The sequence below is a fragment of the Pseudomonas sp. 2FE genome (assembly GCF_005503735.1).
In the GTDB taxonomy this organism is placed as follows: Bacteria; Pseudomonadota; Gammaproteobacteria; order Pseudomonadales; family Pseudomonadaceae; genus Aquipseudomonas.
On record NZ_SCMO01000008.1, the window covers coordinates 56,861 to 113,973 of the forward strand.

Below are 57,113 nucleotides of genomic sequence, written 5' to 3' on the forward strand. Positions count from 1 at the left end.
CAGCTCAGTTGCCGCCTACCAGCACTGATCTACTGTACGAGTCGCATTAACCAGAGTGTGCTCCCCGGTGTGGCTGATCTGGAAGTCGCCGCAAGGGTCAGCGACCATGCTGTTAGCGCGGGTCGCGCGCAGCAGATAACTGGTCGCCGTCGGCGCCCCTTGTGCAGCTAGGGCGTAGTTGGCAACCCCTGAAGCCGGGGACTGAGTGGCGAATACTGCAGCAAAGTTGTCATCCGCATCCAGGTAAGAACTGTGGGTCGAGTAATAGCGCTCCAGCGCTTGCGCGCCCTCCATCAAGCTGGCTTTTACCTCGGCACGCTTGCCCCGCCTCACGTATTCCTCGTAGCTGGGATAGGCAAGCGCGGCGAGGATGCCGATCACCGCCAGCACAATCATCAGCTCGATCAGGGTGAATGCTTTGCTGCTTCTCATCGAATCTGATTCCAGGATTGACGACCTTCAAGAATGTCCAACGTATTGGCGGCGGGGATGCAGTCTCCCACCCCGGTGCCGTGGCAAAGCCAATATTTCTGCGGGTCGATCAGGTCGAAAGAGCCGGTCGGTATACCACCGGAGGATCCGAGCCCCGAAGGGGGCAACTTCTGGCCGCCCACGCTGACCATATCCGCCTCGTTGAATTTGCCATCCTTGTTCAGATCCAGGAGCACGTAACTCAAGCGCCCACCCGTCGCCAGATCGACCACCATGGTCCAGCCGGAACCGCCGCCCAGGCAGGGATCCGCGGAGGGGACAGCGGTTTCGAACACCAGGCGATTCAACAGAATTCGCGGTGCAAAGAGCACCCGTTCACCCTGTACACCGCTGACCGGCGAACGCAGGTCGAGGTACCAACCGCGCTTGCTGGTCCAGTCGATACCCTCGGCGCTCTGCGGCGCATCCAACACCCGCACGCTGCGCCCGAAGGCCGCGCCCTCGAAAACAATAGTGCGCTGCTCAAGTGCCGAGCGCCCGCTAAAAGCGATGGACGAACCATTAGTCGCCTTCTTATCCCAGATGCCATAGAAAGTCTGGGGGCTCTGGTCGCTCACATCGCCCGAGCTGTACATGCGGCCGGTGCCGAAGTAGATCAGCACACCACTGGCGTCACCACTCGGGTGATAGGCGATCTCCGGCTTGACCGTGATCGGCTGGCGCTTGCCCTGTGCATCGGCGGCCACATACAAAGGTTGCGGTGTATTCCCCGATTTGAGGCCGACTTCAAAGTCGCCACCCCCCGTGCCGTTGCTCTTCAGGTTGAACTTCCAGAGATTGCCGTTCAGATCACCGGCATAAACATCCTTCACATAGATGTTGCCAGCGCTATCCACGGAATAAACGAAGGAGGGGCTGGACAGGCCACCCGTAGCGGTTCCCGCCCTGACCTTGTTCACCGCGCCGGTTTCCAGGTTAACAATGAAGAGCACCGAGTCGTCGTTGCTGCTGCCATAGCCGTTGCCAAAAATGGCGGCCCAGCTGCCATCCTTCATCCGCCCGACCAGTGGCTCGCCAAAATTATTACCGAGATCGGCATCGTCCTTGATTTCCCAGAGCACCTTGTCGGCTGCGAAGCCTGTACCCGCGGCATCGGTTACATCCAGGGCGAAGACGGTTTTGCCGCCAGCCCCCAGGCTGCCCAACAGAACGCTGCGCCACTGGTTATTGAGCACGGCATCGCGCACATGCAACTTGCCGTCGACATAGTAGCGGTGCCTGTAGTCGCTGCTGGCCAGATCCTTGACGTTGGGCAAAACCCCATTGGGCATATAGGCAAAAAGCTCATTCCCGGTATTGGCGTTGAAGGCATGCAGGAAACCATCATTGGCACCGACGAACAGGGTCGGCGCGTGGCTCGCCTTACTCGCGACAAACTGCGAGTAAGTTTGATTGCTGTTGGGGATGGGCACACGGCCATGGAAGCCCCAGTCCTGCTTGTTAGCAATCACCAGGGTGGAGTTGACGATATCGCCGAGCAAGGAGGAGCGCTTGCGATACTTGAGGCCGGCTGGCGCCTCATTAACGCGACTGCCCATCAGGTAATCGAACAACGCCTGATTATTGTTGAAGTGAGCCTGCATGCCCGTCGACAGGCTGCCCCAGTTCAGCGCCAGCCCATGGCCCGCGCCCAAGGCGCCGTCATGGGAATAGAGGCGGCGCGCGCCGCTCTTCAACTTCTGCCCGGCTTCCCAGGCCTCCTCAAAGACAATCCCGGCGCTGGTCTGGATCGGCTTCTTGGCCAACAACTTACCGGACCAATCGGCACTGGTGTAGAAGGCCTCGTAGACCAGGCTATTGCTGTCCAGCCGACGCGCGTTGGGTACGGCCGAGGTATTCGAGCCGGTGCGATCGGCAATGGAAGCCAGGGTATCGCTCAACGCCGTGGCGAACTGCTGCGGATTCTGTGCACTGAAGAAGCCGCCACGGCTATTCACCGCAGCATGCAGCAGATCGTCCAGCTTGGCCGGCTCGCTCTTGGCCGGGTCGGGCCAATTGACGGAAGCGCCGGTCTTGACCGCCTCGAAAGCCGTAACCGGATCAACCGAACCGCTCATGCCCAAGCCGACGCCAAAGGTCACCATGTGCTGCCAGAAGGCCGGGTTCGCCGGGGCCGGCGGTACGCGGTTGGCCAGGTCGGCATGCAGATCACGCTTCCAGTAATACATGGCGACGTCAGCCAGGGTATTCTCGTGGTCATCACTGAAAGGCGCCTTGGGTACATATTTATAAGACTGTCCATCTGGGCCAGTGATGTCCGGGCCATTGAGGTTATCCACTTTCTTCCGGGCCTCGGGTTCAGACGCCTCGGCACCGTTCCAGTAACCGTCCGTGGTCAGGATGGTATAGCTCTGCCGGCAGGAATACTCCTTGCCCCCAGTCTGCCCGGGGGTTGAACTCCAGGGGCCGCGCTCATCGGTCCGGCTGAAATATTCGCCGGCATCACCAAGCGCTTTGCGCAAGGGCGTACCGCCGGAAGCTTGCGTGGCGAAAAGCCAGTCGAAAAATTCGCTGCGGCCGGCATTTTCGAAACGACGCACACCCCGCACCAGAGTATCGGTGCTCTGGCTGTCGACAGTCTGCCCCGTAAGGTTAATAGCCCCATAACCCACCCGGATATCTCCAGGCTGGGCAAAGAAGGCCTGGCTTACGCCGGCCTTGGCCGACATCAAGCGAGTACGGTAATAGGAAAACCAGTTCGCAAAGTTCTGCTGTTCGGCAGTGCTTACAGCCCGCTCGACGTAGCATGAGTCTTGTCGAGGATTAACAGCGCAGTTACCTCCGCCGACATAGTCGTAATAGAAGGCAGCACCACCACCGCTTACCGAGCCGACGGCAAAACCATTGTAATAGGCCACATCGCTGCAACGCCTGTTCAGGCACTCATAGCTATTAGGCGAGAAGAAGTCATCCATGATCGCCATATAATTGCTACCGAGGGCAACCTTCAGCCCACCCGCGTAACCGTCTACAAACGCCGAATCAAAGGATGCATGAGCAAATCGCTGCCCATCGCTTTTAATCGGGGGCAAATAACTAACCTTTGGGTCAAAGTACGACTTGTTCAGGTGGCTGGAAGCCAGGTAGCGATGGCCAGTCTTCGGGCAAAAATGCAGATTACTGCCGGCATAACTCCCTCTACCCGAGCACTCCACCTGCTGGTACCAGCTCCCGGTACGCTCCAGATAGGTCGGTTTCATCTCATCTGGCATGAAGCCCCAGCGCATCGAGCCTGAGTCATCTAGCAGGAACATGATGTTGGGCTCGACCTGGCCACCCAGATTCAACGGCACCTGAGAAGGCACGAACGCCGCCATGGCGCCATGGCTAAACGCCGCAGTCAGCAAGCCCGCAGCCAGTGCCCGCCCTGCAAACAAGAGTGTCGATATCATCTCAGGTTCCCTCTGATCAGTTCTGGCTACGAATGGCAATGGCAACGGTGGAACGCAGATGAACCTCGACATCGCCGCTGCCGTAACCGGTAGCCTCGACGTTGAACAGGTAGGTTCGGCTCAGGCAGTCGAACGCCCGGTTCTCGGCAATCGAGCCATCGGTTTCGCACACAAAGGCGGTTGCCCCGCCCGAGCTGCCGTAGAAATTGCTCACCCGACAATTTGGCTGCTGCGGCTCGCTGTGCAGCTCGGCCGGGGCCGACCACTGCGCCGCGGTGAGGGCCGGGCAATCGGTACGGGCCGGGAACAGCAGGGTCGGGTCCGCGCTGGCCTCGACCTGCTGGCGTACATACGCCTCACCAACCCGCAGCGAGGCCTCGGCAGCCTGGAACGCCACGTTATAGTCCCGCGCCCCGCCCGCCATACGCTCCTGCAGGGTGCTCCCCGACATCGACGTCACGCCCAGCACCGTCAATACCAGGAGCATGATGAGGCAGACCAGCAGCACCGCCCCTCTTTGCTTTTGCATGCTCATCCTTCGCCTCGTTAATCGATCCGGTTACGCAGGGCCACCACGGTGCTGAACACCTGGCGCAAGCGACCATCCGCCGCCACCGCAGCGCCATCAAACTGGATCGTCTGATCCTGTGCGCCGGGTGCTCGCTCAGCAGTCACCAGCAGCAGATCGATCTTCACCGTGCGTACATCGCCCCAGCGATTGGCCGCCTCGACCTCGGTGGCGCTCAAATAGGTCTGCACCCCGACACTTCCCGCCGCCGCAACGCCATAGCGGGTCCGCATGGACTCCACCCCCTCGACGATCTCCGTGCTTTGCGCCGGAATTTGCGCGACATCCCGCACAAACAGGGCGCGTACAGGCTGACCCGTCACCGCGGTTCTATCGGTATCGGCCACGTAGAAGGTCTTGTGGCTGAAGCCCAGCACGCGCGCCGGGCTGGTAAAGGCGATATCGGAAAACTTGAAGCCGCCACATTTCGCATCCTTGTTGTTATTCCCCGCGGCATGGGTCAGCGTCACTTGGCCGGAGCCGGAGGAGTTCGGCCTGTTGCTGACGCGGATAATCACCGCCTTCTCCATATCCAGCACCATCACGGCACGGTTCTGCTGCATGCTCGGGCAATAGGCGGTGACCTTGATATTCGCGTTAGCGCCAGGCTTGAGCAGCTCGCCTGCCGTGAGGAACGACTCGCAGCCGTCATTCGCGAACATCGATAGCTGATCGGTGCCCACCGCGCCCAGAGCACCGTTCGCAGCGATCCGCTGCCCCCAGATCGGCCGGTTCATCGCCCCCCACTCGGCCGCTGCACCACCGGTGGCGACCACGCAAATGCTCTCCTCGTCCAGCCGCGCCCCCAGCCCAACGCCGGCTGGACGGAGTTCCGCCGCCAGGTACTGCAGGGCGAAACGGCCGTTTTCCTGCAGGTGGCTGGCCGCCCCCTGCATCACAAAGGTGTTCTTGTTGCTGATGAAAACCTGCATGACGGCCAGGCTGATCACCAGGCCGATCGCCATCGCCACCATCAACTCGACCAAACTCAAGCCCTGTTGCTTACGCATAGGCACCCCGTCAAATCTGCGTCACGAAAGAGAACTGCTGGGCGGCACTGCCCCCCACCCGCGCTTCGTTCCATTGGACGATGATGGTGAACAGATTGCCGTTCTGAACAACGCCACCGCTGCCGTCAGGCAATTGCCTGGCTAGGTTGTTGCGCCATTCGGCCAGGTCACGCTGAAAAGGCAGACAGGTTTCTGCCGAAGGATTACAGGGCAATGCAGCAGCGATGCCGAGGTTATAAAACCCCGCCTGCGCATCCCCCCGCGCCGCTCGCATGCGGTCAGCCATTTCATAAGCCAAGAAAGTCGCATGGGAACGAACGGAGGCCGTCTGATTGGCCTTCAGCGCTGTCAGCTGCATGGCGGCCATGCCAAGCAGCCCGAGGGAGAAGAGCAGCACCGAGACCATGACCTCCACCAAGGAAAAGCCCTGCTGGAATTTTCCGTTCATCAGCAGCCCGCCTTCTTGAGAGAAATCGCGCCGGACAGTTCAATGGCTACCGAGCGATTGAAGGTGGCACAGGCGATGGAGGAATCCTTTACTGCCAGGTCAAAAGTGATCTTGGCCGCACTCACCAGACGACCCTGGGCATCGAACAGAATGCTTTGCAGGCCGGCAGGATCGACCACGAAGGAGGATAAGGGGGCAAAGCGGCGCAACTCCAGGCTGTCTCTAGCCCTGAGCACCTGCCAGCTGCCATCGGCCGCCAGCGGCCCCTCAAGCTTGACGGTCTGCGCGCCCTGTACCGCTTCGCGGCGCGCATAGTTGAGCATGCCGGCAAAGGTGTTCAGCTCAGCCGTTGCCCGGTTATCACGCAGCAACTGGGAAAGATTCGGCGCCGCCAAGCCAATCAACACCGCGAGCACGACGAGCGTGACCATCAGCTCGATCAGCGTGAAGCCTTTCTGCGACATACATCCACTCCATAGACGACTCTAGACCGCGAACCAGAACCACGGAACTCCCTCCCTGCTAACGCCCATCCATGGACAAATGGTCAAAAAAACCGACCAGCAGCCTTTATCGCGCCACGCATAGTAACTGAGGCGAACGTACGTTTTAAATTTTATGTGACGCGAATTGGGACTTCGAGCGCAATAAAAACGCGATGATCGCCCCACTAATAAGGAGACAAGGGCTCAGGCAGAGGCCCAAGAGGGAGGGAGCCAGCTATTTAACTGGCGAAACCAATAAGGGAAAGTTTCGCGCCCCGACTTGAGCCGAAGCTATGGCGATGCGCGAAACGTCTAGTCACGAACAGCTTGCGGTGGTCGTCTTGGTGACCGAAGTGCGCCCGGTAAGGCTGATATTGACCACCCGCTCCTGACTGCCCACGCTCGGCGTTGCGCGGCACACCGTCAGTGCGGTCGATGTAGCGCCAACCCCCGTCGGCTGGAAGGTAATGCTGTGCACGCTTCCAGTTATCAGGAAGCCACTTGCTACTGCCGGATGCACCAGGATCACCGTGCCGTCAGAACTCTGCACAATCCACCCCTGCTGCCAGCCACCCGAGGTGGCACAGCTGGCCCCGTCGGCGGAGGCACAGAAGGTTACCGGCTGATTGCGCTTGATCGCTTCACTACGCGCCAGCGTGGCCCCGGCCACCAGATCATTGGCCTGAGAACGCAATTTGCTGCTCAGGGTGACATCGGTAAACGAGGGTATGGCGATCCCCAGCAGGATCGCCATCACCACGACCGCGACCATTAACTCGACCAGAGTGAAACCACGCTGATCGCCTGATCGAACCGCCGCCCGGCGGGACAACTGCCGGGCGAGCTGTATATGTGTGCTCCAGGTCATTGCTCGATATCCCAGTAGACCCTGGCCTTGGGTTGTATCGGAGACACACTAGAGTCTCCACCTTCGCAGAAATCTAGTCCGCAACTCACGGCGGTAACTACAGACCCGTCATCCAGCTGCACCGTAGCTGCCACGGGGGACGGCGGCAGGCCGCCTCCCGCAAGTTGTACATAACGGTCGGCGGTCCCGTTTTTGCTCGCCGCATTGGTGTATGCAATCTGGTATTGGCGAGCCGTCCCGAGGCTGGTGCAACTTCCGGCCGCGGGCGCGGTAGGCTGGTGGGTAACAAAAGTCACTGTACCGAAGACAGTGACAGCCGAGGTCACCACCTGCTCGCTCGAAGCCAGAGCGAGGTACCAGCCTTTTGGCTTCGTATTCAGGTCGGCTTGAGTTGGCGTGGCACTGGTGGTGATGCCGAACAGCGAGCTTCTGCAGATCACATTGGCAGAGCAATTGCCGTTCTCCGAGGTCAACCAACTCGCATCTGTTGGACTGTCCTTCAGATTGAAGAAATAGTTGGCCACCCCGGCGGCCGAGGTGTAACTGCTCAACGGCTTTTCACGGTCGCCAGATCCGATCTGCAAGAAATAACTACCACCGGAATACACCACTTCGGGGGCGAACATGAATTTCCGGTTGGCGGTACAGGATGCAGGGGTATCGCAGCCAAGCGCTGCGATCTTGGTGATGGTCCAGTTTGCAGGCTCAGTCGCTGCGATAGGCGTGTTCGCGTTAGCCCCAGAAATGCGATAGACATTGCCCCCCAGGTCCGCGGCATAGGCATACTGGGCCAGTCCCGAGCTATCAGAGACAACTGTCAGATCGGCCACCACACTGCGGTCGGTGTCGAACGCCTTAAGCAAGGCGCCGGTATCGGCATCCAGCAGATAAATCTTGTTGCCCTTGGGCGAAGCCGTGCAGGTGTTCGGGTCGGCATCCTCACAGGTGTCGTAACCGCCGCCCATGATCAGCATGGGCGCGCTGCCGGCTCCATAGCCCGAGGATTTCAGCGTTTGAGGCGTTGACCAGGTCTGGCCAATGCCGGCTAAGCCTGTGGTGCAGCCGGTATCGTCGCCCGCATCGGGGCAGCCGATCTTCCACATCAGCAAAGGGCTGGCTGGGGTGGTCACATCGAAGGCATACAGCGCCCGGCCACCGCGGCGCATGGCGGCGTAAACCCAGGCCTTGCTGGCGTCCTTGTAAGCCGCAACCGGCCCGTCGATGCCATATGGTTTGGGCAACGGCGTGGGCGACCCCGTGGTATGGCCGGGGAAGCTGATAGTCGTGGTGTTGTCACGGATACGCTTGAGGTTGGCGTAGAACTCCGGCGGGATAAACGACCAGAGTTCGCTGCCAGCCGTGACCGTGTCCGTGCCCGTGCCTATGCTTGCGCTGCGGTTGCCATTGATGGCCCGAAAGGCGCCGTCATTACCACCGTAAAACACCACCACCTGCGGCGAAGCATCGGTGCCGAAGTTGATGGCCACCGGGCGGGAATGCACCACATCGCCGTGCGATGAGGGGCGCATTTCAGTGCTGGTGAACGCATTGAGATTCTCATTATTCAGATCCTGCCCACGCGCCCAGTCGATCAGCGCATCCCGCTCCGTTGCATTCGCAGCATCGAGACCGAGCAACTCGGGGGTAATCGCGGTATTGCTCGTGGTAAATGGGGTCAAGGCCGTGCAGGAGGCAAAGGTGGGCGAACAGGTGTTGACCGTGCGCGTGGTGGTACTGCGCAACTTATAGGCCTGGGCACCCTTTTCCACGATATTGCCGTCGGGATAGTTGGATTCATCCGAGCCGGCGACTAGCAGACAGGCCCCTTGCGGCTTGAAAGCCCAATAGCTGTCTAGCGTCGTCGGCGTCCAGAAGCTGCGCGCGCACTCGGTGATAAAGCCGGTCGAGTTGTTGATGGCAGCTGCACTGCCGGCATCCTGCAACTTGAGTACACCATTGGTCCGGCCCAGCTTGTACTGCTTCAGATTGCCCGCCCAACGTGGAGATGACTTCTGATCCGGGCGGAACATGCCGATATACACCTGATTCAGGTAGGTGCCCTGGGTGTTGACGCTCACCGGCAAGCTGACCGAGGCAAATACACTGTTGACCGACTGAATTTCGGAAAGGATTGCATTAAGCGCTGCGCTAATGTTTGCACTGCTGGGATTTGCAGTCACATTAAAATATTTGCCGTCGCTCACGCCGGCCGCACTCTTCATCAGGGCCGTCCACCCCCCCGCCTGCCCGCCGCCAGTGGCAACTTCCACCGTATAGGTAGTTATCCCCAGGGGGCTCTTCTTCATGAAACGCGCCCATTCGTCCACCATACTTGTTTGCGAACCCACTGGGGAAATTGGGATGGTGGCTATACTTCCACCAGCAGCCTTCAGCGCCGCACTAGCCTGCTTGTTGGTCCCGTCACTGTCTTGGGCAGGGCCATTACTGATATAAATTATAAAGTTCTTCGCACAACCGCTAAGGATCGGGTTCGTGTAGGGCGAGCCGTTTTTCGAAAGCAGGGCGTTACCCGGCAATGCCCATACCGCCCGCGACGCAGCCAAGGCAGCGCCCGTGGCTGCGGGGGGTGGGTTATATACGTTCCCCATGTAGTCCGAATAGTCTTTATTATTCCCGGCGTAAGGCACTCCATGATTAAAATACAGGTAGGCTTCTTCCATGCTTTTGCCTGCCTTACCCCCACTTCCCTGGTCCCTATTGCTATCGAGGCTATTTATCAATGCGGCATATTTTGTCTTGTTTACATTATCCATTAGCCGTATTGCCGCGCGAACATAGGCACCGTCGTTGCCGCTCTCGAAGGTCTTGTTAAACATCATAAAACCAACACGAAATTTGTCAGCAGGCATGCCGTTCAGTACCGCCGACACCGCCTGCATCTCAGCCGTGAAGGCGGTACTCCAGTTCGACGTGTTATCCAGAATGATCAGCACATTCGGCACATCGGCCGCACTGGGCGGGGTGCCGACAAACAGATCGGTATCCTCTGCCATGCTAGGCAGGTGAACCATCAGAAGGACTGTTGCCAGCAAACCTTTGAAGAAGTTTTTATTCATAGAGGGCTCCAATGACAGTGCCGGATCAAGGGCAAACGCTGTCTTTTTCGGTTTGCGTGAGCAATACCCGCACACCCGAGCGTATGTGAGCGGCTGCGCCACTGGCGGGGTCGGTTACGGTGGCATCAAGGCTCCACACGGTATTCCATTCTGAGGGCGGCGTTAGAACTCCGGCGCGCACCCCGCTCTCATTGCCCTCGAGGACGGCAGGAACCTCTGATTCGCGAATGCACACCGGCGTAGCTATCGAAACGACATAATCCGTGGTGTTGTCGTTGTTAATGTCCACGTTGACTTCTTCAGCAGCAGGGGCATTGGTAAAGGGCGAACTCGTCACCTCTTCAATGGCTATGTTCGCTGCCGCTATCGCTTCGTCGCGAAGCTGCATATTGCCCACCGACTTGAGATTGGTGCCGCTGAGCGTAAAAGCGCTGGAAACGATCAGCGTTATTAACAACAGCATGATCAGACCGACGACCAGAGTGGCGCCGCGCTGGACATGCGGCGATGCGGGCAGGCTCATGGCGTCTCCCTTCTGCCGGAGATATTCGTCAGGCGCACAGTGGTGGAGAAAACGTGACGTTTGTAGCCGTCGTTGAAGGGGCCCAGCGTGATGCTGCCTAGACGGTAGGCCTTGCTGTCGGTATAGCCTGGCGTGGTTTCCAGGCTCCGCACCAACACATAGAGCTTGACCGCCACCGTATTGGTCAGTTGGACGGCAGTACAGGGCGCCGCCGTGGTGCAGCGCACAAAGACGCCGTCGGGAGCGCCGTCCCCCCGGTTGGTGGGCGAGGTTTTGTTGTTGGCATCCGCCCAGTTTACGGCTTGGGTGTAATTTACCGCCGCACCCGAATCGCTAAGGCTATCTATGCCGAGTTCCACCCTAAAACCTTCGACGCCTTCGATCAAAGGCTCTGCAGTTTGATGCTTAAGTTCGCCATCCTTAAGATCGAACTGCGAACGCATTAGAGTGGGAATGCCATCCCCTGCCGTGACGGAGTAATCGCGGATGTAATACATGTTGGAGATAAATTTGCGAATGTCCGAGAAATTGGGCGACGCGGGGTCGGCACAACTTGTTAACCCCGCCGGGGTTGCTCTTTGATGGAGGGTAAATCCGTTTTTGCCGAGCACATAAGGCGCCGAATCGTCCGCGCAGAGCGAAACTTGAAAATAAAGTTTCCCCGAAGCACTGGCCTCGCAATTGTCCCCATTAGCCACGCAGTTTTCGGCATGGCGCACCAGCAGCACATCGGTGTTGGCCTTCTTGTTGGTCACCACCGAGGTGCACCCCGATGGCGCGGCATCGTAAGCCTGGACGGGAATGCCCAGGAGGTTGGCTTTGTCTACAGCAGTCCAGCTAGTGTAGGCCTGACAGGGGGCGGGAACGGCGTTAGGCACATCGGCGGGAGCCGTCGTCAAGGTCAGGTCATCGAACTCTGGAATATAGCCATCCCAAAATCCGCCATGCGCCAGATCGTTCGCCATCAACTGAATGGCAAAGCGGCCATTTTCGATCTGGGCATTGGTCTTGGCCATTTCGTTGTTGTTGCGGCTGATGTCGAGATAGAGCGTCAGTATCGCCGCCATAATCAGCAGGCTGATGGTGACGGAGACCATCAATTCGATCAGGCTGAAACCGGATTGCGCCCCACGTACGGGCTTGTTGCTGGTCCGTGGCATAGAGTTGAGGTCAGTCATAGCGCGGCAACCCGCACGATAGTGGTGACAGCCCGGCGGCAGACGTCATTAGCGCAGGCCGTACCAGCCGGGCCGTAGCTGCCTGCTCCACAGCTGACACCGGTAGGCGGGGCTGACAGGGGCGTCAAACCCTGCCAAGCAACGGTAATCAGGTATTGGCCGCCGCCGAGGGACTCGACACAGCCGCGGCCGCCCAGCATGGCACCGAGCTTGCTCGAGCCGGAGACTTCTCCCGCCCCCTGCAGGGCATTGCACCATTCGCCGGCATCACGCTGTTGGGTCGAAGTACCGGTTGGGCAGGTCATGCCCGCGCCGAGCGGGCCAGTCGTGGTGAGGTAGCTCGCGGCAGCATTGCGGTTGGTGGCGATGCGGTTGGCCATGTCATTCAACAGCAGCAGCGCCTGGGCACGCTGGTAGGCCTCCACCTCGGACATTTGCAGACGCGACTGCAGCCCGGCCATGCCCAGCAGCCCAATGGAGAGGATAAGGATGGTGACGAGCACTTCGATCAGCGTCAGGCCACGCTGAATACGTACGAAATATATGGGCTGCATGGCTACCACTTCGCGGGTGGGGTCTTGTTACCCGCATTGTCGAGGGTCAGATTGCCATCGCTGTCCTGCGACCCCGTGGGGTCGAAGGTGATGGTGAAGGTAGGCGGTGTGGCGCTGTTGTCGGCTGCGATGGTAAAGCCGTATGTGCTGCTCAAGTCACTAGGCAGCGAGTAGCTGAGCTGCCCTGCTGAGGTCGCATAGGCGCGATTGGCGAGCAGGAACTGCTGCTGACGGTTGGCGATGTCCATCATCTGCGCCTGGGCGGCGGCGCGGTTGCCGCGAATGACGTATTGCTGATAACTGGGGTAGGCAATCGCTGCCAAGATGCCAATGATCGCGACCGTGATCATCAGTTCAATCAGGGTAAAACCGCGTTGTTTAATTTGCTTCACCACATCACCGTCCCGTTCCGTCGCAGCGAGGGTAAGCCCCGCACTTGCGCAATCTTCTTTTAGTGTCTAGAGCTTATAGGCCTTCTCCATCCAAGAGCGCTTAACAGACGACAATTGGAGCAAGACGGGAGACGAAAGGCGCACAGCCGGCAGGACGCCGGGATTTCGCTCAACTCGATGCGGCAAGGATGCCATGCCTATTCTTACTCGCGGCTTCACCTTGATCGAAGCGCTGGTCGCGCTCGCCATCATCGCCATTCTGCTCGGCTTGGGCGTTCCAGCCCTAACCCGGCTGATCCATGGCCAGCAACTGCAAACTGCCAACCATAGCCTCTTGGCAGTCTTCGCCTATGCTCGCGGGGAGTCGATCAAACGGCGCTGCCCAGTGTTGATAGCCGCTATTGACGGCCAATGGGAGAACGGCTGGCGGGTGTTTGCCGACCCGAACAGCAATGGCCAACTGGATGATGCCGAGCCGTTGCTGCTGGTGGCCGCCGCTCCGCCAGCCGGCGTCGTCATCCATGGCAATACGCCGGTGCGGCACTACATCCGCTACACCCCAACCGGCAGCGCAAAAATGCAAAGCGGCGCTTTCCAGGCCGGCACGCTGACGCTATGCCATGCCGACGAACAACAAGCGATCAAGCGCCTAGTGCTGAGTGCGACAGGCCGCTTGCGTAGTTCAAGAGGCCAACCTGGCGGCTGCTGATGCGGGCGTGATGAGAGCGCAGAAGAACTTAGTTCGCCAATAGCCCGAGCGCCGCTTGCAGGTTACGCCGCTACGCGGCTAACCCACCCTACAGAAATGCATGAATCACTCTATGCGGGTTACGCGCAATTCCTTCGGCATAGAGAAGGTGACGTTTTCCGCCCGCCCGTGCAGTTCGAGCAAAACCTCCGCGCCCCATTGGCGCAACTGCTCGATCACGCCTTGCACTAGCACCTCCGGTGCCGAGGCACCGGCGGTGATACCGATGCATTGCTTGCCGGCGAACCATTGCTGGCGGAGGTCTTCCGCCCCATCGATCAAATAAGCCGGCGTACCTAAACGCTCGGAAAGCTCACGCAAGCGATTCGAGTTGGAGCTGTTCGGGCTGCCCACCACCAGCACCACATCGCATTCGCTGGCCAGTTGCTTGACCGCATCCTGACGGTTCTGCGTGGCGTAGCAGATGTCGTCCTTGCGTGGGCCGCCGATGCTGGGGAACTTGGCACGCAGGGCGTCGATGACGCGGCTGGTGTCATCCATCGACAAGGTGGTCTGGGTGACGAAGGCCAAGGTCTCAGGGTTGCGCACCTGTAAGCGCTCGACATCCGCCTCGTCTTCCACCAGATAGATGGCGCCGCCGTTGCTGGCATCGTACTGGCCCATGGTGCCTTCCACTTCCGGATGGCCGGCGTGGCCGATGAGGATGCACTCGCGGCCGTCGCGGCTGTAGCGCGCCACCTCGATATGCACCTTGGTCACCAGCGGGCAGGTGGCGTCGAAGACTTTGAGGCCGCGCTGCTCGGCTTCCTGGCGCACCGCCTGGGACACGCCATGGGCGCTGAAGATGACGATGACGTTGTCCGGCACCTGATCCAGTTCTTCGACGAACACGGCGCCACGGGCGCGCAGATCCTCGACCACGAACTTGTTGTGCACCACTTCATGGCGCACGTAGATGGGTGGGCCGAAGACTTCCAGGGCGCGGTTGACGATTTCGATCGCGCGGTCGACGCCGGCGCAGAAGCCACGGGGGTTGGCGAGTTTGATTTGCATAGGGTGTTTCCCTCATCCGCCCCTGCGGGCCACCTTCTCCCGGAGGGAGAAGGAAAGTTAGACCGGTTTGACCGAGATGATCTCAACCTGAAAACTCAGGGTCTTGCCGGCCAGCGGGTGATTGAAGTCGATGGTCACCCGGGCATCATCGAACGCTTTGACCACGCCCGGCAGCTCGGTATTCGCGGCGTCATTGAAGATCACCAGCAAGCCTTCGGACAGTTCCATATCCTGAAACTGCGTGCGCGGCATCACCTGCACATTCTGCGGGTTGAGCTGGCCAAAGCCGCGCTCCGGCTCGACCTGCAGGGTGCGTTTGTCGCCCGCTTTGAGACCGAACAAGGCGGCCTCGAAACCCGGCAGCAGGTTGCCATCGCCGACCTTGAAGGTGGCAGGTTGCTTATCAAAGGTACTGTCCACGACTTCGCCCGAGTCGAGATTCAGGGCGAAGTGCAGGGTAACTTCCTTGTCCGGACCTATTCGCTGCTCAGTGACAAGTGACTCAGTCATGGGCGGGTTCTCCGGATTTCTTGGTTTTGAACATGTCCAAGGCCAGCAGGATGGCGCCGACCGTAATTGCGCTATCGGCGATGTTGAACGCCGGGAAGTACCAGCGGTTCTGCCAATGCACCAGGATGAAGTCGACCACATGACCGAGCATTACGCGGTCATACAGATTGCCCAGCGCGCCGCCCAACACCAATGCCAGGGCGATGGCCAGCCAGGTTTCTTCGACCTTCAGGCGCTTGAGCCAGACCACCAGAACCGCACTTACACCTAGGGCGATTAGCGCAAACAGCCAGCGCTGCCAGCCCGAGCTATCGGCCAGGAAACTGAACGCCGCGCCGGTGTTGTATGCCAGCGTCCAGCTGAAGTAATCCGGGATCACCACGATTTGCTGGTGCAGGGTCAAGGCGCCCTCGAAATAGAACTTACTCGCCTGATCCAGCACGAACACCAGCACGCTCAGCCACAGCCAGGCCAAGCGTCCGAAACGCCTAGCCTCAGGCATAGTGACGCACCTCACCGGCACCGCCGATGTTGTCTACGCAGCGACCGCAGATTTCCGGATGCTCCGGGTTGACCCCGACATCCTCACGGTGATGCCAGCAGCGGCCGCACTTGGCGTGGCTGGATTTCACCACCTTGAGCTTGAGGCCGGAAACCTCGGTCTCCACCGCGTCAACCGGTGCACTCGGCAGCGGCGCAACACTGGCCGTCGAGGTGATCAGCACGAAGCGCAGTTCGTTGCTGAGTTTGGCCAGGTCGGCGACCAACGCCTCTTCGGCATACAGCGTGACTTCGGCCTGCAGGTTGCCGCCTATGGCTTTAGCCGCGCGGAGGTTCTCCAGCTCCTTGTTCACCGCCACTTTCACGGCCATGACCCGCTCCCAGAATGCCCGATCCAGCGCGATGCCTTCCGGCAACTCGCTCAAGCCCTGGTACCAGGTATTCAGCATCACCGACTCATTACGCGCGCCCGGCAGGTACTGCCACAGCTCATCGGCGGTAAAGGACAAGATCGGCGCGATCCAGCGCACCAGTGCCTCGGCGATATGGAACAGCGCCGTCTGGCAGGAGCGCCTCGCGGTGCTATCCGCCGCGGTGGTGTACTGGCGGTCCTTGATGATGTCGAGGTAGAAGCCGCCCAGCTCCTGTACGCAGAAGTTGTGCACCTTCTGGTAAACGTTCCAGAAGCGGTACTCGCCGTAGGCCTCTTCCAACTCGCGCTGCAGCAGCAGGGCGCGATCCACCGCCCAGCGATCCAGCGCCAGCATGTCGTCGGCCGGCAGCAGGTGCTTGGCCGGATCGAAGCCGCTCAGGTTGGAGAGCAGGAAGCGCGCGGTGTTACGGATACGCCGGTAGGCATCGGCGCTGCGCTGCAGGATCTGCTGCGAGACCGCCATCTCACCGGAATAGTCGGTGGCGGAAACCCACAGACGCAAGATGTCTGCACCCAAGGTGTCAGTCACTTGCTGCGGCGCGATCACGTTGCCCATCGACTTGGACATCTTGCGACCGTTCTCATCGACGGTGAACCCGTGGGTGAGCAGCTCGCGGTAAGGCGCATGGCCGTCGATGGCACAGCCGGTGAGCAAGGACGAATGGAACCAGCCACGGTGCTGGTCCGAACCTTCCAGGTACAGGTCCGCACGCGGCCCGCTCTCGTGACCCAGCGCGTGCGAGCCGCGCAGCACGTGCCAATGGGTGGTACCGGAATCGAACCAGACGTCCAGGGTGTCGCTGATCTTGTCGTAGTGGGCGGCCTCGGCACCGAGCAGTTCGGCCGCATCCAGCTTGAACCAGGCCTCGATGCCCTCCCGCTCCACGCGCTGGGCGACCTTCTCCATCAGCTCGACGGTATCCGGATGCAGATCGCCGCTTTCCTTGTGCAGGAAGAACGGGATCGGCACGCCCCAGTTGCGTTGGCGCGAAATACACCAGTCCGGCCGGCCGGCGATCATGCCGTGCAGGCGCGCCTGGCCCCAGGCCGGAATGAAATCGGTTTGCTCGATGCCGGTCAGCGCCCGCTCCCGCAGGGTGGCACCTGCGGTCGGTTGCTTGTCCATGCCGACGAACCACTGCGCCGTGGCGCGGTAGATCAGCGGAGTCTTGTGGCGCCAGCAGTGCATATAGCTGTGGCTGATGGTTTCGGTGTGCAGCAGGCTGCCCACTTCGGCGAGTTTGTCGACGATGTTCGGGTTGGCCTTCCAGATGAACTGGCCACCGAAGAACGGCAGCGACTCGGCATACACACCGTTGCTTTGCACCGGGTTGAGGATGTCGTCGTTGACCATGCCGTAGCGCTTGCAGGTGTGGAAGTCGTCCTCGCCGTAGGCCGGCGAGGAATGGACCACGCCAGTGCCTGCGCCCAACTCGACGTATTCCGCCAGGTAAACCGGCGACAGGCGCTCGTAGAAGGGGTGACTGAAGTTGATCAGTTCCAGCGCTTCGCCTTTCGCGGTGGCGAGCACCGAACCTTCCAGCTGGTAACGCTGCAGGCAGGATTCGACCAGCTCCTCCGCCAGCAGTAGCAGCTTGTCGCCCACATCCACCAAGGCATAGTTGAACTCTGGGTGCAGGTTCAGCGCCTGGTTGGCCGGGATGGTCCAGGGCGTGGTGGTCCAGATCACGATGGACGCCGGCTTGGGCAGCGCGGCCAGGCCAAAAGCGGCGGCCAGCTTGGCGTCGTCGGCGCACGGGAAGGCCACATCGATGGTCGCGGATTTCTTGTCGGCGTACTCGACCTCTGCTTCAGCCAACGCCGAGCCACAGTCGAAACACCAGTTCACCGGCTTCAAACCCTTGAAGACGAAACCGCCCTTGACCATTTCTGCCAGGGCACGGATCTCACCGGCCTCGTTGACGAAATCCATGGTCTTGTAAGGGTTGCTCCAGTCGCCCAACACGCCCAGGCGGATGAAGTCGGCTTTCTGCCCCTCGATCTGCTCGCTCGCGTAGGCACGGCAGAGTTCGCGGGTCTTGTCCGCGGACAGGTGCTTGCCGTGGGTCACTTCGACCTTGTGTTCGATCGGCAAGCCGTGGCAATCCCAACCCGGCACGTACGGCGCATCGAAGCCCGACAGGGTTTTCGAACGGGTGATGATGTCCTTGAGAATCTTGTTGACCGCATGACCGATGTGAATATTGCCATTGGCGTAAGGCGGACCATCGTGCAGCACGAACTTCGGACGCTCCTTACCAATCTCCCGCAGCTTCTGGTACAGGCCAATGCTGTCCCAGCCCTGCAGGATTTGCGGCTCGCGCTGCGGCAGACCGGCCTTCATCGGGAAGGCGGTGTCCGGGAGGTTTAGCGTGGCTTTGTAGTCGGTCATCTCAGGCTCTTCACTTAAGCGGTTGGCCCTGCCAATGGGCACGGGCGGCGGCGACATCCGCGTCTATCGCCGACTTCAGCGCCTCCAGGGAGGCGAAACGCTGCTCATCACGCAGCTTATGGTGGAATGCCACCGTCAAACGCCGGCCATAAATATCGCCGGAAAAATCTAATAAATGCACTTCCAGATGGGCACGACCGTCACCCTCCACCGTGGGCCGCACGCCGATATTCGCGACACCCGGACAGCGCTGACCATCCAGCTCGGTGCTGACCAGATAAACCCCGGTCAGCGGCACCCGACGGCGCTTGAGTTGCACGTTCGCCGTTGGCGTACCCAACTGGCGGCCGAGCTTTTGCCCATGCAACACCCGCCCGACGATCTGAAAGGGCCGTCCCAGCAAGCGTTCCGCCAGCGGAAAATCCGCCGCTGCCAGCGCCTCGCGCACCCGCGTACTGCTGACACGCTGCCCATCGACCTCGACGGTCGCCGCCGCTTCCACGCTGAAACCCTCGGCCGCACCGGCCTGCAGCAGAAATTCAAAATCACCCGCACGATCACAACCAAAGCGGAAATCGTCACCGACCTCCAGATGCTGCACGCCAAGCCCTTCCACCAACACGGCGTGGACGAACTCGGTGGCACTCAACTCGCGCAGGCGAGGGTTGAACGACAGGCACAGCACCCGGTCGACCCCTTCAGTAGCGAACAGCGCCAACTTGTCACGCAGGCGCGCCAAACGCGCCGGCGCCAGGTCCGGGGTAAAGTACTCACGGGGCTGCGGCTCAAAAATCACCACACAGCTGGGCACGCCCAACTCGACCGCGCGCTCGCGCAGACGCGCCAGGATGGCCTGATGGCCGCGGTGCACGCCATCAAAATTGCCGATGGTGGCAACACAGCCCCGATGCTGGGGCCGCAAGTTGTGGAGGCCTCGAACCAGCTGCATAGGACGCTTCTTGCTCACAAAGTGGTCGATTATACGCACACCCGGCGCCAGACAACAGGCGACAGCCCTAGCAGGAGCGACGGACGCCCAGGGGGTGCAAAAGACGGGAGCAGGCAACCGCCTTGAATCACAACGCCGCCCTTCTGGCAAAGTCTTTCAAGCGGAACCCCAGTAACGCCAGCATGCCGAAATAGGCGACGCCTCCGGCAGCGACGAGAATTCCCAAGCGGATGAACCGCGCCAGCATGTCACCCAGCTCCCAGGCCGGCATAAAGTGCATGATGCCCAGCAACACCGCCGACATGACCAGCACGGCGGCAATCAACTTAGCTAAAAACACACCCCAGCCAGGTTGCGGCTCGAACAGCTGCTGCTTGCGCAACTGCCAATACAGCAGACCGGCATTGATACAGGCGCCCAGACCGATGGCCAGGGCCAGCCCGGCGTGACGCAGCGGAAAGACAAAGGCCAGATTCATCAACTGGGTGACGACCAGGGTAAACAGCGCAATCTTGACCGGGGTGCGGATGTTTTGCCGGGCGTAAAACCCCGGAGCCAGCACCTTGACCAGAATGATCCCCAACAAACCTACCGAGTAGGCGATCAACGCGCGCTGAGTCATTTGCGCATCGAGGGCGGTGAATTTGCCGTACTGAAAGAGTGAGACCGTCAGCGGCTCCGAGAGGATCGCCAGCGCCAAGGCACAAGGCAGCGCCAGCAATAAACAGAGCCGCAGCCCCCAGTCCAGCAGGCGCGAATACTCTTGCGTGTCGTTACCCGCATAGGTTCTCGACAGCGCCGGCAACAAAATCGTCCCCAGCGCCACCCCCAAAACCCCCGCGGGCAGCTCCATCAGGCGATCGGCGTAATACATCCAGGAGACCGACCCCGCCGCCAGAAACGAGGCAAAGATGGTGTTGATGATCAGCGAGATCTGACTCACCGACACCCCCAGAATGGCCGGCCCCATCTGCTTTAACACCCGCCAGACGCCGCGATCCCGCAGATTAAGGCGCGGCAGCACCAGCATGCCGATCTTCTTCAGATGCGGCAGTTGGTAAACCAGTTGCAAAAACCCGCCGACCAGCACCGCCCAGCCCAGCGCCATCACCGGCGGATTGAAATAGGGCGTAAGGAACAAAGCGAAGACAATCATGCTGACGTTGAGCAAAGTCGGCACAAAGGCCGGCACCGAAAAACGGTTCCAGGTATTGAGTATCGCGCCCGCCAGCGAGGCGAGTGAGATCAGCAATATATAAGGGAAGGTCACGCGCAGCAGCGCCGAGGTCAGCTCGAACTTTTCAGGAGTAGTGGTAAAGCCGGGCGCAGTCACCCAGATCACCCAGGGCGCCGCCAGCATCCCCAGCACGGTGACTAGCGCCAACACCAGGGTGAGCAAGCCCGACACATACGCGATGAAGGTACGGGTCGCCTCCTCGCCCTGCTGGCTTTTGTATTCCGCCAGAATCGGTACGAACGCCTGCGAGAATGCGCCCTCAGCAAAAATCCGCCGCAGCAGATTGGGCAGCTTGAAGGCGACAAAAAAAGCGTCCGTGGCCACGCCAGCGCCAAAAATCCGCGCCACTATGGTATCCCGGACAAAACCCAGCACACGGGAAAGCATCGTCATAGAGCTGACCGCGGCCAGCGACTTGAGTAAATTCATAGGGCTAGATTTCTACCGCTCGATTAGGTGCAACGACACTCAGGCTCAGCCGCGTGGGCCGCTCTGGCCTTGCGTCAATACTTAAGCCAGCCATCAACACCAAGCCAAAGCCGGCGAGTGTAGAACCCAGACATAAATAAATCACGCCCTCATCCCAACCTCGCCCGTCGCCCGCCCTCCGTCAGACAGCCGAACCACACTTGACAAGGGCAGAACACATCGGCATGATTCGCGGCCTTATTTGTTAAGTCATTCCCCAAAGTTTTCGAGGAGCTCGACGGTGGCCAATACACCTTCTGCCAAAAAACGCGCTAAACAGGCTGAGAAGCGTCGTAGCCATAACGCCAGCCTGCGCTCCATGGTTCGTACCTACATCAAGAACGTGGTCAAGGCTATCGACGCCAAAGACCTCGAACTTGCCCAGACTGCCTACACTTTGGCTGTGCCAGTAATCGACCGTATGGCCGACAAAGGCATCATCCACAAGAACAAAGCAGCACGTCACAAAGGCCGCCTGAACGGCCACATCAAAGCTCTCAGCGAAGCTGCCGCAGCCTAAGTGTGACGCGCTAAAAAAACCGACCTGATGGTCGGTTTTTTATTGCCTACGATAAAGCTGGGCACAACCCCCATGTAGGGCGGTCTCGGAGCGAAGCGAACAGCCCGCCGCAGAATGACGAACGCGCGAACAGCTTGAGACCGCTGGCGTACTGCTTCGCGAGTATGCCCTACGGGTTTATTGCGCCCACGACAGGATCGGGATCGCCGTCACCGCATTCTGCGGGCTACCCTCGATCACTCGGTCGCTGTAGACCAGATAGACCAAGGTGTTGCGCTTACGATCGAAGAACCGCACCACCTGCATGGTCTTGAACACCAGCGAGGTGCGCTCCTTGAACACCACCTCACCCTCTTTCAACTCCGAGACGAAGCGAATCGGCCCGACCTGGCGACAAGCAATCGAAGCCTCAGCCCGATCCTCCGCCAGACCCAAGCCACCTTTGACGCCACCGGTCTTGGCGCGCGACAGATAACAGGTCACACCTTCCACTTTGGGATCGTCAAAAGCCTCGACGACGATCTTGTCGTTCGGCCCCACCCACTTAAACACCGTGGAGACCTGGCCAATCTCCTCCGCGCGTACCCCGAACGACAACAGCGGCAGCGCCAGCAACACGCCCAGCAGTCCATTAGCTATTCGCACCAGCAAACCCCTCGCCGCCTACAGGCAGCCCCACTCAAACCAGAATCAAATTGTCGCGATGCACCAGCTCCGGCTCATCGACGTAGCCCAGCAGCTTTTCGATAGCATCCGACGACTGACCGACGATTTTTTGCGCCTCGGCCGCGCTGTAGTTCGCCAAGCCGCGCGCCACTTCACGCCCGTCCGGACCAACACACACCACCATTTCGCCACGACGGAAACCGCCCTGCACGGCTTTCACCCCAACCGGCAGCAGGCTCTTATGCCCCTGCAGCAAGGCCTTTACCGCCCCCGCATCCAACACCAGGGTGCCGCGCGTCTGCAGATGCCCGGCCAGCCACTGCTTGCGAGCCGCCAGCAAGCCGCGCTCCGGCGTCAGCAGCGTACCGAGACGCTCGCCCGCCTTGAGCCGAGCCAGGACGCGCTCGATGCCGCCACCGACGATAATCGTGTGCGCCCCGGAACGCGCCGCCAACCGTGCAGCACGCAGCTTGGTTTGCATGCCGCCACGCCCCAGCGCGCCACCGGTGCCACCCGCCACCGCATCCAGTGCCGGGTCATCGGCACGGGCTTCGTGGATCAATTGCGCATCGGGATTGTGCCGCGGATCGGCATCGAACATGCCATCGCGATCGGTGAGGATAACCAACAGGTCAGCCTCCACCAGGTTGGCCACCAGCGCGGCCAGGGTATCGTTGTCACCGAAGCGGATCTCGTCGGTGACCACAGTGTCGTTCTCGTTGATCACCGGAATAGCACCGAGCTCGACCAGGGTGCGCAAGGTGCTGCGGGCATTCAGGTAACGCTTGCGATCGGACAGATCGTCATGGGTCAGTAGAATCTGCGCCGTATGCCGACCATGCTGGGCAAAACTGGACTCCCAGGCCTGCACCAGACCCATCTGCCCCACCGCTGCCGCCGCCTGCAACTCATGAATGGCACTCGGACGCGAACTCCAGCCCAGCCGGCTCATGCCTGCCGCCACTGCCCCGGAGGACACCAGCACCAACTCGACACCCGCCTCGCGCAGCGCGACCATCTGCTCCACCCATACCGCCATGGCCGCCCGATCCAGCCCGCGCCCATCAGCCGTCAGCAACGCACTGCCGATTTTCACCACCCAGCGCCGCGCGCCAGTCACCTTGTCCCGCATCATCGTCCAACCTTAGTCAGAGAGCGACGCGACCAATCCGGCGCCGCCCTTGCGATTAGTCAGCACAACGCCGCTATTCAGCGGCGTTGTGGTTTCACTCAATCCCGGACGTAGATAATTTCCGGACCATCATCGTCATCTTCTTCGTCGTCGTCGAAGTCATCATCACTGAGATCTTCGACACTCTTCACCCCGGCCCGACGCAGCGCACGCTGATCATCCAGCGCCTGCAACTGCGCGCGCGCCTCATCTTCAATGCGCTGATCCAACTCCGCCAGCTCTTCAGCGTATTGCGGCTCTTCCGCAAGGCGCAAGGTACGCTCCTCGAGGTAGCGCATGATGTCATGACAGAGCTTCTCAGTACCCTCGCGACCGATGGCGGAAATCACATACACCGGACCGGTCCAGTCCAGACGCTCGGTAATTTCCTGGACTCGCGCCTCCTGCTCTTCTTCTAGGATCTGGTCGGACTTGTTCAGCACCAGCCAACGATCACGCTCGGCCAGCGACGGACTGAACTTGGTCAGCTCATTGACAATGGTCTCGGCCGCATCAGCCGGATCAGTCAGATCCAGCGGCGCCATGTCGACCAGATGCAGCAACAGACGTGTGCGCGCCAGGTGCTTGAGGAAGCGAATCCCCAGACCCGCACCATCGGAAGCACCCTCGATCAGACCGGGAATATCCGCGACCACGAAGCTTTTGTAGCGATCGACGCTGACCACACCCAGGTTCGGCACCAGCGTGGTGAACGGATAATCCGCCACTTTCGGCTTGGCCGCGGACACCGAGCGAATAAAGGTGCTCTTGCCGGCATTCGGCAAGCCGAGCAAACCAACATCCGCCAGCACCTTCAATTCCAGCTTGAGATCGCGCGACTCGCCCGGCTTACCGAGCGTGGTCTGCCGCGGAGCGCGGTTAGTGCTGGACTTGAACCGAGTATTACCCAGACCGTGCCAGCCGCCATGCGCCACCAGCAGCCGCTGACCATCTTTGGTCAGGTCGCCGATGATTTCCTGGGTACCGGCATCGATCACCGTCGTACCGACTGGAACGCGCAGGATCGTTTCCTCGCCCTTGCGCCCAGTGCAATCGGCACTACCACCGTTAGAGCCACGCTCGGCATCAAAACGCCGCGTGTAGCGATAGTCGACCAGGGTGTTAAGGTTGCCGTCGGCCACCATATAGATGGAGCCGCCGTCACCGCCGTCGCCACCGTTCGGCCCACCATTTTCGATGAACTTCTCACGACGGAAGCTCATGCAACCGTTACCACCATCACCCGCTTTTACAAAAATCGATACTTCATCGACGAATTTCATCGGCACGCCTCCCGCCGCAATAGCGGGCTAGATAACACAAGGAACATAAGACTTTTGCAAAATCTAGCCAAACAGCCCCGCTTAAGCACCCCCACAGGTAACGTCAGGAGGAAGAGCAGCACCCATACAATTTTGCAAAAGCCTCAAGGATACAGAAACAAAAAAGCCCCGTCGCGAGACAGGGCTTTCCCAGCAGCATCGCGATTAGGCCGCGACGACGCTCACGTAACGACGACCGAAGGCGCCTTTAACTTCGAACTTGATCACGCCTTCCACTTTCGCGAACAGGGTGTGATCTTTACCCATGCCAACGCCATAACCGGCGTGGAACTGGGTGCCGCGCTGACGCACGATGATGTTGCCTGCTTTGATAGCCTGGCCGCCGTACATCTTCACGCCAAGGCGTTTAGATTCTGAGTCGCGACCGTTACGGGTAGAACCGCCAGCTTTTTTGTGTGCCATGAGTCAATACTCCAAATAAGGTATTAGGCCGAAACGAATCAGGCCTGAATGCCGGTGATTTTGATCTCAGTGAACCACTGACGGTGGCCCTGACGCTTCATGTGGTGCTTACGACGGCGGAACTTGATGATGGTCACTTTATCGTGACGGCCTTGTGCAATCACTTCGGCCACAACTTTAGCGCCTTCAACAACCGGAGCGCCGATTTGAACGTCGTCACCATTGCCGACCAGCAGAACACGATCAAAAGTCACGGCCTCGCCAGTGGCGACTTCGAGCTTTTCGATCTTGAGGAATTCGCCTTCGGTGACCTTATATTGCTTGCCACCGGTAACTATTACTGCGTACATAATTTTGCTCCGTTAAATCCTGCTCACCCAGCGCTTTATAGGAATAGTCGTCGGCTGGCATGGCTGCTCGGGGCCGGAAGGACGCCCTTGCAATTGCGTAAGGCAGGTGCTGCCCAGGGAAGTTCAGGGGCCGCGATTGTACGCAAGCCGCGCACGCTGCGCAAGCACCGCCAGCGCTTGCCTTGACAGTCCCCACCCCGCCCCCTAGCATGCCGCGCAACCTTAGAGGAGCACTTGTCACCGATGCAACCACAGGCCTTCTACCGCGTGGTAGCGGACGATTTTACCGCCGTCGATGGCATTATCCGGCGACAACTGGTTTCCCGCGTTCCGCTGGTGGAAAAAATCGGTGACTACATCATCTCCGCCGGGGGCAAACGCCTGCGCCCGCTGCTGGTGTTGCTCTGCGGCAAAGCCCTGGGCCGCCACGGCGACGATCTGCAACTGCTGGCCGCCACCATCGAATTCCTGCATACCGCGACCCTGCTGCATGACGACGTCGTCGACATGTCCGGCATGCGCCGTGGTCGCTCGACGGCCAATGCACTGTGGGGCAACGCACCGAGCGTACTGGTCGGTGACTTCCTCTATTCACGCTCCTTCGAAATGCTGGTCGAGCTCGGCTCCCTGCCGGTGATGCAGATCCTGTCCCGGGCCACCCGCGTGATTGCCGAGGGCGAAGTGCTGCAACTGTCGAAGATTCGCGACGCCAGCACCAGCGAAGAGACCTATATGGAAGTCATCCGCGGCAAGACCGCGATGCTCTTCGAGGCTTCCACCCACAGCGCCGCAGCCTTGGTCGGCGCGTCTGCCGAGCAGACCGAAGCGCTACGCACCTTTGGCGACCACCTCGGCGTGGCTTTCCAGTTGGTCGACGACCTGCTCGACTATCGTGGCGATGCCGACACCCTGGGCAAAAACGTCGGCGACGATTTGGCCGAAGGCAAACCGACGCTACCGCTGATCTACACCATGCGCGAAGGCAGCGCAGAGCAAGCCGCCCTGGTGCGCAAAGCCATTCAGCAAGGCGGCCTCGAGGATCTGGAAAGCATCCGTGCCGCCGTCGAAGCCGCTGGCGCCCTGGACTATACCGCCCAGCAAGCCCGTGATTATGCCGCACGCGCCATCGCCTGCCTGGACGCCCTGCCTGCCAGCGAATATCGCGATGCCCTGGTCGAGTTGAGCCAGTTCGCTGTGGCCCGCACTCACTGAGAGTTCGCGCGCTCCGCAAAGCCCGTCCCGCCGACGGGCTTTTTTATTTCCCGACAGAAAGGGCCAATTACGGCTTGCTATTAATTGAATAGGAATTACTCTCATCTACTCAAGAGAAGGAGATGAGCCATGACCTATTTGATCGACGCTTGGCTGGACCGCCCGCATCCCTACCTGCGCATCCTCCATCGCGACACCGGCGAAGTCTGCGCCGTGCTGGAAGAGGAAGCGCTCGATGAGCTGCGCGAACAGGGCGATCTGGATCTGACCGGCCTGAACTCCAGCGAGCCACTGGTGCTCAAGGAGCTGGTGCGCAATCTGTTCCTGTTCTGCTATGCCCGCGCCTTGCGCCCGGCTGGCGAGGCGCACTGAGCCACAGCCCAGAAGGCAAAAAGGCCGAGAATGCGTGAGCACTCTCGGCCTTTTTGCTAGAGCGGCGCTGAAGCCTTAGAGGATTTCCAGCAGCTCGACGTCAAACACCAGCACGCTGTGCGGCGGGATGCTGCCGACGGCTTGGCCACCGTAGGCCAGCTCGCTCGGTACGTACAAGCGCCACTTGCTGCCAGCGCCCATCAGTTGCAGCGCCTCGGTCCAACCAGCAATCACGCCACCCACCGGAAACTCCGCCGGCTGGCCACGCTCATAGGAGCTGTCGAATACCGTGCCGTCGATCAGGGTGCCGTGGTAGTGAGTACGCACGCTGTCTTCGCGGGACGGCTTGGCGCCTTCGCCAGCGCTCAGCACTTCGTACTGCAGGCCGGAAGCCAGTTGAGTGATACCGGCACGCTTGGCATTTTCAGCCAGGAAGGTCAGGCCTGCGCCAGCCGCGGCTTCAGCCTTAGCTTGTGCCTCGGCTTGCATAATTTCGCGGATCACCTTGAAGCTGGCGGACATTTCATCCTGGCTGACCCGGCTCGCCTTACCGCTGAAAGCGTCAGTCAGGCCTGCCAGAATGGCGTCCAGGCTCACGCCCGGCGGCGGATTGTCGCGCAATTGGTCACCCAGCTGACGGCCGATGCCGTAGCTGACGCGGGTTTCGTCAGTAGAGAGGTTGAGTTCGGACATGGCACGGCTCCGCTGAGGCAAAAAAAGGTCGGCCAGCCTAGCATAGATGCCCCTGCCGCCCCACCACTGCGACGGCCGCTGGCGCAGCCGGGCTCAGAGCCGAGCCCGCTAGCGGCCAGTGCTTTTCCTCGCGAGACTCCGACCGCGGCCCCTGTCCAGGCCCGGCCAGCACGACGCCCAGATGGAGTTCAGCGAGATGGGGTCGGCCCCGGAGTTTTCTGGGGACCTTCGGGCATACCGCACATTTCGTCATGCACCTCAGCCTGCACCAGATGGAACGCTGGTAGCTGCGGCAATGGGTGCAGCAACTCGCGGGCATGCTCCACCGAGCGTAGGTGCAGGATGTGGCCCTGGCCATCTTTCAGCGTGAAGGGCCGACCGCCCACCCGCGCTTCCAGCAGGTAGTAGTTGCCCCCCTCGATGGAGATCAGGTTCAACTCGTCGACATGCCCAGCGCGGGCATGGGTAGAAAGGTCGTGCAGATTCATGACAGCACCTCGCGCGCTCAACTTGTGCAAAAGCTATACAACTAAAGTCTTTGCAGAAGGGCCAAGAAGCACAAGGCGACAACGCAACCGCCCGTCCGTTTTACCACGGCCGGGCGGCTTGCAGGGGCGACGGTGAAGCTCAGTGGTCGTGCTTGGTCAGCTTATCCAGATAGCCCATAGCGAAGGCGGAGATCACGAAGGTCATGTGCAGAATCACGGACCACATGATCTTGTCATTCTCGATTCTCTGCGCGTCCACAAACACCCGCAGCAAATGGATCAATGAATGCCTTTCCCGGTTATCCACGGCCGCTGTGGATAACCTTGTGGAAGGGCTCAGGATAGAGCGCGCCACAGGCCCTGGCGCGCGGGCTGGCGAGGATTGCTCAAAAACCGAGCAATGCTGGCGTTCAGGTCTCCGGGCGGAACTGATAGTCGCCCAAATGACGGCCGCGCTCAGCATTCAACCGGCGCAATTCGGCCTGCATATGCAAGCACCAGATAGAGGGGTCGCAGACTTCGACATAGCCCAGCACTGCGAGGTTATCGGCGATTGCAGAGAGTACCGATTCTGCCACCAAAGGCCCGTGGAACGGGCCTTGCGCCTTAATCGCAGAGGGCTGAGCGCCGGCCATCCCGGCGGCGCAAAGGAGAGTCCAGAGTCCATTTTCGCCAGCCAGAGGGCGAATCACACACTCGATGCGTGTGGTCAGTCCCAGGCATTGGCGGGTAAGGCAGAGGCTGCGCGGCATATCGGCGGCCCTCCCGAGGTCTGGCCTTCAGACTACACCCCGCCAGGCGGTTCAGGGAAGTCTGCGGTTATCCCCGTTTGCTGTGGATAACTCTGTGGACGACACGTGGGAAAGCCGGGCTAGATGCCAGCCGCCGTGGCTGGCGCCAACCTGCTCAATGACCGACCAGCCACTGAGCAGCCAGCCAGGTCATCGCGCGCCACAAGCCTCATCCTGCGGCTTTGCTGTCCTGCAGTTTATCTGCCGGCACCGGGCTCTTGGGCTTGTCCTCTTCCACGTCTTTCTCGTCGTCCCCCAGCTCCAGTTCGGCGATCTCACGCAGTCGCTCGACCACCCGCGCATTAACGCTACCCTCGGGAAACTGGCCGTCGGCATCCGGCGTACCGACGGCCTCGCCCACCAGCAAGCCAAGCGCCTCGTCGACCTGGCGCACCGCGTAGACATTGAACAGGCCGGCACGCACCGCCTGCAGCACGCGCTCATCGAGCATCAAGGTGGCGACGTTGGCGTGCGGGATGATCACGCCCTGCTCGCCGGTCAGGCCGCGCGCCTCGCAGAGCCGGAAGAAGCCTTCGATCTTCTCGTTGACCCCACCGACCGCCTGCACCTCACCGAACTGGTTGATCGAGCCGGTGATGGCGTAGCACTGCTTCAAGGGAGTACGCGATAGCGCGGAGATCAGCGTGCAGACCTCACCCAGCGAGGCACTGTCGCCGTCGACATAGCCGTAGGACTGCTCCAGGGCGATGCTGGCGGAAATCGCCAAGGGAAACGCCTGGGCGTAACGGCTGCCGAGGTAGCCGGTCAAAATCATCACGCCCTTGGAGTGGATCGGTTGGCCGAGATTGACCTCGCGCTCGATGTCGACGATGCCACTGCTGCCCGGATACACCGTGGCGGAAATCCGCGCCGGCACCCCGAAGGCCGAATCGCCGACCTCCAATACCGTCAGGCCGTTGCACTTGCCGACCGCGGCACCGGCGGTGTCGATCAGGATGATGCCGGCCAGCATGTCATCGAGAATGCGCGCCGAGACCCGCCCGGTGCGCGTGGCCTTGGCCTTCAGCGCCCGCTCGATATGCCCGGCGTCGGTCACCGTATCGCTGGCCAACTGACGGATAAAATCGGCTTCGCTGACCAGCTGGAACAGATCGCCGATACGGGCCGACAAACGCCCCTGATGTTCGGCCAGGCGCGCGCTGTAGGTTGCCAGACGCGCCACCGCGCCGGCCGTCAGCGGCGCCAGGCCTTCTTCCGAGGTGCGGGTTTTCATCAGTTGAGCGAACTGCTCCAGGCTGTCGTCGACCAGCGGGATGTCTTCATCGAAATCCACCAGGACGCGGAACAACTCCTGGAAGTCCGGATCATGGTCCTGCAGGGCGTAATACAGCTGGCGCGAGCCGATGATGACGACTTTGATCTGCAACGGAATCACTTGCGGGGTCAGCGTAACCGTCGCCAAACGTCCCAGTTCGCCGAGCGGCGATTCCATCTTCAACTTGCGCGTATGCAGGGCGCGCTTCAGCGCATCCCAGACAAACGGCTCGCCGAGCAACCTCTCCGCTTCCAGCATCAGGAAGCCGCCGTTGGCTCGGTGTAACGCCCCCGGCCGTAACTGCCGATAGCTGGTATAGAGCGCACCCTGGTCGGTGCTGTACTCGATGCGCCCGAACAGATTGTCGTAGGTCGGGTGCGACTCGAACACCACCGGCGCGCCGCCGCTGACGTGATGGCCGACCACCAGACTGGGGCTGTACTGCTCTTCCAGCAACTTGCGGGCTTGCGCATCGAGCTTGTTTTCATCCACCAACTGCTCGACCACGGTTTTCAGCAGATTGACCTGCACCGCTTGCAGGTAGGCGCAGACCCCGGCATTTTCCGCGTATTTCTCCGACAGCGGCACGAGCAGCGGCTGCAGGGCCAGGGTGATGGTTTCCTCATTCAACTGACGCAGCTGATTGCTCGACTCGCGCTTCCATTGCGGCAGGCTAGCCAGCTCTTCGTTGAGGCGTTCCTCCAGCGCCGAAATATCGGCGTGGTAGCGATCACGCTCGGCCTCCGGCAGTTGCCCGAACTCGGCCTCGTCCAGCGCCTTGCCGTCTTTCATCGGGGTGAAGGCGATGTTGCTGTGGTCGCGGAAGAGGGCGATTTCCTTTTCCAGCGAAAGCCGCTCGATCACATCCAGCGCACGGTCGTAACGCTGGTTGAACGCGCGGTCGATGGCGCTTTTCTTCTGCTGATAGGCCGGGTGCTCGAACACCGCCGGGAAGGTCGCCAGCAGGTTATCGATCAACACCTCGATATCGATGATAAAGGCGCTCGCGGTGCCCGGCGGCAGTTCCAGCGCACGCGGCTCGCGCGGCTCGTCGAAATGATTGACGTAGACCCAGTCCGCCGGCGTTTCCAGGCGCTTGGCCTCAGCCTTGAGGTAGCGCTTGACGAAGGAGAAACGGCCGGTGCCCGGCTCGCCCATGACAAACACGTTGTAACCGGGGCGCGGCATCGCCACGCCAAACTGCAGGGCTTCTACCGCACGCTCCTGGCCGAGCACGCCGCGAAAGGGCTCCAGATCATCGGTGATGGTGAAGTTGAACTGGCTGGCATCGAAGGGACGGGTCAGCGCATCGGGCGCCAGGCGCAGGCCGGCAGCAACGGGATCAGGCATCGGGAGTCCTTAGATCGGGCGGGGCAAAGCCGCGGGAGATGGCCGCATTCTGGCGCTGGCCGATTACACCTGGCAAGGCGTTCACCGCGAACCGCTTCAATTGCCCAGATCGGCGCAGGCCAGGCAGTACTCGGCAGCCGGCATGACGGCCAAGCGGGCCGGCTGAATGGGCTCGCCGCAGCGCAGACAGTAACCATAACTGCCTTCCGCCAGCCGTAGCTTGGCCAATCCCGCCAGCCGTAAAGCCGCCTCGCTCTCGGCCAGCAAGGCCTCCAGCACTTCGTCGTTCTGCCGCTGGAGGGCCTGTTCGGCGAAATCCGGCGAGTGACTACGGGCCAAGTCTTCGCGGATGGCATTCGCCCGCGCACCATTCTCAGCGAGCATGGCGTCTAGTGCGGCCCGAGGGTCGAAGGCAGTCATGGTGCACACTCCTAAAGCAAAGCCTTATCTAAGTGTGGACGCTGCCGCACAGCCTGCACGGGGCGCAGAAAAAACTTGCGCAATGGCCTGTACTCGGCTGTCTTGACACCCACACAGGGCATCCTCAAAGCTCCGCGCATTGCCTTAGAAGAAGAACAGCAATGTTGAAACGGATTTTATTCTCTCTGGCCCTATGTACCTGCGCCCCACTGCAGGCCGCCCCCAGCCTAGCCGACGAGCGCCTGCACGCCCTGGCCGCCGATCCATACTGGATCGCCCTCGGCCACTATGAAACCGGCAAGCTCGGTGGTTGGCACAGTTATGTCGATGACCAGCAGTTCTTCCTCGCCCCCGACGGCGACAGCGACCCGGCAGCGGAGTTGGCCGCCACGTTCAAAGCCCTGTACGCCCCCGCTGACAGTGGCGATAAACACGCCCAATGCGTTTACCCCGCACGCACCCGCTGGCTGCGCGAACGGCTGCAACTGCGCGATTTGCCGCACCCCGCCTGCGGCGAGTTCGAGGCCTGGTTCAAGGACATCGCCCCACACAGCAGCGTGCTGATCTTCCCCGCGGCCTACCTGAACAGCCCCTCGTCGATGTTCGGCCACACCTTGCTGCGCATCGACCAGGCCGACGTCCAGAGCAACAACACCGCCCTGCTCAGCTATGCGCTGAACTTCGGCGCCTTTATCGAGGGCATGGACAACAGCCTCCTCTACGCCTGGAAAGGCCTGATGGGCGGCTACCCGGGGCTGTTCGCCCTGGTGCCCTATCGCGAGAAGCTCGCCGAATACCGCAGCCTGGAAAACCGCGACCTGTGGGAATACCGGTTGAACCTGACGCCGGAGGAAACCGCACGGATGGTCGAGCATGTCTGGGAGCTGAAACAGATCCAGTTCGACTACTTCTTCTTCGACGAGAATTGTTCCTACCGCCTGCTCGAGCTGCTGGAAATCGCCCGCCCAGGCCTCGAACTCACCGAGCAATTCCCCCTCACCGCCATCCCCACCGACACCGTACGCGCGGTGGAAAATGCCGATTTGGTGGAACGCATCGACTATCGCCCGTCCCGTGAACACGAGCTGCTGGCCCGCGCCAAACCCCTCGACACGGAGGAGCAGGATTGGGTGCTGTTGCTCGCCGATGAGCAAAACCAGCTGAACAACCCCGCGCTGCAACGCCTGCCGAAAAAGCGCCGGGCGCTGATTCAGGACGCCGCGTTTCGCCTGACGCGCTACCGCGCCAACGGCGAGGTGCGTGACAGCGCGAGCGCCCAGCGCAGCTTTGCCCTGTTGCAGTCGATCAACCAGAACCCGCCACCCGCACTTGCGGTGCAACGCCCCGGCCTGCCGGAAGACGGCCATCAATCGCGCACCTGGCAACTGGGCGCCGGCAGCCGTGATGACCGCGCTTTTGCCGAGTACGGCCTACGCATGGCCTATCACGACCTGAACGACACTCTGTACGGCTTCCCGCTAGGCGCACAGATCGAGATCCTGCAGCTCAAGCTGCGCCAATACGAGGGCAATCACTGGCAGCTGCAACGCCTGGATCTGGCCACCATCCGCTCACTGACGCCGCGCAATCAGTTGCTCAAGCCGTGGTCCTGGCAAGTCGCCAGCGGCCTGGAGCGCGTCCTCGGCGAAGACGGCGGCGAGCGCCTGGTCACGCACCTGAATGGCGGCGCCGGCGGCGCCTGGCAACTGAACGATGAGCTGCTGGGCTTTGCCCTGGGCACGCTGCGGATCGAAAACAACCCCGACTTCGCTACCTTTATCGCCCCCGCCGCTGGCTTCAATAGCGGCCTGCTCTGGCACAACCCGCTGGGCAACCTGAGCCTGGAGGCCGCCGGCGACTACTTCTACAACGGCGAGGTACGCCGCACACTCAGCCTCAATCAGCAGTGGGAAGTGTCGCGCAACCTCGGCCTGCGCCTCTCTGTCCAGCGCGAGTTCAGCCAACTGAGCGCGCCGGAGAATGAAATCAAACTGGAACTGAAGTGGTATCACTATTAGCAGTGGTATGCAGGCGGCAAACCCGCCCTACAACTGGAAGCGCCCGGCGGGAGAGCGGCCGATCGAGATCCTGACGATAGAACCGCAGGCATAAAAAACGGAGCCCTGGGGCTCCGTTTTTCATTGCCGGTTTCATTGCCGGGTTTCGCTTTGCTCTACCCAGCCTACGCGAGCTTCTTGTAACGCACCCGGTGCGGCTGGGCGGCGGCTTCGCCGAGGCGTTTCCGCCGATCGGCTTCATACTCGCTGTAGTTGCCTTCGAAGAACACCGCTTGCGAGTCGTCTTCATAGGCCAGGATGTGGGTGGCCACCCGGTCGAGGAACCAGCGATCGTGGGAGATCACAATCGCCGCACCGGGGAAGTCGAGCAAGGCTTCTTCCAACGAACGCAGGGTTTCCACGTCGAGGTCGTTGGACGGTTCGTCGAGCAGCAGCACGTTGGCGCCCTCTTTCAAGGTCAGCGCCAGGTGCAAGCGGCCACGCTCACCACCGGAAAGGTCCTTGACGAACTTCTGCTGGTCGCCGCCCTTGAAGTTGAAGCGGCCGACGTAGGTACGCGAAGGAATCTCGTAGTTGCCGATGCGGATCACATCGGAGCCATTGGAGATCATTTCCCACACGGTTTTGCCACCCTCGAGGTCATCGCGACTCTGGTCGACGCAGGCCAGCTTGACGGTTTCACCGACTTCGATGCTGCCGGAGTCCGCCGTTTCTTTACCCATCAGCATGCGGAACAAGGTGGATTTACCCGCGCCGTTACCGCCGATCACGCCGACTATGGCGCCTTTGGGCACGCTGAACGACAGGTTGTCGATCAACGCCCGGTCGCCGTAACCCTTGCAGACATTGTTGAAGTCGATGACCTTATCGCCCAGACGCGGACCCGCCGGGATGTAGATCTCGTTGGTTTCGCTGCGCTTCTGGAATTCCTGCGACTGCATTTCCTCGAAGCGTTGCAGACGCGCCTTGGATTTCGACTGCCGCGCCTTGGCGCCTTTACGCACCCACTCCAGCTCTTCTTTCATCGCCTTCTCGTGAGCCGACTGCTGCTTGGACTCCTGAGCCAGACGGTCGGACTTGGCCTCCAGCCAGCCGGAGTAGTTGCCCTCGTAAGGAATGCCGGCACCGCGGTCGAGTTCGAGAATCCAGCCGGCGACGTTGTCGAGGAAGTAACGGTCGTGGGTGATCGCCACCACGGTGCCGGGGAAGTCGTGGAGGAAATGCTCCAGCCAGGCCACCGAGTCGGCGTCCAGGTGGTTGGTCGGTTCGTCCAGTAGCAGCATGTCCGGCGCGGACAGCAGCAGGCGGCACAGCGCGACGCGGCGCTTCTCACCACCGGACAGGTGTACCACCCTGGCATCCCAGGCCGGCAGACGCAGCGCGTCGGCGGCGACTTCCAGCTGGCGCTCGAGGTTGTGGCCGTCGGCGGCCTGCAGAATGGCTTCGAGTTTGCCTTGCTCGGCAGCCAGCGCATCGAAGTCGGCATCCGGCTCGGCGTACGCGGCGTAGACCTCGTCCAGGCGCGCCTGGGCGTTCTTGATCACGCTGACGGCCTCTTCGACCACTTCACGCACGGTCTTTTCCGGGTCCAGCTGCGGTTCCTGCGGCAGGTAACCGATGTTGAGGTCCGGCATTGGCCGCGCCTCGCCGTTAAATTCGCTATCGACGCCCGCCATGATTTTCAGCAGGGTCGACTTGCCCGAGCCGTTCAGGCCGAGCACGCCGATCTTGGCGCCGGGGAAGAAGGACAGGGAGATGTTCTTGAGGATTTCCCGCTTCGGCGGCACAACTTTGCCCAGCCGATGCATGGTGTAGACGTATTGAGCCATGAGGAACCTAGCTTCTGTGACAGACATGGATGACTAGCGCGCGAGCCAGGAAAGAGCTCGCGCAACAGGCAGTGAGCTGGCTTTTGCGGAAAAGAGCCTAACACTGCTTGGGCGGGAGCCAAGCTTCGGCGAGACGTGCCTCGACGAGCCGTTGACTGCCGGAGGCCGGCGCTCCCGCGCGCGTGCGGCAAAGCTACCGGAATGTGCCCCACAGGGCAAACCGACGCTCGTCGGGCCAACTGGCACTTCGCCACGGTTATGGGCATGCTAGCCGGCCCGCGCGTGCCCGATTCAAGGTCGGCGGCGCGCCACCTGCCCCATTCAAGCCGTTACCGCAGGATCTTCGTTCGTGCCCAAGCCCAAGCCATCCACCTTCAAGCACGCGCCTGGCGACCCGCTCGCCGCCCCCTTGCCGGGTTCGGTGAAAGGCGCCCTGGTGCTGTTGGTGCTGCTCATGCTCGGGCTGTTGCTGTGGCAGTTGCACCAGGAGTTCCGGCAACGCCAGGCGCATCGCCAGCAACGCGAGCACGAATACGCTCAGCAGTTGGCCGAGCACCTGGCCCTGAGCCTGGAGCTCAAGGCCCACACCGGCCTCGCCCTGCTGCGCCAGACTGCCCTGCACCCACCGGAGCCCGAGCAGCGCAGCAGCGTATTGAACAGCCTGCGGGAGATCTTTCCGGCACTCCGTAGCCTGGTCTGGCTCAGCCCGCGTGGCGGCGTCCTCGCCGACAGCCAGGCCGCGGCAGATGACGCGCCCTTCCTCGCCAGCCTGTTGCAGGGCAACCTCGGCCAGCCCTATCACTTTGCCTTCAACGATCGTGACGGCGGCCAGATCTACCTGCTGTTGCGCCAAGCGGCGGATGCGCAAACCAGTGGCTATTGGATCGTCCGCCTCGGGCTGGAAGCGCTGCGCGATGGCGTGCCTGGCTTCGACAGCCGTGGGCACTCCTGGCTGCTCGAAGATCGCCTGGCCCAGCGGGTGATCGCCCGCCAGCCGGAGCTGCCGCACAGCAGCCCTATCGGCATGCCCGTCAGCGCCACCGAGCAAGCGCAAAGCCTGCTGCCGACACCCCTGGCCGGCAGCGACTGGCAGTTGCGCAGCCTGTTCGATGAACGCCGGGCAACGGCCGAACTGCTGCCCGAGCTGGCCGGCAAGTTTCTGCTGTTTAGCTTCTGCGCCCTACTCACCCTGCTGGCCCTGCGGCGTCTGCTGCGCGAACCGAATGCCGCCGCGCGCCGTTCGCTGCAGCATGCCGGCAGCGCCCTGCGGGCCATCGAGGAGCGAGTGTTGGTGACGCAGTGCGATGGTCGGCTGCGCTACCTCAACCCGCAAGCCGAGCAGTTGTTCGGCCTGCGCGCTGACGAGGCGCACGGCCGCCACCTGCTCGAACTGCTGCCCGGGCTCGACCCGCTGTTGCTGCACGGCCCGAGCCGGCACCACGACCGCGCCCCGGAGCTGGTGGAGATACTGCAGGACGGCCAGCGGCGCCTGTTCAGCGTGACCCGCAGCGACCTCCCCGAGGGCGGTCAGCACCTCGGGCATGTCTGGGTGCTGCGCGATGTCACCGAGCAGCAGCAAGCCCTGCGCGTGCTGCAGGAAACCCGGCGGCGCTACCAAGACATCTTCGAAGGCAGCGGCATCGCCCTCTGCGTGCTCGACCTGGCTGGCCTGCGCCATTTTCTGCTGCAACAGGGCCTGCATGACCACGACAGCTTGAGCCGGTGGCTGGAGGCCAATCCACAGAGCCACCCGGAACTACTCCAGCAACTGCGGATTACCGAGAGCAATCAAGTGGCCTTGCGCTTACTCGGCGTCGGCTCTACCGAGCAGGCCTGGCAGCACCTGATTGGCCGCGGCCCAGTGCGCGCCGGCGGCATTCGCTTCCAACTGATCGCCGCCATGCTGGGCGGCCAGAGCCAGCTCGAGTTGGAGAGCCGGGTCGCCACCCCGCAAGGCCACGAGCGCCATCTGTGGCTGGTTCTACGCTTGCCGGAGCGGCTCGAGGATTACCACGCGGTGACCTTGAGCATCAGCGACATCACCAGCCGCAAGCGCGTCGAGCTATCGCTGATCGAGCGCGAACGCTTCTGGTCGGAGGTGGTGCGCACGGTGCCGGATACCCTCTACGTGCATGACATGAGCAACAAGCGGGTGCTGTTCAGCAACCATCACCTCGGCCTGCAGCTGGGCTACAGCAAGCCGGAGCTGAAGGCGATGGGCGAGTCGTTCTGGGAGCGCATCCTGCACCCGGACGATGGCGAGCTGTATCAACGCATCCGTAACCTGCAGCAGGTGGTCGGCGATGGCCTGCTGCTGCAATGCCAGGTGCGCTGGCGGCACCGCAACGGCAACTGGCGCTGGTTCGATATCCGCGAACAGGCCTTGAATCGCGACCCGGCTGGCCGCGTCAACCGCCTGATCGGGGTGGCCAAGGACGTCACCGAGCAGATCGAAGCCAGCGAACTGCTGCGCAACAACGAGCGGCGCTATCGCCTGCTGGCGGAAAGCATCAGCGATGTGATTTTCTCCACCGACAGCAGTCTCGAGTTCGACTACGTCAGCCCCTCGGTACAGCCGGTGTTGGGCTACAGCACCGAGTGGCTGATCAGCCACAACTTCCACAGCATCGCCGCCGACCCGCGCCAGCTGGCCGGCTTCTATCGGCTGCTGGAGCGGGTGCGCGGAGCACTCGGCGATCCGCAGCGCCTGAGCGAACTGCGCAGCCAACTGCCGACCCAGCTGTTCCTGTTCGACTGCCTGCGTTGCGATGGCCGCAAGATTCCGGTGGAGCTTCGCCTGACCCTGATGTGGGACGAGCATGGGCGCTTCGAGGGCTTGCTCGGCGTTGGCCGCGATATCGGCCAGCAGCGCCGCGCCGAGAAAGACCTGCGGATGGCCGCGACAGTGTTCGAGCACTCCACCGCGGCCATTCTGGTCACCGACCCGGCCGGCTATATCGTCCAGGTCAACGAGGCCTTCAGCCGCGTCAGCGGCTATTCCAGCGCGCAGGTGCTCGACCAATTGCCCAGCATGCTCACCGACGACCGTCAGCAGGCCAACCACCTGCGCTACATCCTCAGCCAACTCAATCTGCACGGCAGCTGGGAAGGCGAGGTCTGGCTGACGCGGCGCAACGGCGAAAGCTTCCCGGCCTGGGTCGGGATCACCGCGGTGCAGGACGAAGAAGGCGATCTGGTCAGCTATGTGTGCTTCTTCAGCGACATCAGCGAGCGCAAGGCCAGCGAGCAACGCATCCACCGCCTGGCCTACTACGACGCCCTGACCCACCTGCCTAACCGCAGCCTGTTCCAGGATCGCCTGCACACCGCCCTGCAGCATGCCGAACGGCATCAGGAATGGGTGGTGCTGATGTTCCTCGACCTCGACCGCTTCAAACCGATCAACGACTCCCTCGGCCACGCCGCCGGCGACCGCATGCTCAAGGACGTGGCGCTGCGCCTGGCGGCCTGCGTCGACGAGGACGACACCGTGGCGCGCATGGGCGGCGACGAGTTCACCCTGCTGCTGCAGCCACGCGCCACTCGCGAGGGCGCGCTGAACGGGGCGATTCACGTCGCCGAACAGATTCTCTCCAGCCTGGCGCAACCCTTCATCCTCGAAGGTCGCGAGTTCTTCGTCACCGCCAGTATCGGCATCGCCCTCAGCCCGCAAGACGGCAACGAACTGAGCCAGTTGATGAAGAACGCCGACACCGCCATGTATCACGCCAAGGAGCGCGGCAAGAACAACTTCCAGTTCTACCAGGCGGCGATGAACGCCACGGCCCTGGAGCGCCTGGAGCTGGAAAGCGACCTGCGGCATGCCCTCGAACAGCAGCAGTTCGTGCTCTATTACCAGCCGCAGTTCAGTGGCAACGGCAAGCGTTTGACCGGCGTCGAGGCCTTGCTGCGCTGGCGGCACCCGCGCCGCGGCCTGGTGTCGCCAGGCGAGTTCATCCCGGTGCTGGAAGAGCTGGGGCTGGTGGTGCAGGTCGGCGACTGGGTGGTGGCCGAGGCCTGCAGTCAGCTCAAGGCCTGGCACGCGGCCAAGGTGCGGGTGCCGAAGGTGTCGGTCAACCTCTCGGCCCGCCAGTTCGCCGAAGGCCAGTTGGGCCTGCGCATCGCCAGCATCCTGCAAGACAGCGGCATTCCCCCGGCGTGCCTGGAGCTGGAGCTGACCGAAAGCATCCTGATGCGCGACGTCGGCGAGGCCATGCAGATCCTCGCCGGCTTGAAGCGCCTCGGCCTGTGCATCGCGGTGGACGATTTCGGCACCGGTTATTCCTCGCTGAACTACTTGAAGCAGTTCCCCATCGACGTGCTGAAGATCGACCGCAGCTTCGTCGACGGCCTGCCGCTCGGCGAGCAGGACGCACAGATCGTCCGCGCGATCATCGCCATGGCCCACAGCCTGAACCTGGCGGTGATCGCCGAGGGGGTGGAGACCCAGGAGCAGCTGGATTTCCTCCGTGAACACGAGTGCGACGAAGTCCAGGGTTACCTGTTTGGCAAACCCATGAGCGCCAACCACTTCGCCGCCCAGTTCGGCGGTGCCGCGCTGTTTATGCTGAGCTGAGCGGCTCGCGAAAGAGATGTAAGCTGGGTAGAGCCGTTTCCGGCGAAACCCAGCAAAGGGCCTAGCCGGGTTTCATGAGGCGCATCCATGCACCTCGCCCTGCGGGCAGCTAAAACTGTGCGAAACGGCTTTCCTGCCGTTTTGTCGCTGCACTCTACCCGGCCTACGGTTTTGCGCCTTCCAATCCGCGCCCGGCACCAGCCATGCACAATGAGCCCCGCTTATCCATCACATGACCGACCGTCATGTGCCAGCCAGCGACGGATGCGGTAGAATCCGCCCCCTCTTACCACCGCCCAGCTGATTTTTCTCAGGGGATTGCCATGTTCAGCCGTGAAACGACTCTCGCCAACTACGACGCCGACCTGTTCGCCGCGATGGAGCAAGAAGCCCAGCGCCAGGAAGAGCACATCGAGTTGATCGCCTCGGAGAACTACACCAGCCCAGCGGTGATGGAAGCCCAAGGCTCGGTGCTGACCAACAAGTACGCCGAAGGTTATCCGGGCAAGCGTTACTACGGCGGCTGCGAATACGTCGATGTGGTCGAGCAACTGGCCATCGACCGCGCCAAGCAGCTGTTCGGCGCCGACTATGCCAACGTCCAGCCGCACGCCGGCTCGCAAGCCAACAGCGCGGTGTACCTGGCCCTGCTGCAGGCCGGCGACACCCTCCTCGGCATGAGCCTGGCCCACGGCGGTCACCTGACCCACGGCGCCAGCGTCAGCTCCTCCGGCAAGCTCTACAACGCCGTGCAGTACGGCATCGACAGCAACGGCCTGATCGACTACGACGAGGTCGAACGCCTGGCCGTCGAGCACCAGCCGAAGATGATAGTCGCCGGTTTCTCCGCCTACTCGCAGGTGTTGGACTTCGCCCGCTTCCGTGCCATTGCCGACAAGGTCGGGGCCTACCTGTTCGTCGACATGGCCCACGTCGCCGGCCTGGTGGCGGCTGGCGTGTACCCGAACCCGGTGCCGTTCGCCGACGTGGTCACCACCACCACCCACAAGACCCTGCGCGGCCCGCGCGGTGGCCTGATCCTCGCGCGCAAGAACGAAGAGATCGAGAAGAAGCTCAACTCCGCGGTGTTCCCGGGCGCCCAGGGTGGCCCGCTGGAACACGTGATCGCGGCCAAGGCGGTGTGCTTCAAGGAAGCCCTGCAGCCGGAGTTCAAGGCCTACCAGCAGCAAGTGGTGAAGAACGCCCAGGCCATGGCCGGGGTGTTCATCGAGAACGGCTACGACGTGGTGTCCGGCGGTACCGAGAACCACCTGTTCCTGCTCAGCCTGATCAAGCAGGACATCACCGGTAAGGACGCCGACGCCGCCCTGGGTCGCGCCTTCATCACCGTCAACAAGAACTCGGTACCTAACGATCCACGCTCGCCGTTCGTCACCTCCGGCCTGCGCATCGGCACCCCGGCCGTGACCACCCGCGGCTTCAAGGAAGCCGAGTGCCGCGAACTGGCGGGCTGGATCTGCGAGATCCTCGCCAACCTCAACGATGAGTCGGTGATCGACCGCGTCCGTGGCCAGGTCAAAGCCGTGTGCGCCAAGTTCCCGGTGTACGGCAACTAAGCGTCAGCGCAATAAAAAAGCCCGGCAATTGCCGGGCGTTTTTGTTTGGGCAAGCGCAAATGCCATCCGTAGGAGTCAGGCCGTCACCTCAGCGAAGCCCGCGCGGATCTGCTCTTCCGGCAGCTCGTCACCGATGAACACGATCACGCTTTCGCGCACCTCACCCTCGCGCCACTCTGTGTCCCAATCGAAGCCATACAGCTTGAGCACGCCCTGAAACACCAGGCGCCGCGCCTCGCCGGCGATGTTCAACACGCCCTTGTAGCGCAGTAGCGAGTTACCGTGGTTTTCCAGCAGCGCATTCATGAATTCGCTGAGCTTGTCGATATCCACCGGCTGCTCGCTGCGCAGCACCAGGCTGGCGATCCGCTCAGGCGCGCTGCCGCGAACCGGCAGCAGTGACCGCGAGGGCAGGCCAAGGCCAAGATCCGCATTCAGATTGAAACCGCGCACATCGAGCAGTTCCGCCAGCTCGATGCGGCCGTGGTCGACCACACGGATCGGCGCGCGGCGGTTGATCCGGGTCAGGCGCTGGCTGAGCGCCTCGAACGTCGCCGCGTCGACCAGATCGCGCTTGCTCACCAGGATGCGATCGGCAAAGCCAACCTGCGCCTGGGCGATGGTTTCGCTGAGGTGGCGTTCGGCATGCGCGGCATCGACCAGGGTGATGATGCCGTCGAGGAGGTAGCGCTCGCGCAGTTCCTCGTCGACGAAGAAGGTCTGCGCCACCGGTGCCGGGTCCGCCAGGCCGGTGCATTCGATGACCAGGCGATCGAAGGCAATCTCACCACTGTCCAGACGCTCCAAGAGCAGGTACAGGGCCCGCTCCAGATCGCCATGGATGGTGCAGCAGACGCAGCCATTGGCCAGGGTCATGACCTGCACCGGACCGTCGCCGAGGAGCTGCGTGTCGATGCCGGTCTCGGCGAACTCGTTCTCGATCACGGCGATCTTCAAACCATGCTCGGCCTTGAGCAGGTGGCACAGGAGCGTGGTCTTGCCGGCACCGAGAAAACCGCTGAGCACGGTGACCGGGATGGGCGCATTCGACATCACAACGAATCCTTGGAGAGGTCTGAGAAAGTAGTTATTCGTCGCTCCCGCAGGGTAGGACACAAGCCTTCAGTATCGAACGCCCTCGCAGGGCTGAGCACCGCGAGTCACCCAGCCGCCACACAGCTCGATCAGTCCAGCCGTGGAGGTGCAGATCAACAGCCAAACGGCCAGCACCCGCTACATCGGCAGTACCGCGGCAACGAAGCCATAGTCGACCAGCATCCAGGTGATTTGCACAACGGTGAAACCGAAGATTTTGGCCATTATGGGGCTTCCGCGATCTGCCCCAGCCAGATGGACGCGAGCAGCAATATATAACCCCGGGCAGGGAAATCCCACCGCTGCGCCGCCAGCACCGGACCGACCACGGCACGTGGCGTAGAAGGCTAATGTTAGTGCTCAGCGAGAACTCCCAACGGCTGGACAGACCAGCGGCCGCATAAGCCTAACCGCTTCTGAGCAATTCACTATCAGCCCCAGGCCTAGAACCTGCCCGCACACTTAACTGGAGGGATAAAAATGCCGGGCAACAGCCCGGCTCGGTGGGTGCAACGCAGATGTTGTTTAAGCGGGGTGCTTGGCGTAACGCGCCAGTTGCGCATCGCGGCTCATGACGTCGAGGGTGGCAGCCAGCACTTGCTCGCTGGTCACGTCGGCCTTGGAGAAAATGCGGCCGAAGTTCTGTTGAGTGACTTGCGCAAAATGCACCCGGTCAGCCGTCTCAATACCCAGCAGAGTGGCATAGGCATCCAACGCCTCGCCCTGCCCCTGCGCCATGTCTTCGGCGATGGAGTCGAGCATGCCATTCATGGCCAGCAACGAACGACCGCCATAACCCAGTTTGACGCTGGAGTCACAGCCGTTAGTACCAGAGGTCAGACCAAAGGTGGCATTCCCTGAAGTGCCGTTGGTGGTGGTCGCCAGCAGGTGCGGAAACAGGCCTCGCTGGCCTTCGAACAGCATATTGCCCCAACCGCAGCCCTTGCCGCCGGCCGGTTCAGCCTGAGCCAGCAAACTGGCCGCACTCAGGACCCCGAGAATCAAACCTTTGCTTAGCAGTCGCTTATCCATATCTGCGCTCCGCAGGAAATTATAAGAAAAACCGCATTTGCAGCTTTGGCGACGCTGGCTCAGCTGTCAAACCGATGGCGGCATTGGCGCTACACTGCAGACAGTTTTCTGCCAGGAGGCAGCATGCCCACTCGCGCGACCAGGGTCGTCCTTGCCCCACCGCTGCTCTACCTGCTGTTTATCGCGCTTGCCGGCGCCCTGAGCCTTGCGTTGCCCGTCTCTCTGGTTACTCGGCCTGGCGCTGCTCACCGGCCGCGCGGGCCTTTATTACTGGCGGCGCCGCCGAGCCACAAGCGGCCGCGCGCAGCACAGCCTTAGCTATAGTGGACAAAACTGCCAAGGAGTCAGTGCATGAGTGAGTCAACCAACGAGCGGCGGCGTTTTCAGCGCATCGCCTTCGACGCCACCACCGAACTCGCCCAGGGTGAACGGCGCTGGACGGTTGAGCTGCATGACCTGTCGCTCAAGGGGCTGCTGGTAAAACGCCCGCGCGATTGGCACTGCGACCCCGATCAGCCGTTCGAGGCGCGTATCGAGCTGAGTGCCGAGGCGCAAGTCAGCATGGAGGTACTGCTGATCCATACCCAGCAAGACCTACTCGGGTTTGTCTGCCGGCATATCGACCTCGACTCCATCGGCCACTTGCGCCGCCTGGTCGAACTCAACCTGGGCGACGAAACCCTGCTGGAGTGCGAGCTGGCCTCGCTGGGCGGGGAATAAGGCGGCAGCCTAGGCTGGGTAGAGCGAAGCGAAACCCAGCCTACGCGGCGCCCCGTTCACGGCCAAGGCCACCCCCTACAACCCTTGCCTTTACTCGAACAACGCATCCAGCGCCTGTTCCAGACGGGTCACCGCAATCACCTGCAGCCCTGGCGGCGCCTCTTTGGGCGCATTGCCTTTGGGCACTATGGCGCGCTTGAAGCCGTGCTTGGCCGCCTCTTTCAAGCGCTCCTGACCGCTCGGCACCGGGCGCACCTCGCCGGACAAGCCGACCTCGCCAAACACCAGCAGATCATGCGGCAGCGGCCGATTGCGCAGACTGGACATCACTGCGGCCATCAAGGCCAGGTCCGACGCGGTCTCCAGCACCTTGACCCCACCGACCACATTGAGGAACACGTCCTGGTCGTGAGTGGGAATACCGCCATGCCGGTGCAGCACCGCCAGCAACATGGCCAGGCGGTTCTGATCCAGCCCCAGGGTGACCCGCCGCGGGTTGGCCAGGTGACTGGTGTCGACCAAGGCCTGCACCTCGATCAGCATCGGCCGCGTACCTTCCCAGGTCGCCATCACCACACTGCCCGGCACTTCCTCCTGAGCGCGGGTGAGGAAGATCGCTGAAGGGTTGGAGACCTCCTTCAGGCCGCGGTCGGTCATGCCGAACACCCCGAGTTCGTTGATCGCACCGAAACGGTTCTTCACCGCGCGCAGCAGCCGCAGACGGCCATCCGATTCGCCTTCGAAATACAACACGGTATCGACCATGTGCTCGAGCACCCGCGGCCCCGCCAGCGACCCCTCCTTGGTGACGTGACCGACCAGGAAGATCGCCGTGCCGCTCTGCTTGGCATAACGCACCAGCAACGCCGCACTCTCACGGACCTGCGAGACGCCGCCGGGTGCCGACTGCAATTGCTCGGTGAAGATGGTCTGGATCGAGTCGATCACCATCACTTTCGGCTGCTCGAGGCGCGCGGTGGCGATGATCGCCTCGATGCAGGTCTCGGTCATCACCTTCAGTTGGTCTTCCGGCAGACCCAGGCGCCGCGCACGCATGGCCACCTGCTGCTGGGATTCCTCGCCGGTGACATACAGCGCCGGCAGGCGCGTGGCGATATTGCACAGGGTCTGCAGGAGGATGGTCGACTTGCCGATCCCCGGGTCGCCGCCGATCAGCACCACCGAGCCATCCACCAGACCGCCCCCGAGCACCCGATCCAACTCGGCGGAAGCGGTGGAGAAGCGCGGCATCTCCTCGACGCTGACCTCAGCCAGCGTCTTGATCTGCGCCTGCTGCCCAGCCCAGCCCGCACGCCCGTTGGCAGCCTCGCTGCCGGCTTCGATCAGGCTCTCGACCAGGGTGTTCCACGCTCCGCACTCAGCGCATTGCCCGGCCCATTTGGGGAAGGTGGCGCCGCACTCGGTGCAGCCGTACAGACGCTTGGCCTTGGCCATAGCGGACTCCTGTCAGAGGAAAGCCCGCATGATAGCCGCAGCAGCCGCGCCGGTGTTCAAGCACCTCGGCCGTTGGCCGCCGCCTTCAGTTGCCGGGCGATCTCGACGTTGAGCGTCACCCGTTCGTTCTTCAGCACCTGCAGCGCCTCCGTATCCAGCGCTTCGCGGCCGTCCTCGACCAGATAGATGCGCTTGTCCAGCGCCTCGTAGTCCGCCGCCAAGCGGGTGAAATGCGCATCGCGGCCATGCAAGGCCCGCAGCTCGACATGAAATTCGGGAAACTCCCGCATCAGCGGATGGTATTCGAGCGTCATGGTCTGATCCCTCCTCCGGTTGATTGGACTTGTTCTTTTAGCCTAGCCCAGCCACCGTCGGTCGAACCTACCCTCGGTCGCACCGTCAGGCAGCCACCCCGTTGGGTCCGACAGCAGGCTCTGGCCAGCCTCGCAGCGCGCCGCACACGCGTGCTGGGAGGCGCCTTGGCGCTGCATTACACTGCCGCCACTCATCTCAAAACACAGGGAGTAAACCTATGAGCGTACTCAGCGAGTTCAAGGCCTTCGCGGTCAAAGGCAATGTCGTCGATATGGCGGTCGGGATCATCATCGGCGCCGCCTTCGGCAAGATCGTTTCGTCGTTCGTCGGTGATGTGGTGATGCCGCCGATTGGTTTGCTGATTGGCGGGGTGGACTTCTCCCAACTGGCCGTCACCCTGAAAGCCGCCGAGGGCGATATTCCGGCGGTCATGCTGAGCTACGGTAAGTTTATCCAGACGGTGCTGGACTTCGTCATCGTCGCCTTCGCCATCTTCATGGGGGTCAAGGTGATCAACAAACTCAAGCGTGAAGAAGCGGCGGCGCCGACGCTGCCGCCGGTACCGACGCCGGAAGAGGCGCTGCTCACGGAGATCCGCGACCTGCTCAAGACCCAGCAGAACCGGTAGGGTGGATTAGCCGCGCAGCGGCGTAATCCACCAAACTGGGCTAGCTCGCCGCCGCCGGTGGAAGCCCCTCCGGGGATTCCACCCTACGCACTGGGCGCACCAAAATAACGGCGCCCGCAGGCGCCGTTTGCATGCATTGCCAAGGCTTTGAGCCGGCTTACCAGTAATTCTCCACCGCGACCTGTCCCGGCCGGCGCGTCAGGCTGAGCTGCATGTCGCGCTGTTTCAGCAGGGCACGACAGTCGTGGATCATCTGCGGATTGCCGCAGAGCATGATCCGCGAATGCTCGGGCGTCAGCGCCAGGCCGGCGGTGCGCTCCAGCTCGCCGTTGGCGATCAGGGTGGTGATGCGCCCGTGCAGGGCGCCGGGGTGCTCTTCGCGAGTGACCACCGGGATGTACTGCAGCTTGTGCGCATACTCGGCCAGGTGATCGCGCTGGCCGAGCTCGGCAATCAACGGCTGATATGCCAGCTCACGGCCCTCGCGGGCGCTGTAGACCAGAATGATGCGCTCGAAACGCTCCCACACCTCGAAGTCCTGAAGGATCGAGATAAACGGTGCCACGCCAGTACCGGTGGCCAGCAGCCAGAGATCGCGGCCGTCGCCAAAACGGTCGAGGGTGAGAAAACCGAAAGATTGCTTGTCCACCAACAGCGTGTCGCCCTCTTGCAGACGGCTCAGCTCGCTGGTGAACTCCCCGCCGGGCACCACGATGGAAAAGAAATCGAGGAATTCATCGTAGGGCGACGAGACCATCGAATAGGCGCGCCAGACCGTGCTGCCATCGGCCTTGCCGACCCCGAGCCGAGCGAACTGCCCGGAGCGAAAGCGAAAGCCCTGATCGCGCGTGGTGCGCAGGGTGAACAGGCCGGGCGCCAGCGGCTGCACCTCGAGTACGGTCTGGCGGGTGAACTTCTCTTCGCGGGCGGTCATACATCCGTTCCTGGTTGGCGCATGGCCTCAGTCTCTCGCAAAGAGGCGCCCCGCAACACCGCCGGTGCTGATATTTGGAACGATTGTGCGCCTAGCCGCGATCCTCGGGACAAGTGACGCCCCGGTTTATTAGCCGTTGAGCATGCCCACGCATGCTTAAGGCGTGGGCATGCTTCAAGCACTCACACGAAGAAGGTGAAATCGGCCACGGTGATGTCGGTCGCTTGGACGCCGGTCAGGGTGATGGTGCCCGCAGTGGCAGAAATAAGCGTCCTGTCGTTAAAGCCGAACGGATCCGTGATGGTGAGATCCGCGAAGGTCAGACCGCTAGCGCTCAGGTCGATCAGTTCCACGCCATTCTCGAAGTCCTGAATGGTGTCGTTGCCCCACAACGCACCGAACTGGAACTTGTCCACGCCTGCGCTGGTATCGAACAAGATGCCGCCGACCATGAAGTCGTCGCCCGCACTGCCCACCAGCACGTCATCACCCAGGCCACCGCTCATGGAGGCGCCTGCGACACCGGCCAGCAGCCTATCGTTGCCCTCACCGCCGTCCAGCGACGAAAACGAAAACGCCGCATCGCTGCCGATCAGCAGGTCGTCGCCCGCCTCGCCGAAGGCGTTGCCGCCGAAGCCGCTGTCTTGGAGGCTGAGGGTGTCGTTGCCCACGCCGCCGAAGAGCTCATCGAGTCCGTCGCCAGGGCCGCCATTCAGCACGTCGTCCCCGGCGCCACCATTGAGCAGGTCGTCGCCCGCCAACCCGGTCAGCACGTCGTTGCCGCCCAGGCCGAAGATCTTGTCGGCGCCTGCGGTGCCGTCGAGAATGTCATCCCCCTCGGTGCCGGCCGTGACGAAGTCTGTTCGGGTGAAATCATCCACCGTGAAGCTCTGCACGCCGAGGAACTTGACCGCGAAGTCGCTGCCATCGAGCGTCCCGTTGTCATTCTCGTCGGCCAGCAGCCAGGTGTCGCCGCTCTTGACCGTATAGACCAGTTCGGTCACGCCGTTGCCGGCGCCGGGCAATGCCGCGGCTGGATTTGGATTGACGTCAATCTCGCCGCGGAACACCAGCTGCGAGTTCCGCAGTGCAAGCAAGTCGCCACCGACTACACCGCCCCCCTCGAAGTCCAGCACTGTATCGTGCGCAGCGAAGGGCGAGCTGGGGTTGAAGCCCAGGAAGAACACGAATTCATCGGCGTCGCCGTCCAGGGTATCGTTGCCGGCGTCGCCAAAGACAATGTCATTGCCGTTGCCGTTGCCGTTGCCGTTGCCGTTGCCGTCGGCAAGCGTAGAGACGTTGCCAGCGCCGCCGCTCAAGGTGTCTTCACTGTCGCCGCCGCGCAATGTGTCGCGATCCGCGCCGCCGCTTAGCAGACCGTTGAAAAACTCAGCTCCAACTGCCCCAACCCGCCCGATTTGACGTTTTTTCAAGCTCCCGAACCAGGCGAATCACCCAACAGACCTGGATTCAGGCCTTTTGCGCAGGATTCGCTGCGGTTTTCCCGCCTTTCGGCGTTTTCCGGGCGTAGTTCGCCCTATACATGCGCGCCCCGCCACCAGCCCGACAGGCTGCCCAGGCGAATCAGGTTGTAGACCGAGAAGCCCAGCAGCAACTGCGCGCTCAGCTTCGCGCGGCCAATCAATTTGGTCTTGCGCAGGCCGCCCACCGTCTTCAGCCAGCCAAACCCTTCTTCGATCCGTTTGCGAATCTTCAGGCTGGTGGCGTAGCCAGAGTGGCGCGTGGTGCGCCCGTCGATGGCGCTGCCCTTGCGCTTCTGCGCCACGTGCGGCGTGACCCTCAGCTCGCGGGCGCCGCAGACAAACGCCTGCTGGTCATAGCCCTTGTCCGCGCCGACCGTGCTGCCCGGCTGGGTGCTGCGCTCCAGCATCGTCAAGGCGGCATCCACCTCGGCACGCCCGTTGAACTCGGTGCACTCCACATCCACGATCAACCCGTTGCGATGCTCCATCAGGGTGTGGGCCATGTGCGCCAGGCGACTGGCATCACCGCTGTTTTTGCGCGCCAGACGGGCCTTGGGGTCGGTGGTCGATTGGTGGGTCGCGTTGCTGCGCGGCTCACCCTTGAAGTCGGCATAGGGATTGCGCGTGCCGTCTGCAGGCGGCTCGCCACCGTCCTTCCTGACGAAGGATTTGTGCGAGGCCCAGGCGTCGATCATCGTGCCGTCCACGCTGAAGTGCTCATTACTGGCAAATTCCGCCCATTGGCTCAGCGACTGGATGCGCTGGAAAAACAGGCGGGCCACGTCCTGGTTGAACAGCCGGTCGCGGTTCTGGCTGAAAGTCGAGTGATCCCACACGCGCTCATCCATGGACAGGCCGACAAACCAGCGAAACAGCAGATTGAAGTCGATCTGCTCGACCAGCTGCCGCTCGGAGCGAATGGTGTAGATCACCTGCAGCAGCGAGGCGCGCAACAACCGGCCCGCCCCAGCGTGGAGTACAGTTCATCGAAGTCCTGATCCATCGACGCCAAGACGCTATCGACCAGCTCGCGCAGGGGGCGCAGCGGGTGGTCGTCGGGGGTGCGCTGCTCCAGCGTCGTGTAGCTGAACAGTTCGTTTTGCTTAAGGTCGAGTCCGCGCATGGGCTTGGGCTGGGGCCTGCATAAAGGAGATGGCCATCAGTTTTCCAGAACCCGCCACGGCCTCGACTTTTTTCAACGGCCTGTTAGGTAGTCGCGCACGGCCCCGGGGGCTCGTCAACACTGGCCCGGCGTTCCGCATCCGGCGCTCCAGCACCCGGAGAGCCTTGGCGATCGCCGCATCGTCGGCTGAATGGTCGATCGACGCTATGGCGTTCACGGCTGCGTTTGCGCCGGCATGACCCCGGACGAGCTGGTCGAGGAACTCGACCAGCTCGTCCGGGTGCCGGGGCTTTCCAACGTCTGGTTGCCGCCGATCCGCAACCGCATCGACATCTCGCGACGGGCATCAAGAGCCCGGTGGGCATCAAGGTGGCCGGCTCCGACCCCGTCAGCATCGACAAGTTGACCACGCGCATCGAATCGGCCATCAAGGCGGTGCCGGGCGTCTCGTCGGCATTGGGCCGAGCGATTGACCGGTGGGCGCTACATCCGCCCGCACCGTTCTGGCGACGCTGACCCGTTACGGCAGCATGAGCCGTATGAGTGCCGACTCGAAGTTTCCGCTGTAGGCCGTGCTGCCGGCCGGTACGGACGCCCCGTGTTGCGGATTCGAAGCCGTGACTCCCGGATCCACGAGCACTCCCGCAAGGGGCGCGACGGTGAATTTCGGCGCGGACAGTTTCAGCGACGCCGCCAGCAGCGAATACGGCGGGCCCTGGCTCGTCGTCGCCGCAAGCAGCACCGTGTTGTCGGCCGCAGCCGCGACGGCGCCGCCGGTCTCGAAGCCGGTGCCACCCCAGGTTGCCGCATCCGTCACCTTCTTGCCTGTCGACTCCAGGCGCGCGACGAACGCATCCTGGAAGCCGACGCCCAACGCCGTCGTCGTTCCGGCGAGAAGAACCGAGCCGTCGGGCGCCACCGCGATGCCTTCGCCGGTGTCGCCGCCCTTGGTGCAGCATTCCTTGCCGAACAACAAGCTGCCATCGGACCCGATCTTCAGGACCAGCGCGGCGATGCCGACGATGCCGCCCTTCGCCGCCTGGATGGCGCCAGCCGTGTATATGGACCCATCCGCGGCGGCGGCCATTCCGCCGCGCGCATCCACGACCTCGCCTGCCCCGTACGTCTGTGCCCAGACCAGGTCGCCCTCTGGCGTCAGCTTCAGCACCATCACGTCGAACTGGGAAAAATTGCTGTTGGGCCGCAGTCTCGAGCTGGCCGCGTAGACACTGCCATCCGGCGTGACGGCCATCGCCTCGAAGCCGGCGGCATCGTCCCAGAGCCGTTGCCAGACAAGATTGCCCAGCGAATTGAACTTCAGGACGAACACTCCCGCGGAGCTCGGGCCGAAGCTGGTTGTCCGGCCCGCGACGTAGACGGAGCCGTCGCTGTGCGTCGCCACCGCGCCGGCGCTATCGGACTCGGTACCGCCCCAGGCCCGCTCCCAGAGCAGGTCGCCGTCCGGATTGAATTTCAGCAACACGGCGTCTCCGCCACCGTCTGCGGTGATGCCGGCCACGTAAACTGAACCGTCGGCAGCGACCGCCACTGACGTATTCGTCACCCCGACGATGGTCGGGCCGTCCCAGATCCGCTGCCAGACGACCGCTCCATTCGAGAGCTTGACGATGGACATCCGCGTCGCGGGCTGGTTGAACTGGTCGACGGCAAAGCTATCCGTCGAGCCGACGAGGTACGCGCTGCCGTCGGCGGCCGCGGCGACAGCGGTTGCGACTTCGGCTCCAGCCCCACCCCATGTCGTCTCGGTGAGCAAGGCCTGCCCGTGCGCCGGCCTTTCTGTAAGTGCCAGCAGGACCAAAACCAAGCTTGCAAACAGCACCTTCCCGACCGCGATTCCGTTCCGTCGTGCTGGCGAGGGACTGCAGGTATGCGTCATGTCGTTTCTCCTGTTTGGAGAAAACAAGGACCTGGACGGCGCTGATGGGATATTAGCCGAACCGCTCGAAGCGTGTCGTCGGCCACCAGATAACAAATCATTGCCAGCGAGGCCGAAAATCTGGTCGGCGTCTTTGGTGCCGGGTAGGGAATCGTTACCGGGTGTACCTGTGATAGCAGCCATGACATTACCCTCCTGCTTTTTAAAGCAATGGGAACCTGGGTTCAGGCTATATAAAGTCTAGTTCTGACGGGACTAAAGTCTACTTTTTGTATGGGACTAAAGTCTGATCATAACGGGACTAAAGTCTGAATTTTGCGGGACTAAAGTCCCGTCAAGTGGGGACCAAGAGCAAGGCGCGTACTGGGCATTTCGTCTGCGACTGGCTCGGTGACGTTGAAGCGCCCGAGGCGAGCTCGATAGTTCTATCGCCGCACGGCTGGAAGTCAGCCAAGTGGCATGCTCGCTTAGGTCAACAGAGCCTAAGACGCTTGATTCAAAACCCGCAGACGGCTCCACGCACTGGAGCCTGCACTCGATGGCTACCGAGACCGGCCGCCGCAAAAGCAGGAGCCATAAGGGCCCACGACTTTCGCTAAAAACCTGGTCTGCCCCCCCTGAATTCTTGGGCAAAACCTTTAAGTGCTTGAGCGAAAAACCACATAAACTAGCCGCATGGCGAGTTCTAATTTAAATCAACGACTTGCGTAATAGTCAGGATTACAGAGTGCTTAATTGATGCCGCTCTTCAGCACAGCGTTTGCCAGTCTCGAGTTGTTTCGCCAGCCGCCACAGCGCGACGACCCGCTGCAGGCCTTCGATGCGGCCGACGAATACCTACTCGCTCATCTGCATGGGCAGGGTCTGCCGATCGAGGCCCGGGTGCTGGTGCTGAACGACAGCTTCGGCGCGCTGGCGGCCAGCCTGGCGGGCAAGGCCCAGGTCAGCAGCAGCGGCGACTCCCATCTAGGCGCCTTGGCGCTGGCGAACAATCTGGCGTGCAATAACTTGGCGGCGGACAGCGTGCGCTTTATCCCGGCCAGCCAGACGGTGCCCGGCCCGTTCGACTGGGTACTGATCCGCGTGCCGAAAACCCTGGCGCTGCTGGAGGAGCAACTGATCCGCCTTCAGGGCCAACTGGCACCCGGCGCGCGAGTCGTCGCCGCGGGCATGCTCAAGCACTTGCCGCGCACCGCCGGCGATCTGCTGGCGCAATACATCGGCCCGCTGCAGGCTTCGCTCGCGGTGAAAAAAGCCCGGCTGCTGTTCGTCACGCCCAGCGCGAAAGCCCCGGTGAGCTCGCCCTACCCGACCCGCTACCAGCTGGACAGCCCGCGCATCGAGTTGCTCAACCACGCCAATGTGTTCTGCCGCGAAGGCCTGGATATCGGCACCCGGGCCTTTCTGCCACACCTGCCGCAAAGGCTCGGTGCGGCGCGGGTTGCCGACCTCGGATGTGGTAACGGCGTGCTCGGCATCGCCTGCGCCTTGGCCAACCCCGATGCGCAGCTGACGCTGGTGGATGAGTCGTATATGGCCGTGCAATCGGCGGCCGAGAACTGGCGCGCGGCACTGGGCGAGCGAGCGGTGGAGATTCGCCCCGGCGACGGCCTGGCCGAGCAGGCGCAAGACTCGCTGGACCTGGTGCTGTGCAATCCACCCTTCCACCAGCAACAGGTGGTCGGGGATTTCCTCGCCTGGCGGATGTTCCAGCAGGCCCGAGCGGCCCTGGTCAAGGGCGGCGAGCTGTGGATAGTCGGCAACCGCCACCTGGGCTACCACGCCAAGCTCAAGCGCCTGTTCCTCGGAGTGGAGCAGGTCGCGGCGAATCCGAAGTTCGTGGTGTTGAAGGCGATCAAGTAGCCGCGCGCTCCTACGACTACGGCGTACTCAAGCCCGCCGCAGTCATAAACAGCCGCAACAGATAAGACACGGCACCCAGCGCCAGCACGCTGCCCGTCCAGATGGCCACCAACCAACCCAAGCGCTGCCACAGCGGTTTTTTCCCGGGTTTATCCACAGTCATCGCGGGCCTCCGGCCATCAGTGATAGCCATCCTCCTGAGTCACCTTGCCGCGGAACACGTAATAGCTCCAGGCGGTGTACATCAGGATGAAGGGGATGATGAACAGCGCGCCGACCAGGATAAAACCCTGACTCTGCGGCGGCGCGGCGGCCTGCCAGATGGTCACCGACGGCGGGATGATATGCGGCCACAGGCTGATGCCCAGGCCGCTGTAGCCGAGGAAGATCAGCACCAGGGTGAGGATGAACGGCGAGTAGTTGCGGTTGTTCTGCACCGCCTTCAACAGCGCGTACAGGGTCACCAGCACCAGGATCGGCACCGGCAGGAACCAGAACAGATTCGGCAGGCTGAACCAGCGCTGGGCAATTTCGGCGTGGGCCAAGGGCGTCCACAGGCTGACAATCCCGGTCACGGCCAACAGCACCAAGGCCAACGGCCGTGCCAGATCGTGCATCTGCTGTTGCAGCCGGCCTGCGGTTTTCATGATCAGCCAGGTGCAACCGAGCAGGGCATAGGCGGCGATCAGCGCCAACCCGCAGAACAGCGAGAAGGGGGTCAGCCAATCCAGCGAACCGCCGGCGTAGGCGCGATTGACCACCGGAATGCCGTCGATGTAAGCACCCAACGCCACCCCCTGGAAGAAGGTCGCGGCCAGCGAACCGCCGATGAAGGCCTTGTCCCAGATATGCCGCTTGTGCGCCTTGGCCTTGAAGCGGAACTCGAAGGCCACGCCGCGGAAGATCAGCCCCAGGAGCATGAAGATCAGCGGCAGATACAAGGCGCTCAGCACCACCGCGTAAGCCAGCGGGAAGGCGCCGAACAGCGCCGCGCCGCCGAGCACCAGCCAGGTCTCGTTACCGTCCCAGACCGGCGCCACGGTGTTCATCATCACGTCGCGCTCGGCGTCGTCCTTGACGAACGGGAAGAGGATGCCGATGCCTAGATCGAAACCATCCATGACCACGTACATCATGATGCCGAAGACGATGATGATTGCCCAAATCAGCGAAAGATCGAAGCCCATGGTCAGTTCCTCCCGCTCGAGTTGTCGTCTTCCAGCCCTTCGTCCGCCGCGGACAGCGGCCGCGCCGGTGTGCGTTGCTGCCCAGGGCCACCAACGCCCTGCTCCCTGCCTTCATCGGTGATCGGGCCTTTGCGCACCAGGCGCAGCATGTAGCCGAGGCCGACCCCGAACAGCGCGAAGTACACCACTACGAACAAGGTCAGGGTCAGGCTCATCTGCGCGAAGCTGTGCCCGGAGGAACCCTCGGCGGTGCGCATCAGGCCGTAGACCACCCAGGGCTGACGACCGACCTCGGTGGTGAACCAGCCGGCGAGAATCGCGACCAGACCGGACGGCCCCATCCACAGCGCCAGATAGAGGAAGGGCTTGGACTGGTAGAGGCTGTCACGCGCGCGCAGCCAGAGGCTCCATAGCCCGGTGAGGATCATCAACATACCGAGACCAACCATGATTCGGAACGACCAGAACACTATGGTCGAGTTGGGCCGATCCTGCGGCGGGAACTCCTTCAGCGCCGGCACCTGCTTATCCAGGCTGTGGGTCAGGATCAGGCTGCCGAGGGCGGGAATTTCCAGCTTGAAGCGGGTCTGCTCGGCCTGCATATCCGGCCAGCCGAAGAGGATCAATGGGGTCGGCTCGTCGCCGACGTTTTGCCAGTGGCCCTCGATCGCGGCGATCTTGGCCGGCTGGTGGTGCAGGGTATTGAGCCCGTGGAAATCACCGATCACCGCCTGAATCGGGGCGACGATCAGGGCCATCCACATGGCCATCGAGAGCATGCGGCGGATCGCCGGATTATCCCGCCCGCGCAGCAGATGCCAGGCCGCCGACGCGCCGACGAAGAACGCCGTCGCAAGGAACGCCGCGGTGGCCATGTGCAGCAGACGGTAGGGAAATGACGGATTGAAGATCACCGCCAGCCAGTCCACCGGAATCACCCGGCCGTCGACGATCTCGAAGCCCTGCGGGGTCTGCATCCAACTGTTCGAGGCGAGAATCCAGAAGGTCGAGATCAAGGTGCCGATGGCCACCATCACCGTGGCGAAGAAGTGCAGCCCCAGGCCGACGCGGTTCCAGCCAAACAGCA

Annotated in this window: 49 protein-coding genes and 4 pseudogenes (1 of these 53 cut by a window edge); 11 read left to right on the forward strand and 42 right to left on the reverse strand. The window is 62.0% G+C overall.

The features are described 5' to 3' along the window. Positions 1-15: 15 nt before the first annotated feature. The 12 genes from FFS12_RS13575 to FFS12_RS13630 form a co-directional block, all read right to left on the reverse strand. A complete protein-coding gene (locus FFS12_RS13575) occupies positions 16-432 on the reverse strand; it encodes a type IV pilin protein (RefSeq protein WP_137887307.1) in 417 nt (138 codons plus the stop codon). Continuing rightward, positions 429-3,884 (reverse strand): pilus assembly protein, encoded by a 3,456-nt coding sequence (locus FFS12_RS13580; RefSeq protein ID WP_171011875.1) that lies wholly within the window; start codon positions 3,882-3,884, stop codon positions 429-431. Before FFS12_RS13580 ends, FFS12_RS13575 begins: the two co-directional genes overlap by 4 nt. Positions 3,885-3,900: 16 nt before the next feature. Beyond that, positions 3,901-4,413 carry a PilX N-terminal domain-containing pilus assembly protein gene (locus tag FFS12_RS13585; protein ID WP_256657383.1) on the reverse strand — a complete coding sequence of 171 codons (513 nt, stop codon included), beginning with the start codon at positions 4,411-4,413 and terminating at the stop codon, positions 3,901-3,903. A gap of 17 nt (positions 4,414-4,430) precedes the next feature. Next, positions 4,431-5,462: a PilW family protein gene (locus tag FFS12_RS13590; protein WP_137887310.1), complete on the reverse strand. Its 1,032-nt coding sequence runs from the start codon at positions 5,460-5,462 to the stop codon at positions 4,431-4,433. A gap of 10 nt (positions 5,463-5,472) precedes the next feature. After that, on the reverse strand, positions 5,473-5,910 hold the full coding sequence (pilV, locus tag FFS12_RS13595; protein ID WP_137887311.1) for a type IV pilus modification protein PilV: 438 nt from the start codon (positions 5,908-5,910) through the stop codon (positions 5,473-5,475). Further along, positions 5,910-6,374, reverse strand: coding sequence for a GspH/FimT family pseudopilin (locus tag FFS12_RS13600; RefSeq protein ID WP_137887312.1), 465 nt, complete (start codon positions 6,372-6,374; stop codon positions 5,910-5,912). The genes pilV (FFS12_RS13595) and FFS12_RS13600 overlap by 1 nt, the downstream gene beginning before the upstream one ends. A gap of 337 nt (positions 6,375-6,711) precedes the next feature. After that, entirely contained in the window at positions 6,712-7,263 is a 552-nt protein-coding gene (locus FFS12_RS13605) for a GspH/FimT family pseudopilin (RefSeq protein ID WP_137887313.1), read from the reverse strand. Next, positions 7,260-10,340 (reverse strand): pilus assembly protein, encoded by a 3,081-nt coding sequence (locus FFS12_RS13610; protein WP_137887314.1) that lies wholly within the window; start codon positions 10,338-10,340, stop codon positions 7,260-7,262. The genes FFS12_RS13605 and FFS12_RS13610 overlap by 4 nt, the downstream gene beginning before the upstream one ends. Positions 10,341-10,365: 25 nt before the next feature. Next, complete coding sequence (locus tag FFS12_RS13615; protein ID WP_137887315.1) at positions 10,366-10,863, reverse strand: PilX N-terminal domain-containing pilus assembly protein; 498 nt, start codon at positions 10,861-10,863, stop codon at positions 10,366-10,368. After that, entirely contained in the window at positions 10,860-12,041 is a 1,182-nt protein-coding gene (locus FFS12_RS13620; RefSeq protein ID WP_256657384.1) for a PilW family protein, read from the reverse strand. The genes FFS12_RS13615 and FFS12_RS13620 overlap by 4 nt, the downstream gene beginning before the upstream one ends. Beyond that, positions 12,038-12,595 (reverse strand): type IV pilus modification protein PilV, encoded by a 558-nt coding sequence (gene pilV, locus FFS12_RS13625; RefSeq protein WP_171011876.1) that lies wholly within the window; start codon positions 12,593-12,595, stop codon positions 12,038-12,040. The genes FFS12_RS13620 and pilV (FFS12_RS13625) overlap by 4 nt, the downstream gene beginning before the upstream one ends. Positions 12,596-12,597: 2 nt before the next feature. Beyond that, a complete protein-coding gene (locus tag FFS12_RS13630; protein WP_372239465.1) occupies positions 12,598-12,945 on the reverse strand; it encodes a type IV pilin protein in 348 nt (115 codons plus the stop codon). A gap of 235 nt (positions 12,946-13,180) precedes the next feature. Between FFS12_RS13630 and FFS12_RS13635 the strand changes: the two genes are divergently transcribed. Continuing rightward, positions 13,181-13,696, forward strand: coding sequence for a GspH/FimT family pseudopilin (locus tag FFS12_RS13635; protein WP_137887435.1), 516 nt, complete (start codon positions 13,181-13,183; stop codon positions 13,694-13,696). A gap of 105 nt (positions 13,697-13,801) precedes the next feature. On the opposite strand, the gene ispH is transcribed toward FFS12_RS13635, so the two are convergent. From ispH to murJ, 6 genes are all read right to left on the reverse strand, one after another. Further along, a complete protein-coding gene (gene ispH / locus FFS12_RS13640; RefSeq protein ID WP_137887317.1) occupies positions 13,802-14,749 on the reverse strand; it encodes a 4-hydroxy-3-methylbut-2-enyl diphosphate reductase in 948 nt (315 codons plus the stop codon). Positions 14,750-14,806: 57 nt separating this feature from the next. After that, positions 14,807-15,259, reverse strand: coding sequence for a peptidylprolyl isomerase (locus FFS12_RS13645; protein WP_137887318.1), 453 nt, complete (start codon positions 15,257-15,259; stop codon positions 14,807-14,809). After that, complete coding sequence (gene lspA / locus FFS12_RS13650) at positions 15,252-15,761, reverse strand: signal peptidase II (RefSeq protein WP_137887320.1); 510 nt, start codon at positions 15,759-15,761, stop codon at positions 15,252-15,254. Before lspA ends, FFS12_RS13645 begins: the two co-directional genes overlap by 8 nt. Beyond that, positions 15,754-18,585 carry an isoleucine--tRNA ligase gene (ileS, locus tag FFS12_RS13655; RefSeq protein ID WP_137887322.1) on the reverse strand — a complete coding sequence of 944 codons (2,832 nt, stop codon included), beginning with the start codon at positions 18,583-18,585 and terminating at the stop codon, positions 15,754-15,756. Before ileS ends, lspA begins: the two co-directional genes overlap by 8 nt. 10 nt (positions 18,586-18,595) lie before the next feature. After that, the gene (gene ribF, locus FFS12_RS13660) at positions 18,596-19,534 is read right to left on the reverse strand and encodes a bifunctional riboflavin kinase/FAD synthetase (RefSeq protein ID WP_137887324.1); all 939 of its coding nucleotides are present in this window, start codon (positions 19,532-19,534) and stop codon (positions 18,596-18,598) included. Between the two features lie 127 nt (positions 19,535-19,661). Next, positions 19,662-21,200, reverse strand: coding sequence for a murein biosynthesis integral membrane protein MurJ (murJ, locus tag FFS12_RS13665; protein WP_137887326.1), 1,539 nt, complete (start codon positions 21,198-21,200; stop codon positions 19,662-19,664). Between the two features lie 280 nt (positions 21,201-21,480). On the opposite strand from murJ, the gene rpsT reads away from it, so the two are divergent. After that, entirely contained in the window at positions 21,481-21,759 is a 279-nt protein-coding gene (gene rpsT / locus FFS12_RS13670) for a 30S ribosomal protein S20 (protein ID WP_137887328.1), read from the forward strand. A gap of 177 nt (positions 21,760-21,936) precedes the next feature. On the opposite strand, the gene FFS12_RS13675 is transcribed toward rpsT, so the two are convergent. From FFS12_RS13675 to rplU, 5 genes are all read right to left on the reverse strand, one after another. Beyond that, positions 21,937-22,404 carry a CreA family protein gene (locus tag FFS12_RS13675; RefSeq protein ID WP_137887329.1) on the reverse strand — a complete coding sequence of 156 codons (468 nt, stop codon included), beginning with the start codon at positions 22,402-22,404 and terminating at the stop codon, positions 21,937-21,939. Between the two features lie 34 nt (positions 22,405-22,438). Then, entirely contained in the window at positions 22,439-23,557 is a 1,119-nt protein-coding gene (proB, locus tag FFS12_RS13680; protein WP_137887437.1) for a glutamate 5-kinase, read from the reverse strand. Between the two features lie 98 nt (positions 23,558-23,655). Further along, positions 23,656-24,879 carry an Obg family GTPase CgtA gene (gene cgtA / locus FFS12_RS13685; RefSeq protein WP_137887331.1) on the reverse strand — a complete coding sequence of 408 codons (1,224 nt, stop codon included), beginning with the start codon at positions 24,877-24,879 and terminating at the stop codon, positions 23,656-23,658. A gap of 204 nt (positions 24,880-25,083) precedes the next feature. Further along, positions 25,084-25,341, reverse strand: coding sequence for a 50S ribosomal protein L27 (gene rpmA, locus FFS12_RS13690; protein WP_084615145.1), 258 nt, complete (start codon positions 25,339-25,341; stop codon positions 25,084-25,086). A 38-nt stretch (positions 25,342-25,379) separates the two neighbouring features. Then, complete coding sequence (gene rplU, locus FFS12_RS13695; RefSeq protein WP_137887333.1) at positions 25,380-25,691, reverse strand: 50S ribosomal protein L21; 312 nt, start codon at positions 25,689-25,691, stop codon at positions 25,380-25,382. Positions 25,692-25,934: 243 nt separating this feature from the next. Between rplU and FFS12_RS13700 the strand changes: the two genes are divergently transcribed. Next, positions 25,935-26,903 carry a polyprenyl synthetase family protein gene (locus tag FFS12_RS13700; protein WP_137887335.1) on the forward strand — a complete coding sequence of 323 codons (969 nt, stop codon included), beginning with the start codon at positions 25,935-25,937 and terminating at the stop codon, positions 26,901-26,903. Between the two features lie 129 nt (positions 26,904-27,032). Further along, the gene (locus FFS12_RS13705; protein ID WP_137887337.1) at positions 27,033-27,275 is read left to right on the forward strand and encodes a hypothetical protein; all 243 of its coding nucleotides are present in this window, start codon (positions 27,033-27,035) and stop codon (positions 27,273-27,275) included. A 75-nt stretch (positions 27,276-27,350) separates the two neighbouring features. Here the strand turns inward: FFS12_RS13705 and FFS12_RS13710 are convergent, their stop codons facing one another. From FFS12_RS13710 to FFS12_RS13730, 6 genes and pseudogenes are all read right to left on the reverse strand, one after another. Continuing rightward, complete coding sequence (locus FFS12_RS13710; protein WP_137887339.1) at positions 27,351-27,968, reverse strand: FKBP-type peptidyl-prolyl cis-trans isomerase; 618 nt, start codon at positions 27,966-27,968, stop codon at positions 27,351-27,353. A gap of 188 nt (positions 27,969-28,156) precedes the next feature. Continuing rightward, a complete protein-coding gene (locus tag FFS12_RS13715; protein WP_137887341.1) occupies positions 28,157-28,456 on the reverse strand; it encodes a DUF6482 family protein in 300 nt (99 codons plus the stop codon). Positions 28,457-28,595: 139 nt separating this feature from the next. Further along, positions 28,596-28,742: pseudogene (locus FFS12_RS19935) on the reverse strand (hypothetical protein); the annotation flags it as partial. 124 nt (positions 28,743-28,866) lie between these two features. After that, positions 28,867-29,208, reverse strand: a complete 342-nt coding sequence (locus tag FFS12_RS13720) for a hypothetical protein (protein WP_137887343.1) — start codon at positions 29,206-29,208, stop codon at positions 28,867-28,869. Between the two features lie 208 nt (positions 29,209-29,416). Continuing rightward, positions 29,417-31,873, reverse strand: a complete 2,457-nt coding sequence (locus tag FFS12_RS13725) for a Lon protease family protein (protein ID WP_137887345.1) — start codon at positions 31,871-31,873, stop codon at positions 29,417-29,419. 96 nt (positions 31,874-31,969) lie between these two features. Next, the gene (locus tag FFS12_RS13730) at positions 31,970-32,293 is read right to left on the reverse strand and encodes a TraR/DksA family transcriptional regulator (protein ID WP_137887347.1); all 324 of its coding nucleotides are present in this window, start codon (positions 32,291-32,293) and stop codon (positions 31,970-31,972) included. A gap of 161 nt (positions 32,294-32,454) precedes the next feature. On the opposite strand from FFS12_RS13730, the gene FFS12_RS13735 reads away from it, so the two are divergent. Further along, positions 32,455-34,311, forward strand: a complete 1,857-nt coding sequence (locus FFS12_RS13735; protein ID WP_137887349.1) for a DUF4105 domain-containing protein — start codon at positions 32,455-32,457, stop codon at positions 34,309-34,311. Positions 34,312-34,475: 164 nt separating this feature from the next. Here FFS12_RS13735 and ettA read toward each other — a convergent pair whose 3' ends face one another. Then, a complete protein-coding gene (gene ettA, locus FFS12_RS13740) occupies positions 34,476-36,140 on the reverse strand; it encodes an energy-dependent translational throttle protein EttA (protein ID WP_137887351.1) in 1,665 nt (554 codons plus the stop codon). Between the two features lie 454 nt (positions 36,141-36,594). On the opposite strand from ettA, the gene FFS12_RS13745 reads away from it, so the two are divergent. Both FFS12_RS13745 and glyA read left to right on the forward strand, forming a co-directional pair. Further along, positions 36,595-40,716, forward strand: a complete 4,122-nt coding sequence (locus FFS12_RS13745; protein ID WP_137887439.1) for an EAL domain-containing protein — start codon at positions 36,595-36,597, stop codon at positions 40,714-40,716. A 323-nt stretch (positions 40,717-41,039) separates the two neighbouring features. Then, positions 41,040-42,293, forward strand: coding sequence for a serine hydroxymethyltransferase (glyA, locus tag FFS12_RS13750; protein ID WP_137887353.1), 1,254 nt, complete (start codon positions 41,040-41,042; stop codon positions 42,291-42,293). 75 nt (positions 42,294-42,368) lie between these two features. On the opposite strand, the gene yjiA is transcribed toward glyA, so the two are convergent. Continuing rightward, positions 42,369-43,346, reverse strand: a complete 978-nt coding sequence (yjiA, locus tag FFS12_RS13755; protein WP_137887355.1) for a GTPase — start codon at positions 43,344-43,346, stop codon at positions 42,369-42,371. A gap of 567 nt (positions 43,347-43,913) precedes the next feature. After that, on the reverse strand, positions 43,914-44,420 hold the full coding sequence (locus FFS12_RS13760; RefSeq protein WP_137887357.1) for a DUF3015 domain-containing protein: 507 nt from the start codon (positions 44,418-44,420) through the stop codon (positions 43,914-43,916). Positions 44,421-44,771: 351 nt separating this feature from the next. Between FFS12_RS13760 and FFS12_RS13770 the strand changes: the two genes are divergently transcribed. Continuing rightward, complete coding sequence (locus tag FFS12_RS13770; RefSeq protein ID WP_137887361.1) at positions 44,772-45,140, forward strand: PilZ domain-containing protein; 369 nt, start codon at positions 44,772-44,774, stop codon at positions 45,138-45,140. Between the two features lie 90 nt (positions 45,141-45,230). Here the strand turns inward: FFS12_RS13770 and radA are convergent, their stop codons facing one another. Further along, positions 45,231-46,595: a DNA repair protein RadA gene (gene radA, locus FFS12_RS13775; protein ID WP_137818261.1), complete on the reverse strand. Its 1,365-nt coding sequence runs from the start codon at positions 46,593-46,595 to the stop codon at positions 45,231-45,233. Between the two features lie 56 nt (positions 46,596-46,651). Further along, positions 46,652-46,909, reverse strand: coding sequence for a YdcH family protein (locus FFS12_RS13780; protein ID WP_137818262.1), 258 nt, complete (start codon positions 46,907-46,909; stop codon positions 46,652-46,654). Between the two features lie 218 nt (positions 46,910-47,127). On the opposite strand from FFS12_RS13780, the gene mscL reads away from it, so the two are divergent. Beyond that, positions 47,128-47,538: a large-conductance mechanosensitive channel protein MscL gene (mscL, locus tag FFS12_RS13785; protein WP_137887363.1), complete on the forward strand. Its 411-nt coding sequence runs from the start codon at positions 47,128-47,130 to the stop codon at positions 47,536-47,538. 157 nt (positions 47,539-47,695) lie between these two features. On the opposite strand, the gene FFS12_RS13790 is transcribed toward mscL, so the two are convergent. From FFS12_RS13790 to FFS12_RS13800, 3 genes and pseudogenes are all read right to left on the reverse strand, one after another. Continuing rightward, positions 47,696-48,472 (reverse strand): ferredoxin--NADP reductase, encoded by a 777-nt coding sequence (locus FFS12_RS13790; protein ID WP_137887365.1) that lies wholly within the window; start codon positions 48,470-48,472, stop codon positions 47,696-47,698. A 182-nt stretch (positions 48,473-48,654) separates the two neighbouring features. After that, on the reverse strand, positions 48,655-49,905 hold the full coding sequence (locus tag FFS12_RS20395; RefSeq protein ID WP_137887367.1) for a calcium-binding protein: 1,251 nt from the start codon (positions 49,903-49,905) through the stop codon (positions 48,655-48,657). A gap of 104 nt (positions 49,906-50,009) precedes the next feature. Next, positions 50,010-51,079, reverse strand: a pseudogene (locus FFS12_RS13800) (IS5 family transposase). Between the two features lie 229 nt (positions 51,080-51,308). On the opposite strand from FFS12_RS13800, the pseudogene FFS12_RS13805 reads away from it, so the two are divergent. Next, positions 51,309-51,569, forward strand: a pseudogene (locus FFS12_RS13805) (hypothetical protein); the annotation flags it as partial. Between the two features lie 30 nt (positions 51,570-51,599). Here FFS12_RS13805 and FFS12_RS13810 read toward each other — a convergent pair. Both FFS12_RS13810 and FFS12_RS20485 read right to left on the reverse strand, forming a co-directional pair. Next, on the reverse strand, positions 51,600-52,976 hold the full coding sequence (locus FFS12_RS13810; protein ID WP_256657385.1) for a hypothetical protein: 1,377 nt from the start codon (positions 52,974-52,976) through the stop codon (positions 51,600-51,602). A 90-nt stretch (positions 52,977-53,066) separates the two neighbouring features. Further along, a pseudogene (locus tag FFS12_RS20485) lies at positions 53,067-53,159 on the reverse strand (hypothetical protein); the annotation flags it as partial. A gap of 555 nt (positions 53,160-53,714) precedes the next feature. Here FFS12_RS20485 and FFS12_RS13815 point away from each other — a divergent pair. Next, a complete protein-coding gene (locus tag FFS12_RS13815; RefSeq protein ID WP_137887371.1) occupies positions 53,715-54,839 on the forward strand; it encodes a class I SAM-dependent methyltransferase in 1,125 nt (374 codons plus the stop codon). A 16-nt stretch (positions 54,840-54,855) separates the two neighbouring features. Here FFS12_RS13815 and FFS12_RS13820 read toward each other — a convergent pair whose 3' ends face one another. The 3 genes in view from FFS12_RS13820 to FFS12_RS13830 are tightly spaced (at most 16 nt apart) and all read right to left on the reverse strand, a layout consistent with a single transcriptional unit that may run on beyond the window. After that, positions 54,856-55,002: a DUF2474 domain-containing protein gene (locus FFS12_RS13820; protein WP_137887373.1), complete on the reverse strand. Its 147-nt coding sequence runs from the start codon at positions 55,000-55,002 to the stop codon at positions 54,856-54,858. Between the two features lie 16 nt (positions 55,003-55,018). After that, entirely contained in the window at positions 55,019-56,026 is a 1,008-nt protein-coding gene (gene cydB, locus FFS12_RS13825; protein WP_137887375.1) for a cytochrome d ubiquinol oxidase subunit II, read from the reverse strand. A gap of 2 nt (positions 56,027-56,028) precedes the next feature. Further along, positions 56,029-57,113: the 3' portion of a cytochrome ubiquinol oxidase subunit I gene (locus tag FFS12_RS13830; RefSeq protein ID WP_137887377.1), read on the reverse strand. Its footprint extends 346 nt past the window's final position; only the last 1,085 of its 1,431 coding nucleotides appear in the window; its start codon lies off the right edge, out of view; its stop codon occupies positions 56,029-56,031.

Bases quoted from the DNA above. Each gene is read 5' to 3' on its own strand.
- FFS12_RS13715 (WP_137887341.1), bottom strand. From the start codon at position 28,456: ATGAATCTGCACGACCTTTCTACCCATGCCCGCGCTGGGCATGTCGAC.
- FFS12_RS13735 (WP_137887349.1), top strand. From the start codon at position 32,455: ATGTTGAAACGGATTTTATTCTCTCTGGCCCTATGTACCTGCGCCCCA.
- FFS12_RS13635 (WP_137887435.1), top strand. From the start codon at position 13,181: ATGCCTATTCTTACTCGCGGCTTCACCTTGATCGAAGCGCTGGTCGCG.
- FFS12_RS13615 (WP_137887315.1), bottom strand. From the start codon at position 10,863: ATGAGCCTGCCCGCATCGCCGCATGTCCAGCGCGGCGCCACTCTGGTC.
- proB (WP_137887437.1), bottom strand. From the start codon at position 23,557: ATGCGGGACAAGGTGACTGGCGCGCGGCGCTGGGTGGTGAAAATCGGC.
- rpmA (WP_084615145.1), bottom strand. From the start codon at position 25,341: ATGGCACACAAAAAAGCTGGCGGTTCTACCCGTAACGGTCGCGACTCA.
- FFS12_RS13710 (WP_137887339.1), bottom strand. From the start codon at position 27,968: ATGTCCGAACTCAACCTCTCTACTGACGAAACCCGCGTCAGCTACGGC.
- mscL (WP_137887363.1), top strand. From the start codon at position 47,128: ATGAGCGTACTCAGCGAGTTCAAGGCCTTCGCGGTCAAAGGCAATGTC.
- FFS12_RS13770 (WP_137887361.1), top strand. From the start codon at position 44,772: ATGAGTGAGTCAACCAACGAGCGGCGGCGTTTTCAGCGCATCGCCTTC.
- FFS12_RS13780 (WP_137818262.1), bottom strand. From the start codon at position 46,909: ATGACGCTCGAATACCATCCGCTGATGCGGGAGTTTCCCGAATTTCAT.
- radA (WP_137818261.1), bottom strand. From the start codon at position 46,595: ATGGCCAAGGCCAAGCGTCTGTACGGCTGCACCGAGTGCGGCGCCACC.
- ribF (WP_137887324.1), bottom strand. From the start codon at position 19,534: ATGCAGCTGGTTCGAGGCCTCCACAACTTGCGGCCCCAGCATCGGGGC.
- FFS12_RS13815 (WP_137887371.1), top strand. From the start codon at position 53,715: ATGCCGCTCTTCAGCACAGCGTTTGCCAGTCTCGAGTTGTTTCGCCAG.
- FFS12_RS13730 (WP_137887347.1), bottom strand. From the start codon at position 32,293: ATGACTGCCTTCGACCCTCGGGCCGCACTAGACGCCATGCTCGCTGAG.
- FFS12_RS13760 (WP_137887357.1), bottom strand. From the start codon at position 44,420: ATGGATAAGCGACTGCTAAGCAAAGGTTTGATTCTCGGGGTCCTGAGT.
- ispH (WP_137887317.1), bottom strand. From the start codon at position 14,749: ATGCAAATCAAACTCGCCAACCCCCGTGGCTTCTGCGCCGGCGTCGAC.
- FFS12_RS13620 (WP_256657384.1), bottom strand. From the start codon at position 12,041: ATGACTGACCTCAACTCTATGCCACGGACCAGCAACAAGCCCGTACGT.
- FFS12_RS13745 (WP_137887439.1), top strand. From the start codon at position 36,595: ATGCTCGGGCTGTTGCTGTGGCAGTTGCACCAGGAGTTCCGGCAACGC.
- cydB (WP_137887375.1), bottom strand. From the start codon at position 56,026: ATGGGCTTCGATCTTTCGCTGATTTGGGCAATCATCATCGTCTTCGGC.
- FFS12_RS13630 (WP_372239465.1), bottom strand. From the start codon at position 12,945: ATGATCACGGTCGCGATCATTGGCATCTTGGCAGCGATTGCCTACCCC.
- FFS12_RS13580 (WP_171011875.1), bottom strand. From the start codon at position 3,884: ATGATATCGACACTCTTGTTTGCAGGGCGGGCACTGGCTGCGGGCTTG.
- FFS12_RS13590 (WP_137887310.1), bottom strand. From the start codon at position 5,462: ATGCGTAAGCAACAGGGCTTGAGTTTGGTCGAGTTGATGGTGGCGATG.
- murJ (WP_137887326.1), bottom strand. From the start codon at position 21,200: ATGAATTTACTCAAGTCGCTGGCCGCGGTCAGCTCTATGACGATGCTT.
- pilV (WP_171011876.1), bottom strand. From the start codon at position 12,595: ATGCAGCCCATATATTTCGTACGTATTCAGCGTGGCCTGACGCTGATC.
- rplU (WP_137887333.1), bottom strand. From the start codon at position 25,691: ATGTACGCAGTAATAGTTACCGGTGGCAAGCAATATAAGGTCACCGAA.
- FFS12_RS13585 (WP_256657383.1), bottom strand. From the start codon at position 4,413: ATGCAAAAGCAAAGAGGGGCGGTGCTGCTGGTCTGCCTCATCATGCTC.
- FFS12_RS13705 (WP_137887337.1), top strand. From the start codon at position 27,033: ATGACCTATTTGATCGACGCTTGGCTGGACCGCCCGCATCCCTACCTG.
- FFS12_RS13700 (WP_137887335.1), top strand. From the start codon at position 25,935: ATGCAACCACAGGCCTTCTACCGCGTGGTAGCGGACGATTTTACCGCC.
- FFS12_RS13790 (WP_137887365.1), bottom strand. From the start codon at position 48,472: ATGACCGCCCGCGAAGAGAAGTTCACCCGCCAGACCGTACTCGAGGTG.
- pilV (WP_137887311.1), bottom strand. From the start codon at position 5,910: ATGAACGGAAAATTCCAGCAGGGCTTTTCCTTGGTGGAGGTCATGGTC.
- lspA (WP_137887320.1), bottom strand. From the start codon at position 15,761: ATGCCTGAGGCTAGGCGTTTCGGACGCTTGGCCTGGCTGTGGCTGAGC.
- FFS12_RS13605 (WP_137887313.1), bottom strand. From the start codon at position 7,263: ATGACCTGGAGCACACATATACAGCTCGCCCGGCAGTTGTCCCGCCGG.
- FFS12_RS13600 (WP_137887312.1), bottom strand. From the start codon at position 6,374: ATGTCGCAGAAAGGCTTCACGCTGATCGAGCTGATGGTCACGCTCGTC.
- ileS (WP_137887322.1), bottom strand. From the start codon at position 18,585: ATGACCGACTACAAAGCCACGCTAAACCTCCCGGACACCGCCTTCCCG.
- FFS12_RS13645 (WP_137887318.1), bottom strand. From the start codon at position 15,259: ATGACTGAGTCACTTGTCACTGAGCAGCGAATAGGTCCGGACAAGGAA.
- FFS12_RS13720 (WP_137887343.1), bottom strand. From the start codon at position 29,208: ATGCCGCGCAGCCTCTGCCTTACCCGCCAATGCCTGGGACTGACCACA.
- ettA (WP_137887351.1), bottom strand. From the start codon at position 36,140: ATGGCTCAATACGTCTACACCATGCATCGGCTGGGCAAAGTTGTGCCG.
- glyA (WP_137887353.1), top strand. From the start codon at position 41,040: ATGTTCAGCCGTGAAACGACTCTCGCCAACTACGACGCCGACCTGTTC.
- FFS12_RS13725 (WP_137887345.1), bottom strand. From the start codon at position 31,873: ATGCCTGATCCCGTTGCTGCCGGCCTGCGCCTGGCGCCCGATGCGCTG.
- FFS12_RS13810 (WP_256657385.1), bottom strand. From the start codon at position 52,976: ATGACGCATACCTGCAGTCCCTCGCCAGCACGACGGAACGGAATCGCG.
- yjiA (WP_137887355.1), bottom strand. From the start codon at position 43,346: ATGTCGAATGCGCCCATCCCGGTCACCGTGCTCAGCGGTTTTCTCGGT.
- cgtA (WP_137887331.1), bottom strand. From the start codon at position 24,879: ATGAAATTCGTCGATGAAGTATCGATTTTTGTAAAAGCGGGTGATGGT.
- FFS12_RS13820 (WP_137887373.1), bottom strand. From the start codon at position 55,002: ATGACTGTGGATAAACCCGGGAAAAAACCGCTGTGGCAGCGCTTGGGT.
- FFS12_RS13610 (WP_137887314.1), bottom strand. From the start codon at position 10,340: ATGAATAAAAACTTCTTCAAAGGTTTGCTGGCAACAGTCCTTCTGATG.
- FFS12_RS13575 (WP_137887307.1), bottom strand. From the start codon at position 432: ATGAGAAGCAGCAAAGCATTCACCCTGATCGAGCTGATGATTGTGCTG.